We start from the raw sequence: 56,996 nt of genomic DNA on the forward strand, positions 1-56,996 counted from the left end.
ACGAAGGAGTCGTAGTTGTCGACGACGAGGATGCGCGGCATGACCAGAGCCTACTTCGAAAGTCGCCGCGGGCCGGAGTCAGCGGCCGGTGCCGGACGGGCTCACGGTGGGCGTCTTGGCGAAGCCCGGCACCGTCGCGCTCTGCAGGTCGAGCGTGCCCTCGTACGCCGGCATCGCGATGCTCGACTGGGTCTTCACCTCGTAGCCGAGCTGGAACTTCACCACGTAGTCCTGCAGGTTCTCGATGTACTTCGAGTCGTCCAGCGACTGCTGCAGCTTGCGCCGGTCGCCGATCGCGGTGATCCGGTACGGCGGCAGGTACGGCACGCCGTGCAGGACGACCGAGTTGCCGACGCACTTGATCCCGGTCGTGGAGATCACCCGGTGGTCCTGGATCGAGATCGCGTCGGCGCCGCCGGCCCACAGCGCGTTGACCACCGCCTGGATGTCCTGCTGGTGGATCACCAGCCAGTCCGCGTCGACGTCCGGGTTGTCCTTGACCACCTCGGGCGGCGCGTCCTTCAGCGTGACGGTCAGCCCGGGCCCGGTCACCGGCGTCGTCCCGACCGCGACCGACAGCTCCTGGAGCTGCTTGGTCAGCTTGGGCGGGAACGAGCCCTGCTGAGCGCGCAGCTTGTCGATGTCGCCGCTCAGCGCGGCGTGCTGCCGGGTCAGGCTCGCGCTGCGGCGGCTCTGTTCCTCGACCAGGCCCGCGAGCGTAGTGTTGCGACTGGGACGGAGGTCGGTGCCACGGGCGTTGGTGGCGCTGGTCGCGAACAGCAGGCCGGCGCACAGCAGGGCCAGCGGCGCACCCGCGCGCCAGAGCGAAAATCGCCGCAGCCTACTCACTCGTGACCCCCATGCTCCCGTCTGCACTACGCTAACCGAGGCCAGACCCGTCGGTGTGGCTGGTGGCAGCCTCGCGAACCGAGGGACCACCACTCACCTTAGTGTCCGCTACAAGGAGCCCAAGTCGTGCCCGAGTCGAGCAGTCGCGAAAAGAAGAAGAAGTCGGCCGCGGAGAAGCCGCAGAAGACTCCGAAGAAGCCCCGCACCTCCAGCCGCCCGTGGGTCGCGCCGCTGATGCTCGGCTGCTGGCTGCTCGGGCTGATCTGGCTGGTGGTCTTCTACGTGGCGGGCCAGGACATCCCGTTCATGAACGACCTGGGCAACTGGAACCTGCTGATCGGCATGGGCCTGATCGCGGTCGGCTTCGTCGTCTCCACGCAGTGGATCTGACCTCTTCGAACTGACCTGCAGCGCGGACCTCAGCCGGCGAACGGGCGCAACCGGCTCAGGTCCGCGCTCAAGTTATCCACAGCCGTATCCCCAGCTGTGCACAGCTTTCCCGGGATTCATCCCCAGGTTTTCCCCGGGTTGTGCACCGTTTTCGGCCGAAAAAGAGCCATATCTGTGGATTGTTGAGGTTTGATCACCATGTTGTCCACAACTGGGGAAGACGGCTTCCCGGTGATCAGCCGCCCAGGAGCTCGGCCAGGAGCTGCTTGAACCCGGCAGGGACCTGGTGCCCTTCGGCCGGCAGGATCCTGGTCTTCACGCCGAGCGCTGCGAGCGGTGCGCCGGTGACGGTTTCGAGCAGGTCGTCCTCCGAGCCGATCCAAGCGACGGCCGGGGACAGAGAGTTCGCGGCTGCCGGCGGTAGGGCGCGGAGCGCCGGGGCAAGAGCCAGTACGCCGTCCGCGCGCTGCGGCAGCCCGGTGAGCGCCCAGTCGAGCGCCGAACGACCGCCGGCCGAGAAGCCCGCGGCGATCAGGGGCAAGGCCTTGAGCTCGTCCGGTAGCTGGGTGAGAGCGCGGGCGATGTCCTCACGTGCGGCCTGAGGGTCTGGCCAGGTGCGGTACATCGGGGACATCAGCTGCGACGACTCGACGCAGATCAGGGCGCAGCCGAGGTCGAGCACCGGCGCCCAGTCGCGCGCCGCGTGCGTCGCGCGCTGTCCGGCGCCGTGGAGTGCGACTACGACTCGCTGGGGAGCAGCACCCAACCGGACCACCGGCGGCGTGGCGTCCGTGGTCCGGCGTTCGCGGCTGAGGGCGAGCACCTGGCCGAAGCCGGGAAGCTGCTGCAGGCCGGCCAGGTCGTCGTCCTCGGTGAGGATCGACTCGGCCCACCAGGCACCGGCGTCGGTCGCCTGCTGGAGTACGGCGAGCGCCTCGTCGGCGCGGCCGAGCGAGCCGAGCAGGCACGCCCGGAGGTGGGCGAGCTCGGCCGTCCACGGGGTCAGGTCGTCCGCTGCGTCCATCAGGGCGAGCGCTTCGGCCTGGCGGCCGTCGTCGTACAGGGCGGCGACCTCGTCGGTCAGGGCGTCGTAGCGGTCTTCGGCAGGGTCCACCCGGGGATCTTCGCAGCCGCCCGCAGAATCTACGCAGACATATACGTAGACACCTACGTAGGGCATATGTATAGTTCTACGTAGAAGGAGACACCACATGCCGAACAAGACGATCTACGTGTCCGACGACGACCTGGCGCTCTACAAGCGCGCGCAGGAGATCGCCGGGAACCTGTCCTCCGCGATCTCGACCGCGCTCCGGCGGTACGTCGAGATGGAGGAGGGCCGGCTCGAGGGGTACGACGAGATCACCGTGCGGGTCGGCCGGGGCGCCGGCCGCAAGCAGCGGTTCTCCGGCGTACTGCTGGCCGAGGGAGGACGCTCGAGCAAGGACGGTTACGAGGCCTTCAAGGTCTACCGCAGCCGGACCGGCAAGTTCGTCCTGCACGCCGACCGCCGCGACCAGTACAAGCAGGGCGCGACCAAACCCGCCGGCACCGACGACGGCGGCTGGCGGAGCTGGATCGGGACCCTTGGCCTGACCGACTCCTCGTGGAGCATGGCGCAGGGCGAGGCAACGCTGTACGTCGTCGAGACCGTCGCCGAGCTGCGGGAACTGATCCCCGACGACCTCTACGCCCTGGTCGAGGAGGCGGCGAACCAGCCCGCCGTCGAGGACCTCGACATCTGAACCAGCTGGACAACTGAACCACCGTTCCCCGGCGGCCCGAGGCCGTCCGGTCTGATCCGCACACCCTCCTTCTGATCCGTTCGGGCCCGCGCCCGGTCCCGGCGCGAGCCTGCCCGAAAACACCACCCCAGATCCCCCGGCGGCGCGAGCCTGCCCGAAAACAAGGCGAGGAACCATGACACCAGCGATCGAGGTCCGTGGACTGCACAAGTCCTACGGCGACCAGCGGGTGCTCGACGGCATCGACCTAACCGTTGCCCAAGGCACCATCTTCTCCCTGCTCGGCCCGAACGGCGCCGGCAAGACCACCGTGGTGAACATCCTGTCCACGTTGATCACCGCCGACGCCGGCGAGGTCCGGATCGACGGCACCGACCTGAGTGCCGCGCCGGACGCGGTCCGCGCCGCGATCGGCGTCACCGGCCAGTTCTCCGCGGTCGACGGTCTGCTCACCGGCGAGGAGAACCTGTGGCTGATGGCCGACCTGCACCACCTCGGCAAGGCCGCCGGCCGTCGCCGGGCCACCGAGCTGCTGGAGCAGTTCGACCTGGTCGAGGCCGGAAAGAAGACCGCGATGTCGTACTCCGGCGGCATGAAGCGCCGGCTCGACCTGGCGATGACGCTGGTCGGCGACCCGCGGATCATCTTCCTGGACGAGCCGACCACCGGGCTCGACCCGCGCAGCCGGCACAGCATGTGGCAGATCATCCGCCAGCTGGTCGCCGGTGGCGTGACGGTCTTCCTCACCACGCAGTACCTGGAGGAGGCCGACCAGCTGGCCGACCGGATCGCCGTCCTCGACCACGGGCAACTGGTGGCGCAGGGCACCCCGGAGGAGCTGAAGCGCCTCGTCCCCGGCGGTCACGTCCGGCTCCGGTTCACCTCGCCGGACGAGCTCGACCTGGCGGCCCGCGTGCTGCCGACCGGCGTACCGGATCACAGCGCGCTGGTCCTGCAGGTCCCGAACGACGGTCGCGTGCAGTCGCTGCGCGACCTGCTCGCCCGGATCGACGACGCCTCGCTCGAGGTCGACGAGCTGACCGTGCACACCCCCGACCTCGACGACGTCTTCTTCGCCGTCACCGGTCACCCCACCGACGAGAAAGTGACGAGCCGATGAGTACGACGACCGTGCAAACCTCTGGCCACCCCTTGGCCGACACTGCCACGATGCTGCGCCGCAACCTGCGGCACCAGCAGCGCTACCCCGGCATGACACTGAGCACGCTGATCAGCCCGGTGATCATGCTCCTGCTGTTCGGACTCGTCTTCGGCAAGACGTTCCAGGCCGGCATCGGCGGCGCCGGCTTCGACTACCTCGACTTCCTGGTGCCCGGCCTGCTGCTGGTCACGCTGGGTTCGGGCACCGTCCCGACCGCTGTCGCCGTCTGCACCGACATGACCGAGGGCATCGTCGCTCGCTTCCGGACGATGGCGATCTTCCGGCCGTCGGTCCTGTCCGGCCACGTGATCGGCAGCCTGCTGCAGACGCTGGTCAGCGTCGCGCTGCTGATCGGCGTCGGTCTCCTGATGGGCTTCCGCCCGACCGCGTCGTTCGGCGAGTGGCTGCTCGCGACCGCCCTGATCGTCGGTACGGCGGTGGCGCTGACCTGGCTGGCCGTCGCGCTCGGCCTGACCTCGAAGACTCCGGAGGCCGCGAGCAACGTGGTGCTGCCGTTCAGCCTGATCCTGCCGTTCCTCAGCAGCACCTTCGTCCCGATCGAGTCGATGCCGTCCGGCATCCGCTGGTTCGCGGAGTACCAGCCCTACACGCCGATCATCGAGACCCTGCGCGGACTGCTGATCGGTACGCCGTACAGCGCCTCCGACGCCTGGCTCGCCGCGGTCTGGTGCGTCGTGGTGACCCTCGGCGGCTACTTCTGGTCCCGCCGCTCCTACAACCGGGGAACAGCGGCCTGACCTGCGGAAAGACCAGGTTTTGAGCACTCGCTCAAAACCTGGTCTATGCTGCGTCCATGACCACTCCCGAGCAACCCCCGCCCAAGGTCGCCTGGACGAAGCGACTTCCCGCCCTGCTGATGGTCGGTACGGCCGCGACCCTCGCCCCGCTGGCGGTGATCAAGGCCGACGGCCTCGACACCGCGGCCCTGTTCGTCGGCGTACCGCTGGCGATCGCCGTGCTGATCGCCCTCGCGCCGCCCGCGAAGAGCCTGCACGGGCTGACCTTCCGCGTGGTCACGTTCGCGCTGCTGATCACCTCGGCGTTCCTGCACGAAGGCGCCGCGTGCGTGCTGATGGCCGCGCCGCTCGTGTACGGCGTCGCGCACTTCGTCGCCGAACTCGTCCGGCAGTCCCGGATCCGCGAGGCCGGCCGCCGCTACCAGGCCGCGCTCGCGATCTTCCCGCTCCTGGTCGCCGGGCTCGAGGGCACGGCGTACCGGGTGGACCCGGTGCAGCAGGTCGGCGTCGAGCGGGTGGTCGCGTTGTCGACGGCCGAGGTGGAGACCCGGCTCGCGCAGGGTCCGGACTTCTCGGCCGAGCGGCCGTTCCTGCTGCGGTTCACCGGCTACCCGACACCGACCGCGGCGACCGGCGGCGGGCTCGCGGTCGGGACGCGCTGGACGTTCACGCTGGCGGGGGACCCGATCGTCACCGAGGTGGTCGCGCACGACCGGCGGCGGATCGCGTTCACGGTCGTCTCCGACCAGTCGAAGACCCAGCGCTGGTTGCGCTGGAAGGGCGGCACGATCCGGCTGACCCCGCGGCCGGACGGTACGACGACGGTCAAGCTGAGCGTCGAGTTCACCCGCCGGCTCGACCCGAGCTGGTACTTCGGCCCGATCGAGTCCGCGATGGTCGGCGCCGGTCTCACCCACTTCGCCGACAGCCTCGGCCTGCAGGAGGACCCGACCGCCGATGACTGAGCTGGTGGTCGTCCGGTGGCTCTGCCTCGCCCTGCCGATCGGGCTGGTCGTGGTGGCGTCGCGCAGCTGGGAGTGGCGACACCTGCAGGGTGAGGGCGGTCGCCGGGCCGGCGCTGCACTGCTCGGCTTTCTGTTCGCCTTCGTCGCGCTCGGAGTGACCAACCAACTGGCGGTGGGGTTCGGTTGGTGGTCCTTCGAGCCTGTGCACGGCAGCTTCCTCGGCCTGCCGCTCGACCTGTGGATCGGCTGGGCGTTGTGCTGGGGTGCGTTGCCTGCACTCGTCCCAGGGCGAATGCTGATCTGGGTGCTGGCCTGTGGATGGATCGACCTGCTGGTGATGCCGCGGCTCGACGAGCTCGTGCACCTCGGCCCGCACTGGCTGTACGGCGAAGCGCTCGTGCTGGCCGGCGTTCTGGTCCCCAGCGTCCTGCTCGCGCGCTGGACCGTCGACCGCGACCAACTGACCGGTCGGGTGCTTCTGCAGCTGATCACCTTCACCGGGCTGGTGCTCTGGCTCCTGCCGTCGGCGGTGATGACCGAGGGCGACGGTTCCTGGGACCACCTGCTCGACGGCCCGGCCTGGCGGACCTCGTTGATCCTCCAGCTGATGGCCCTTGCGTCGGTCCCCGCGCTCGCCGCCGTCACCGAGTTCGCCAGGGCCGGCGGTACGCCGTACCCGTGGGACCCGCCGCAACGGCTCGTCACCACCGGCCCGTACGCCCGCCTCGCCAACCCGATGCAGGCCTCGGTCGTCGTGATGCTGGCCCTGCTCGCGATCGGTACACAGAGCTGGTCGCTCGCGCTGGCGACGGTCGGCGCGGTCTCGTTCTCGCACTTCGTCGCCGACCCGCACGAGCGCGAGCAGCTCGCCGCTCGCGAGCCCGCCTGGCGCGCGTACGACCGCGAGGTCAGGGCGTGGATCCCGAGGCGGCGCCCGTACCAGCCGCGGGGCGAGCTCTACCTGGCCGAGACCTGCACGATCTGCGCGCAGACCAGAACGCTCGTCGAGTCGACCCACCCGGACGGCCTCACCATCACCGCGGCCGAGACGTATACGGTGGCTGCGCTGCGGCGGGCCTTGTACGTCGGACCGGACGGCCAACGCGCGAGCGGGCTCGGCGCGATCGCCCGGGCCTTCCAGCACAGCGGTCCGGGCTGGGCGTACGTCGGCTGGCTGATCGGGCTGCCCGTCGTACGGCCGCTGCTGCAGCTGCTGCTCGACGGCATGGGCGGCGGTGAACGCGATCTGCCCGCCCGCCGACCGTGAAGGGAAGGACCCGATGGCGAAGACGACTCGCGCCGACCTGCTCGCCGCCACGCTGCGGACGATCGGCGAGCACGGTTTCGCCGGAGCGTCGGCGCGCACGATCGCGACCGAGGCCGGGCAGAACCAGGCGCTGGTCTTCTACCACTTCGGCACCGTCAACGACCTGATCGCGGCGGCCTGCCGGGAGAGCACCGAGCAGCGCGTCGCGCTGTACCGGGACCGGTTCGACCAGGCCACGACCTTCGCCGAGCTGCTGGCCGTCGGGCGTGCGGTGCACGTGACCGAGCACGCCGAGGGCAACGTCGCCGTACTGGCTCAGCTGCTCGCCGGCGCCCGCGGCAACGAGGTCGTCGGTGCGGCGGTCGCGGACGCGCTCAACCTGTGGGTCGTCGAGGTCGAGAAGACGCTGGCCCGCGTGCTGGCCGACAGCCCGCTGCTTCCGCTCGTCGACCTCGGCGGTCTGGCCCGCTCGATCTCCGCCGGCTTCATCGGGATCGAGCTGCTCGACGGCGTTGATCCTGACGGCGCCACCCGTGCTCTGGCCTCGCTCGAGCAGCTCGCGGTCCTCACCGAGACGCTGCTGTCGGAGCTGGACAGCCTCGGCCCGGTCACCAGCCGCCTGGTGAAGCGTCGACTGAACTCGCTCACCAACCAGTAGCCGCGGGGGCGCCGAGCTGGTTGGCCCGGGTGCGCACGTGGGCCGGCACGAGCAGGTCGCAGTCGTGGTTGGTGACCGGCTCGTCGGCGACCACGCGCAGCGGGACGACTCCGGTCCAGTACGGCAGGTCGAGGTCCTCGGGCTCGTCGTTCGCGCCGCCGGACCGCGTCTTCACCGAGGCCTCGGTCAGATCGAGCGCGAGCACCGAGGTCTTCGCCAGCTCCTTCTTGTTCGGTGTGCGAGACCCGTGCGACCGGCCCGGGACGAGGTGGTCGACGATCACCGTCAGCCCGTGCAGCTTCTCATCCGGGTCCGTCACCAGCCGCGGAACTCCCAGTACGACGGCCGACCGGTAGTTCACCGAGTGGTGGAACGCCGACCGGGCCAGCACCAGCCCGTCCACGTGCGTCACCGTCACGCAGATCGTCTGCTCCGGCGCCGCGACGACGCTCCGCGCGGCCACCGATCCGTGCAGGTAGAGCGTGCCGTCAGGCCCGCGGTCGAGGTCCACGCCGTACGCCGTGGGCAGCACCAGCGGATCGCCGTCGAGCACGACCCCCAGATGGCAGAACATGCCGGCCGCGAGCACGTCGTACAGGACCTGGCGGTCGGTGGCGGCGCGTTCCTTCGAGCGACGCAGCCGGGTGCGCGGGGTCGGGGACAAAGGAATCGTGGTCATGCTTCGAGCGTGGCAGAGTAGTGGCATGCGCGCCCGGTCCAATTCTCGTCGGTTCGAGTAGTCCATTTGCGGACCTCACTGCCGCTGGTCGTGGACCGGACCGCCGGGATCCCGCTGCACCTGCAACTGGCCGAGCAGGTCCGGGCGGCGATCCGCGACGGACGGATCCAGGCCGGGCACCGACTGCCGTCGACCCGCGACCTGTCGCGTGAGGTCGAGGTGTCGCGAGCGGTCGCGCAGGCGGCGTACGACCAACTGCACGCCGAAGGATGGATCACTGGACGGACCGGCTCGGGCACGTACGTCGCCGATGTCGTCCCGCTCCCACCGGCGGCCGTCCAGCGTGCGCGACCCCGTCAAGAGCCAGAGCCGGATCTGCTCACCCTCCGGCCCGGCATCCCTTTCATCGCCAGGACACCGGATCCCGGCTGGCGGCGAGCCTGGCGTGAGGTCTCGGCCCAGACCCCACCGCGGGGATACGCCGATCCCGCCGGTCTCCCCGCGCTGCGGGCCGCTCTCGCTGAGCACGTCGGCCGGGTTCGCGGGATCGCCTGCGGGCCGGAGAACCTGGTGATCACCAACGGCACTGTGCACGGGCTGCGCTTGCAGCTCGCGACCACGCTCGCGGCCGGGGACCTGATCGCGATGGAGGACCCCGGCTACGTCAACGCGGCGAAGGCCGCTCGCTCGCACGGGCTCGAGGTCGTCGACGTACCGGTCGACGCGGACGGCCTGCGGGTCGACTCCCTCGGTGACGACCTCGCGGCGGTCTACGTCACGCCGTCCCACCAGTACCCGCTCGGCGGCCGCCTTCCCGTTGCCCGACGCAACGAACTGATCCGCTGGGCGCGTCGGACCGGCGCGACGCTGATCGAGGACGACTACGACAGCGAGTTCCGGTACGACGTGGCGCCGCTGCCCGCGCTGGCCCAGCTCGACCTCGACCGGGTGGTGCACCTCGGCACGCTCTCCAAGATGCTCAGCCCGTCGCTCCGCCTCGGCTGGATGGTCGCGTCCACCGCCGTCGTCGACCGGATCGCCGACCACCGCGAGGACGCGAGCGACTGGCCGGCCTGGCCGATGCAGGCCGCCCTGCTCGCGATGCTGCGCGACGGCTACCTCGACCAGCTCGTCCGCCGCTCCAGCCGCCTGTACGCCGAACGCCGCAACCTCACCTGCCGCCTGCTCGCGCCGTACGGCGAGGTGGTCGGCCAGGACGCCGGACTGCACATCACGCTGCTGCTGCCCGACCACGTCGACGACCAGGTCCTCGCCGCGAAAGCCCGAGCCGCCGGCGTCGCCGTCGCACCCCTCGCCGACTACCGCCGCAGCATCCCCGGCCCACCAGGCCTCGTCATCGGCTACGCGACGCCGTCCGACGAGGACCTGGTGACCGCGCTGGAGATCCTGGCCGGCCTGCTCAGCTGACGTCAGGGCTTGGAGGGGTTGTCCTTCGACGGCGGCTGGACGACGGGCTTGTCGCCGTCCCAGGTGAGCTCGGACAGCCACATCGTGCGGCCGGGCGGGTCGACACCGACCAGGGCGGGATCCCAGGCGTGGTAGACGAACCAGTACCGGCCGTCCTTCTCCAGCACCATGTTGTGTCCCGGGCCGGCGGCGGCGTCGGACGTGGTGAGGATCGGGTCGCCCGACTTGGTGCACGGTCCGGCGGGCGTCGTGCAGAGCGCGTGGCCGACGGCGTACTCGGCCTTGTCGTAGGCGTTCGCCGAGTAGAACATGTGGAACTTGCCGTTGCGCTCGACCATGTACGGCGCCTCGACCAGGTTGCCCTCCCAGGGCAGGTCCTGCTTGAACAGCTTGGTGGTCTCGCCGACCAGCTGGAGTCCGTCGGCCGACAGCTTGGAGACGTAGATCCAGGTGTCCATCCCGACCGCGTTGCCGTCGTTCTTCCAGTACAGCCAGCGTTGGCCACTCGCGTCCTGGAACGGGCTCGCGTCGATCGAGCCACCCTCACCTGCCTGACAAATCAGGGGATTACTCGATTTGTCGACATATGGACCTTCGGGCCGGGAGGCGACCGCGACGCCGAGGCACTGCCGGCCGGCGGCGTCGTTGGAGCTCGTGTAGTACATGACGTACCGGTCGGGACCGTGCACGGCGACCTCCGGCGCCCAGACCTTGCCGGCCGACGTCCAGGCGGGGAGCTCCGGCAACGCGTCCCCGACCTGCTCCCACGCGACCAGGTCGGCGGACTTCAGCGTCTGGATGTTGCCGAGCGGACCGTTCGTCGCGAACGCGTAGAAGGTGTCGCCGGCCGCGATCACCTGCGGGTCGGCGAAATTGTTGTCGTAGACCGGGTTGGTGAATCCCACACTCGCTCCTTCGGGTGGCGGACTGGGGTCGCCGCACGCCGCTGTCGCGATCAGCAACAGCAACGACAACCCCAGCCCGCGCAGCATCACTTGCTCTCGTAGAACCGCAGGTAGTCGAACGTTGCCACCGGCGCCGGGTTCGCACCGGTGAACTCGCCGTGCGCGAACAAGCCCAGCCGCGGCGTCTCGCCGGCCGGCAGCACCCAGGCGGCGCCCCAGACCCACTTCTTGCCGTCGACGCTCGTCCCGGCCTGGTACACGTGCTCGCCCGCGGCGTTCCGGTGGAACGCGAGCCGCATCCACAAGTCCTTCGCGGACCGGCCGATCGCAGCGCCGCCGTAGCTGGTCGCGCCGTCGGAGGCGCGGGCAACGAGTTCACGCCCGTACTCCGTCTGCCGCGTCCGCCAGATCGAGACGTCACCGAGCCGGGCGAAGTCGTCGTCGTTGCGGTACGCGATCATCCCGGCCTGCTGGTAGTTGCGGATGTCGCCCTCGCCGAGGTCGAGATGGAGCTTGGTCTCGGCGATCCACCGGTCGGTGGCCGGCGTCTGGTGGAACAGCAGTCCGGCGTTGTTGCCGGAGCCGACCAGGTCGGCGTTCTGCAAGGGCCACGAGAGCTTGCCATCAGCAACTACCGCGTTGCTGTCGGGGCGGACCCACGACCAGGCCGCGCCGAGGCCACCGTTGAACTCGTCACCGGCCAGCAGTTTGCCCGGCCGCGGTTGCGGTGCCAGAGCACGGACCGGCTTGGCGACCGAGCGGATGGTCAGGTTGTCGATCTCCGCCGAGCCGAGCCAGCTCACCGGGGCCGCCTTCATCTGCACCTTCGGTACGGCGAGCCGCGCCTCGGCGTACAGGTCGCCGAGCCCGGAGTCGCTGAGCCGCGCGGTGACGACGCCGTCGGCGACCTGGACGCTCAGCTTGTTCCACTGCGTCCGGTCGAAGTCTGCGGGGATCGTCGCACTGGCGGTCTTGCCGCCCGCGACGACCGTGATCTTGTGCGCGGAGACCGAGGCGACCACCGAACCACCCACCACGGTGGTGAAGCTGCTGCCCAGGCGGACGTCCGCGTCGACCCTGACCGATCCCGCGGGAGCGGACTGCTTGGTCGAGGCAGCGCCCTTGATCTGCGCGGTCGGCCCACCCAGCGCGTCACCAGTACGCCGGGTCGAGAGCCACAGACCGGAGGCGGGATCGCCGGCGGTGATCCCGGCCGAGGAGCCGGTTGCCGGAGCAGGCTGCGGCGTGTCGGACGGTCCGGCGCCCGCGCGGGTGCGCGGCCAGCCGTCGATCCAGTCGATCCGGTCGACCAGCATCGGGCGCCGGTTGATGCCGAACACGTCGGTCAGCCAGGGCGTCGCGCGGTCGATCGCGTGGTACAGGATGTGGTCCTGCCCGGCGGCGTCGGTGAAGAACGCGTGGTGGCCGGGGCCGATCCACTTGTTGCCGTTCTGGGTGACGACCGTCGTCCCGCCGACCCGGGACTCGTTCATGCTCGCGCCGTCGGCGTCCAGGAACGGGCCCTTGGGCGACTTGGACCGGCCGGCGAAGACGGAGTACCCGGTGGTCGGGCCCGCGCAGCAGTTCATCGACGAGGCCATCAGGTAGTACCAGCCGTCGCGGTAGACGACGTACGAGCCCTCGTACCGGTCGCCGATCGTGACCTGGGTGGGCTCACCGACGGCGTGCAGGCCGTCCGCGGTGACCTCGGTGACCGAGATGCCGCCGTAGAAACCGCCGTAGTAGAGGTAGCGCTTGCCGTCGGCGGCGGTCAGCAGCGCCGGGTCGATGGTGTTGAACCAGCCGCCGTTGCCGTCGGACTTCGGTGTGACCACCGGCCCGTCGGTCGCGGTCCACGGACCGGCCGGCGTCGGCGCGGTCGCGACGCCGATGGAGTAGTCGCCGCCGGGGTTGGCCGCGGTGTCGGTGACGGTGAAGTACATGACGTACCGGCCGCCGAAGTACCGGATGTCCGGTGCCCAGAAGAAGGAGCCGGGTGCCGCCCAGGCCGGCTTGGTCGCGTCGTTGAAGACGGTCCCGAGGTACTCCCAGGAGCCGAAGTCCTTGGTCCGGGCCATGTGCATCAGCCCGAAGGGGCCTCCGGCAACCAACGGGTCGGAGGTGGCGTAGGCGTACCAGTAGCCGTCGCGGCCCTGGATGATGGAGGGATCGGCGAAGGTGTCGGCGAAGGGCTTGGAGATGTCGTTCTGGGTGGTCACGGCCGGCGGCGGGGCCGCCGACGCGGCCGTGGTCCCAGCGGCGACGGCGGCCACGGCGAGCGCGGCGGCGAGGATTCTTCGAGGCACTGGCGGTTCCTCTCGAACGGGCTTGGCAGCAGGGTGGTCAGCCTTTGATGCCGCTGTTGGCGACACCTTCGATCACGTAGCGCTGGACGAACACGTAGATGATCAGGACCGGTACGGCGGCGACGGTCGCGCCGGCCATGATCACCGGGTAGTCGGTGGTGTACGCGCCCTGCAGCAGACTGAGGCCGGCCGGCAGGGTGAGTCGTTCGGGGCTGAAGAGCACGAACAGTGGCCAGACGAAGTCGTTCCAGTTGGTCAGGAACGACAGCACCGTGAGCGTGGCCAGCGCCGGCTTGGCGTTCGGCAGGATGATCCGGGTGAAGACGATCCAGGCGTTCGCGCCGTCGATCAGCGCGACCTCCTCGAGCTCCTTCGGGATGGCCAGGAAGAACTGCCGCATGAAGAACACCCCGAACGCACCGGCCGCGCCCGGGACGACCAGGGCCCAGAGCGTGTCCAGCCAGCCCAGGTTGTCCATCAGCAGGTAGTTCGGCATCAGGAAGACGAAACCGGGGATGAACAACGTCAGCAGGATGAAGCTGAAGATGAAGTTCTTGAACCGGAAGTCCATCCGCGCCAGGGCGTAGCCGGCCATCGACGCGACCACGACGACCAGCGCCGCGTGCAGGCTCGCCGCGGCCAGGCTGTTCAGCGCCCAGCGCAGCACCGGGTTCTGCCCACCGGTGGTGAGCACCTCCCCGAACGCGCGCCCACTGGGGTCCTGCGGGATCAGCGTCGGCGGGTCGGCCTGCGACTCACCGACCGTCTTGAACGAGGTGATCACCATCCACAGCAGCGGCAGGACCACCAGCAGGGTCAGCAGGACCACCATCACCCAGAAGGCGGCCGACGGCTTGCGCCTCATGGCTTCCGCTCCCTCATCAGTCCGAACGTGATCAGGGCGACGACCGCCAGGCACAGCGCCAGCATGTAGCTCATCGCCGAGGCCTGCCCCATCCGGAACTGGCTGAAGCCGGTGTCGGTGATCACCATCAGCGCCGTCGTGGTCGTGTCACCGGGACCGCCCTGCGTGATCAGCAGCGCCTGGCCGAACATGTTGGCACTGGCCAGCAGCGTGATGACGACGATGAAGACGGTGACCGGACGCAGTCCGGGCAGGGTGACGTTGCGGAACTTCTGCCACGCGTTCGCGCCGTCCAGCTCGGCGGCCTCGTACTGCTCGGGCGGGATGTCCTGCAGACCGGCCAGGTAGATGATCGCGTTGAAGCCGGCCGTCCACCAGACCGTCACCGCGACCAGCGCGACGAAGGCCCACGGCTGCTCCGTGGTCCACCCGATCTGGGAGATGCCGAACACCCCGAGGAACGCGTTCAGGATGCCGAACGTGGTGTCCAGGATGTAGCGGAACATCAGGCCGATCACCGCCACACCGAGCACGTACGGCGCGAAGTACACGGCCCGGAAGAACGTCCGGCCCGGGAACTTCCGGTTCAGCAGCACGGCCAGGCCGAGCGGTACCGCCACCAGGAACGGCACCGACGCGACCGTGAAGATCCCGGTCGCCCGCATGCCGTGCCAGAACGGCTCGGCCGTGGCCGACAGCGGGTCGAACAGGTCCTTGTAGTTCTGCAGCCCGACGAACGGCTTGCCCGGCAGCTGGAAGTCCCAGTCGTGCAGGCTCATCCAGAAGCCGAAGATCGCGGGCCCGATGACGAAGGTCAGGAACAGCACCACGTACGGCGCGAGGAACAGGTACGGCGTCGCGCGGCCGTAGCCACGAGCGCCGGTGGTGACGCGGGCACGCTGCTTGCGCGCCGTGCCCGCGGTGGCCTGGACCGTCATGATCAGGCGCCGTACTTCTTGCGGTTGGCCTCCAGGATCTTGTCCGCCCGGGCCGCCGCGTCGGCCAGTGCCTTGGCGGGCTCGGTCTTGAGCAGCACCGCCTCGTTGACCGCCTTGTTCAGCTCGGCCAGCGCGTCACCGATGCCCGGGACCGGCGGCGGGAAGTGCAGGTCGTCGATCTGGGTCGCGAGCGCGGCCTGCTCGGTCAGCGCCTTGAACTCGGCGGACTCGCGGACCTGCTTGCGGGCCGGCACCTGGCCGCCCTTGGCCCACTCCAGCGACTTCTGGCTGACGTAGTTCACGAACACCCGGGCCGCGGTCGACTTGTTCTGGTCCGGCGTCTTCAGCTTCGGCAGCACGAACTGGTGCGAGCCGGCCCAGGCCGCCTTGGTCCCGCCGATGTTCGGCAGCGGGGCGACGCCCCACTCCAGGCCCTTCTTCTCCTTGAACGTGTTGATGTTCCAGATGCCGTTCCAGACGAAGGCGTTCTTGCCGTTCATCACCGCGATGTTGTCGGCGTCCTGCGCGACGTTCTTCGGGCTGTGCCCGTTCTTCACCAGGTCGCTGAACCAGGTCAGCGCCTTCACGCCCGGCTCCTCGTGCCAGACCGTCTTCGAGGAGTCCTCGTTGAACAGGTTGCCGCCGTACTGCCAGAGCAGCGCCTGCACGCTCAGTACGCCGGTGAACGGGAACGGCGTGGCCCAGTGACCCTGGATGCCCTTGCCCTTCAGCGCGTCCAGCGCGGCGGCGTACTCGTCGGCGGTGGCCGGCGGCTTGGCCGGGTCGAGACCGGCCTGGGTCATCAGCTTCTTGTTGTAGAAGAACCCCAGCGGGTGCACGTCCAGCGGGATGCCGTAGCGCTTGCCCTGGTACTCGCCGGCCTTCCAGACGACGTCGGCGAAGTCCTCCTGCTTGAGCTCGAGCGCCTTGGCGACGTCGTCGAGCGGCTCGATCACGTTGCGTGCGGCATTGGTCGCCAGCGAGTCGACGTGCATGATCGCGACCGCCGGGCCGCGGCCGCTGCTCACCGCGGTGGGCAGCTTCGTGTAGTAGTCGGCCCACTGCATCACGGTCATCTTCACCTTGATGTTGGGGTTCTCGCTGTTGAACTGGTCGACCAGCTTGCGCATGAACGGACCGTCACCGCCGGTGAAACCGTTCCAGAAGTCCAGCTCGACGTTCGGGCCCTCGTAGCCCTTCGCGCCGCCGTCGCCGGTGGCGGGAGCCGCGCCGGGCTTGCCGGCCGAGCCTTCCCCGCAGCCGGCCAGGATGCCTGCCGCACCGAGTGCGCCGATACCGCCCAGCACGAGTCGCCGGTTGATGGTGTTCACCGTGTACCTCCAGGGGAGAGCCTGATCATGTGCCACGAGGCCGGAGCCAGCGTGGCGCGGCAGATGCCGTTGTCGATGCCGGTCCCGTCGACCGGTCGGGGGACGACCCGGTCCGGCTCGGCGGCTGTGTTCACCGCGGCCCGGTCGTCGTCGTACAAACCAAGGTGTTCCGTGACTTCCAGGTTCCCGAGCGCATGCAGCGGGACCTCCAGCGCGACCTCGTCGGTCTCGCTGCGATTCACCACGAAGAGCACCACCTCGCCGGTGCTCTCCTCGTACGTCGCCGTGCCCCACAGGGCCCCGACCTCGCCGTACCGGTCGGTGTGCACGGTCGGTCCGGCGATCTCGGTCCGCAGCACGGTCGAACCGGCGTGCTGGGCGGTGAGCGCGAACGGGTGGAAGGTGGTCTGCCGCCAGGCGCGGCCACCGGGCTCGGTCTTGATCGGGCCGATCACGTTGACCAGTTGCGCGAGGCAAGCGATCTTCACCCGGTCGGCGTGCCGCAGCAACGTGATCAGCAGGCTGCCGACGACGACCGCGTCGTCGACGTTGTAGGTGTCCTCGATCAGCGGGCCGACCTCGCGGACGTCGAGACCGAGCTCGCCGGGGAAGCGCTGCTGGTACCAGACGTTCCACTCGTCGAAGGAGAGCGTGATCTCCTTGCTGCTGCGCTTCAGCGCCTTGACGTGGTCGGCCGTGGCGACGATCGACGTGATCATCGCGTCCATCTCCTCGGCCGACGCCAGGAAGCTGGCCTGGTCGCCATCCTTCGGCTCGTAGTACGCGTGCAGGCTGATGTGGTCGACCAGGTCGTAGGTGCGCTCGAGCACCGTGCGCTCCCAGTCGCCGAACGTCTCCATCTGCGCGTTGCTCGAGCCACAGGCGACCAACTCCAGGCCGGGATCGACCCGGCGCATCGCGTTCGCGGTCTCCTCGGCCAGGCGGGCGTACTCGTCGGCGGTCTTGTGGCCGATCTGCCACGGACCGTCCATCTCGTTGCCCAGGCACCAGACCCGGATGTCGTGCGGCTCCTTCGTACCGTTCGCGACCCGCCGGTCGGGCAGCTCGGTGCCGGCCGGCAGATTGCAGTACGACAGCAGCTCGACGGCCGCCTTGATCCCGCGGGTGCCCAGGTTGACGGCCCAGATCGGGTCCACGCCGGCCTTGCGCGACCAGGCGACGAACTCGTCGGTGCCGAACTGGTTCGGCTCGATCGCCCGCCAGGCCAGGTCCAGCTTGCGCGGCCGGTCCTCCTTGGGTCCGACGCCGTCCTCCCAGTCGTAGTTGGAGACGAAGTTGCCGCCCGGGTAACGGATCGCGGTCACGCCGAGCTCGCGGACCAGGGCCAGGACGTCGGTCCGGAACCCGTCGGCGTCGGCGTCCGGGTGGTCCGGTTCGTAGATCCCGGTGTAGACGCAGCGGCCCATGTGCTCGACGAACGAGCCGAACAGGCGGCGGTCCAGACTCCCGACCACGAACGCGGGATCAACGGCGAGACGCGCCACTGGTCTTCCCCCTTGCGGTTTTTACAACGTTTACCGATTCTGGTGTTGAAGGATTTCTACAACGATTGACATCCGCTGTAAAGACCTGACCACCACCGTCACTGGTCTGTTACGTCGAGAGGCCGTGGCAGACTTCGGCCCGAGCGAGCAGGGGAAGGGACCACGATGGTGACGAGACTGAGCGACGTCGCGGCACGGGCCGGCGTCTCGGTGAAGACGGTGTCGAACGTCATCAACGACTACCCGCACATCACCTCGCAGACCCGGGCCAAGGTGCAGGCCGCGATCGAGGAGCTCGACTACCGGCCGAACGTCAGCGCCCGCTCGCTGCGCAAGGGCCGCTCGGACTTCATCGCGCTGGCGATCCCCGAGATGGCCTCGCCGTACTTCGCCGAGCTCGGCGCCGCGATCTCGCGAGCGGCCAAGAAGCGCGGGATCACCGTGCTGATCGACCAGACCGAGGGTGAGGCCGCGGCCGAGAAGCTGGTCCTGGACGGGATGCGCGGCCAGCTGATCGACGGCATCATCTTCTCCCCGATCACCACCTCACCGGCGCGGATCGGCGAGACCGAGACGGCCAAGCCGATCGTGCTGCTCGGCGAGCGCGACGCCGGCGGCCGGCTCGACCGGGTCGCGGTCGACTCGGTGCAGGCGTCGTACGACGCGACGACGCACCTGATCTCGCTCGGCCGGCGGCGGATCGCCGCGATCGGCGTCGGCGGCGGCGCGGGCACCGGATCGGTGCGCCGGAAGGGTTACCGCAAGGCACTCAAGGCGGCCGGGATCGCGCACGACCCGGCGCTCGAGCTGGCCGGTACGGGGTACCACCGCGAGGACGGCGCGGCCTCGATGCGCGAGCTGCTCGCGCTGCCCGAGCCGCCGGACGCCGTGTTCTGCTTCAACGACCTGCTCGCCCTGGGCGCGCTGCGAACGCTCGCCGACGCCGGGCTGTCGGTGCCGGACGACGTCGCCGTGGTCGGCTTCGACGACATCGAGGACGGCCGGTACCACTCGCCGTCACTGACCACGGTCGCGCCGGACATGGAGTGGCTGGCCGACCACGCGGTCGCGCTGCTGCTCGACCGGATCGCCGGCAACGGTGAGGCCGCGCGTCGCGACCTCACCGTGCCGCACACGTTGAAGATCCGTGAGTCGACCGGCGGCTAGAAGTTCGCCGCGCAGGTGGTGAGGTTGGCGGTGACGCTCGCGCCGCGAGCGACGGTGACCTGCCGGGTCTCCAGGACCTGACCGGTCGGGCGTTCACAGGTCAGCGTCCACGACTCGGTGCCGCCCTGCTGGACGACGGTCGGGCGGGTCGACGGGTTGGTGTGCCAGGTGTAGGTGCCGCCGGCCGGGACGACCATCGTGGAGTCCAGTACGTCGGGCAACTGCGTGCCGTTCCAGGTCTTGGTGGTGAACGACTTCTTCAGCCGGAGCACCGCGCCGGCCGGGCCCGAGCCGGTGACGACCGAGTGCCGGGCCGGGTTGATGGTCGACTCGGCCGCGAGCAGGAACGCCGAGCGGTTGCCCTTGCCCGCCGTACTGCCGGAGCCGAAGTAGTAGTTCACGACGTTCGAGAACGCCGGGTGGAAGCTGTTCGCGCCGTGCTCGAAGGTGAAGCCGAGGCCGCCGGTCGCGTAGTACGACCAGTCCTCGGTGGTACCGGTGGTGTCGTACAGCTCGTAGCTGAACTGGCTGTCGTACCCGTTCTGCGCGGCCATCTGGTCACCGAGCGCCTTGTAGATCGCCTCGTCCGGCGTCGGGCCGGCGCCGGCGTACCCGGGCTCGCGGAGGACCAGGTTCGAGTAGGTGTGGTTGGTGATCAGCGTGGTCACCTGGTGCGCGGAGACCAGCGCCTGGACGTTGCGCGACTCGGGCTCGCTGAACGCGCTCGCGCCTCGGTAAGTCTCCGAGGTGAGGCTGGTGGACGCACCAGGACCGCCCCAGAAGCCGGAGTAGTTGCGGTTGAGGTCGGTGCCGCGGGAGAAGTTGGCCGACTGCGCGCACTGACCGGTCGTGGGGAGCTGGCCGTTGGTGATCCGGCAGTTCTTCCGCTTCATCTCGTAGCCGAGCGTGCGACTGAGGTTGAAGCCGTCCGGGTTCACGACCGGGACGAAGATGACGCGGGCCTTGTCGAGGATGTTCGTGATCCGCGGGTCGACGCCGTCGTTCTTCAGCAGGTCGTACGCGAACTCCATCGTCAGCTCGCCCGACGGCCACTCGCGGGCGTGGTGCAGGCCGAGCATCAGGAACACCGGCTTGCCGTTGCTGGCGTTGACGTCGCGGGTCACCTCGATGCCACGGATCGGGCGGTTCTCCAGCGAGTTGTTCCTCAGCGTGAACTGCTTGACCTTCGTCGGGTACTGAGCGGCGAGCGCGGCCATGTTGCCGGTGTAGTCGGCCAACTGCCGGTACGCCGTCCGGCCGCTCGGCAAGGTGGCCGCAACCGCCTTGTTCTGCACGGCTTTCGCGTACGCCGCGTCGGCCTTCTCGCGCTCGCGCTCCGCACCCTGCAGGTCGTCCTCGAGCGTGGACCAGGTGAGACCGGCCAGCTCGAGCAGCCGGCGATCGTGGTTGCCGTAAGCAACTACGTCGACAAAGCGCTTTCCGGCCGACTCGGCCAGGTCCAGATCGAGAGTGCTCAGCCGCTGCTTGTCGGCGGCGGTCGGGGTGTTGACCCGGAGCAGCTGGATCAGCTCGTCGTTGGCGTACGCCTCGGCCTTCGGGTCAGGCGGAGCAGCCGCCTGCACCTGCCCGCCGACACCGACCGCGAGCGCGGCGGCGAGTGCCAGGGGGACCAGTCGTTTCCATCGGGCGGGATGGGACACGGTGACCTCCAGTAGTGAGTTCACAACGTTGGGTAACTGGAGGGTAGAGGCCGGGCAGTGGCCGGGGAAGGCGTTCGGCTCGGCGGACGGGAAAACCCTCGGTCAGCCGGGCCGGACGGCCGACAAGCGCACGGCCAACCCGCGGCGAACGGCCGGGATCCGGCCCAGCAGACGGAGTACGAGGTTGCGAGCCGGCCGGAGGATCCTGGGTCCGGTGGCGATCCGGGTGAGGCGATGGGCAAGGGAGACGACTTCGAGGGCTTCGGCGCGGGCTTCGACGGCGTACTGGTCGAGCTTTGTCTCGTCGCCGGTCTGGAGGGCTGTGGACAACGCTTCGCCGAGGGTGATGGCGTCGCGGAGACCGAGATTCATGCCTTGGCCGCCCGCCGGGCTGTGGGTGTGGGCGGAGTCGCCGGCCAGCACCACGCGGCCGTTCCGGTACGACGCCGCGACGCGCTCGTGGATCCGGAAGCGGGAACCCCAGATCACCTCGGTGACTCGCACGCCCTTCGGTCCTCTGGTGTCGAGGAGTTGCTGGGCGTAGGTGACGTCGACGTTCTCGGGTGCCTCCTCCACCTCGGCGACCAGGCGGAACGAACCGTTCGGCAGCGGAGCCACGACCAGCACTCCCTGGGTCGCCAGGTAGAGGCGCACCTCTTCGCTGGTGAGGCCGCCGTCCACCCACACGTCGGCGAGGCTGAAATTCAGCGCCAGCGTGTCGGCGGTGTCGTCGCCGAGCCCGGCGAGGTCGCGGATCCGGCTGTGCATGCCGTCGGCCGCGACGACGTACCGGGCGGTGAGCGTCTCGCCGGTGTCGAGCGTGACGACCGCGTGGTGGTCGTACTGGGTGATTCCGGTCGCCGCGCACGGGCGGCGTACCTTGCCGCCGAGCTCCTCGAGCCGCTCGAGCAGCACCTGCTCGGTGAGGTCCTGCGGGATCATCAGGGTGTACGGGTACCTGGTCGGCAGGCCGCCGAACGGTACGCCGATCAGCTCGTGGCCGCCGTCGCGGATGCTGAACCGCGCGGCCGGTACGCCGAGCTCGACCAGGCGATCGCTGACGCCGATCCGCTCCAGCATCTCCAGCGTCCGGGCGTGCACGACCGCTGCCCGCGACGTGTTGGCGCCCTCGGCGAGCTTGTCGATCACCACGACCTCGCGACCTTCGCCCGCCAGCACGACCCCGACCGCCAGTCCGACCGGCCCGGCTCCGACCACCACCACGACATCCGTCATCTCCGCCTCCTGGTCAACGCTTGTTGACTTCGACGGTACGGCGGTCCGCTGGCCAAGTCAACAGGTGTTGACCTAGGCTGCCGGTATGCGACGTTCCGGTGACCAGACCAAGGCCGCGATCCTCACCGCCGCCCGCGAACGCTTCGCCGCCGACGGCTACGAGCGCGCGACCATCCGCTCCATCGCCGCCGACGCCGCCACCGACCCGGCGCTGGTGATGCGCCACTTCGGCACCAAGGAGAAACTCTTCGCCGCGGCCGCCGACTTCGACCTGCGCCTCCCGGACCTGTCGACGCTGCCCCGCGAGTCCCTCGGCACAGCCCTGGTCGACCACTTCCTCCGCCGCTGGGAAGAAGACGACACCCTGCAGGCCCTGCTCCGAGCCGCGGTGACCAACCAGGCCGCCGCCGACCGGATGCGCGACATCTTCACCAGCCAGTTGGCGGTCGCCGCGGCCGGCCTCGCCGACAACCCCGAAGTCCGTGCTGGCCTGGTCGCCTCCCAGACACTCGGCCTCGGCCTGTGCCGCTACGTCCTCCAACTCACCCCGGTCGCCGAGATGCCGAGGGCAACAGTCATCGCCTGGCTCGCCCCGACGGTCGAGCGCTATCTGACCGCGGCAGACCCCACCGCCTGATGCCTGGCCTGCGGGTCAGCGGACCGGTACCGCTGAGCGCGTTGGCGGTGTTGTCCTGCCAGCCGCCGGCCGCGTAGATCAGCCCGACGGCGGGCCGGCGGAGGGCCGGCGGACGAGCGGGCCGGCCGGTCAGCGGCCCGGCGCCCCGGCCTCTCCACCCGCAACCAACCTCGATCAGTCCCACGCGGCGTCCAACGTCCGAAGAACCTGCATGCGTCCGAAGAAGCCGAGGCTATAGAGCACCCTGCTTCGGACGCATTGCGCTTCTTCGGACGCTGCAGCGGCGGGGGTCTGCGGCCGCGGCGCGGGCGGGGGCAGCGGGCCGCCAAGCAGGCGGCGGCCGGCGGCGGGCTCGGGGCTGGCGGGCGATTGCCGACGAGCAGCATCAGGTTGCGCGAGAACGTGTACTCGCCGAACCGTTGAGGGCCCGGGGCGGGCGGGCGGAGGCTGGGGCTTCGGGTCAGGTTCGGGTCTTGTTGCGGCGGCGGTTGGTTTCCTGGAGGAAGATCCAGGCGAGGGCGGCGCCGACGACGAAGCCGCCGAGGTGGCCTTCCCAGCTGATGTTCGGGAAGGTGAACGAGATCACCGCGGTGATCGCGACGTACGCGAGGATCCAGGTGACGTCCATGCCGCGGGCCCTGCTGATCACCAGCAGCGCGCCGACCAGGCCGAGGACGGCGCCGGACGCGCCGAGGGTGGCGCCGAGCGGGTTGCCGAGGATCCAGACCGCGACGCCGCCGCCGAGCGCGGATAGGAAGTACAGCAGGAGGAACCGCCCGCGGCCGAGCATCTGCTCCAGTGGCGGGCCGACCTGGTAGAGCATGAACAGGTTCGAGAAGATGTGGAAGATCTGCACGTGGGCGAACGCCGACGTGAGCAACCGCCACGGCTCGGTGTCGACCAGCGCCGGGACCAGGACCAGGTCGTTGACCAGCCGGCTGCTGCTGGTCCGGATCGCGATGAAGACCAGCACGTTGATCGCCAGCAGTGTCAGCGTGACGACCTGGGTGTTCCCGCGAGCGACCCCGCCGAGCGAGGTGCGCGTCTTCGGGATCGACTTCACGCCCTGGTTGAAACAGTCCGGGCACTGGAAACCGACCGACGCCGAGTTCATGCAGGACGGGCAGATCGGCTTCTCGCAGCGCTGGCAGCGCACCCCGGCGGGCCGATCCGGGTGCCGGTAGCAGACGGTCTCGGTCACGGGCTGGTCCTCTCGGCGGAGCGGCGGAGATTCACTCGAGGTCTGGAGTCACGAACGGCCGATCCGGTGAGATCGGCCGTTCGGCGAGAGTCCTGCGGGTGCTGCGGTGGTTCAGCTGGTGCGGGTCTCGATCTTCACGCTGTTGATCACGACCGGCTCGACCGGCTGGTCGGCGCCCTTGGTCTTCACGGTGGAGATCTCGTCGACGACCTTGCGGGACGCCTCGTCGGCAACCTCGCCGAAGATCGTGTGCTTGCGGTTCAGGTGCGGCGTCGGCACGACGGTGATGAAGAACTGCGAGCCGTTGGTGCCGCGGCCGAACTGGATGCCCGCGTTCGCCATCGCCAGCAGGTACGGGCGGTCGAACTGCAGGTCCGGGTGGATCTCGTCGTCGAAGGCGTAGCCCGGCGAACCGGTGCCGGTGCCCAGCGGGCAGCCGCCCTGGATCATGAAGCCGTCGATCACACGGTGGAAGCCGAGGCCGTCGTAGAAGCGCTCGTTCTTCTTCTCACCGGTCTGAGGATCGGTCCACTCCTGGGTACCGTCCGCGAGGCCGACGAAGTTCTTCACCGTCTTCGGGGCCTCGTTGGGGAACAGCCTGATGACGACGTCGCCCTTCGTCGTCTGCAGGGTCGCGAACAGTTCTTCGGCCACGGGACTACTCCTCATCGGATAACAACTGACGCCCTCGATCCTGTCACGGAGGTTCAAGCCCGGACCCACCGACCGGCCGGGAACCGGGCCCCGGATCCGTCCACAGGCTGTGGACAACGTTTGCCGACCCGCCGCTCGCCGATCGCCGGCGACCAGGTGGCCGGGGCGCCCGGTTTATCGCCTGGGTACGTCGTACGATGCAGATGCAGGCGGATTTGTCCAGAAGCCGTACAGGTCGTCCCAACCCGTCAGTGGGCCGGACCGAGCCCGTGGCGCGGGCGACCACCGAGGAGGAACCGTGGGTTTGTTGAAGTCCAAGGGCCGGGTCGAGACCGCGAAGGACCGGGTCCGGCCGTTCGCCGAGTCGGCATCGCAGAAGGTCGGTCCGGTCGCGGGCCAGGTCCGCGATCACCTCGGGCCGGCCGTGGGCACCGCACGGGAGAAGGTGTCGCCGTACGCCGAGAAGGCCGTCGAGCGCGGCGCCTCGCTCGCGCACACCGCGGTGGGCAAGGCCCAGCCGGTGATCGACGACGCGCTGAGCAAGGTCGGACCCGCCACCGAGCACGCGGCGGAGAAGGCGCGGGAGCGGCTCAACGACGACCTGATGCCGAAGGTGACCGCCGCGCTGGCCGCGCTGGCCGCGGCCGCTGAGCCGGTGGTCGAGGAGACGTCGCGCCGGGGCAAGGCCACCAAGGCCGCGCTGCGCGGCGAGCTCGAGGTCCCGAAGAAGAGCCACAAGCTGCGCAACTTCGCGCTGCTGCTCGGGTTCGGCGCGCTCGCGGCGGCTGCCGTGCGCAAGCTGCTGACCCCGCCGGAGCCGGCCTGGCAGTCGACCCCGACCAGCGGCCGCGACTACAGCTCGGCCCCGTCCGGTACGACGTCGCGCCCGACGCCGGCCGCCGACAAGCCGGCCGCGCCGAAGGCGGAGACCGCCACCTCGAACGGCAAGACCGAGGAGGAGTCCGCGGACGCGAAGGCGGACGAGGCTCCGAAGGCGTCGTCGAACGGGACCGCGAAGAAGACCACCACGTCGGCGCGGAAGCCGGACACCAAGCCGACCGACTCCTGACCACCGCACGCACGAAGGGCCACAGACATCACGTCTGTGGCCCTTCGTTCGTGCTGGGTCAGTCCTCGTCCTCGTGCTCTTCGCGGCCCGACGTGGTCGAGATCCGTCCGGCCGACAGCAGCTGCGTCGCGTACCGGTGGGTGATGCACGGGTAGGTCGCGCCGCAGTGCTGGCAGACGGCGTCGTTGCGGTGCATCCAGGGCAGGACGCCGAACCGTTTCATCTTGGTCAGCGGCTCCCGGTCCGGGGCGTGCAACTGCAGCGCCTCCCGGGCCGCGTTCTGGATCTCCGGCGCCGACCACTCCTCGGCACTCTTGTCCATCAACGCGTGCAGGTCCGGTGAGAGGGAGTCGCCGGTGACCGGCGGATCGGCGGGGGACTGGGTCATCTATCGTCTCCGGGCTGAGGTCGGGGCGGGGCACGACCGGACCAGGCTGGCACGGTTGTCTGAAGCGTGTCAGTCTGATCGCTCGCAGCGACACTAGCCGCTGCGAGGCCTACTCCTGCCACCGCCCGGCGGTACCGCCGGGTAAGGCTTTCGTCAGGTTCTCGCCGGGGCCGCCGGTCAGCTCCAGAGGTTCTCGAACGCGACCCTGGCCTCGAGCTCCAGCAGGTGCCGCTTGCGCGGGATCCCACCGCCGAAACCGACCATCTTTCCGCCCGCACCGACCACCCGGTGGCAGGGCACGACCAGCGGCAGCGGGTTGCGGTTGCAGGCGACGCCGACGGCTCGGGCCGCCCCCGCGTCGCCGACGGCCTTGGCGACGTCGCCGTACGTCTGCATCTCGCCGTACGGGATGCGCAGCAGCTGCTGCCAGACCGCGCGCTCGAAGGTCGAGCCGCCGCGCACCGACAGCGGCAGGTCGAAGTCGGTCCGCTCGCCGGCGAAGTACGCCTTCAGCTGCTCCTGGGTCTCGACCAGCAGCGGGTCGGGCACGGTGGCCGGCTCGATGTCGTCGACCACGCCGAACGAGACCCGGCACAGCCCGGTGTCGTCGACGGCCAAGGACAGGTCACCGATGGGCGAATCGATCACGGACCAGCGCATACACCCATCCTCCACCTCCGCACCGACAGTTTCGCCGGGGACGACGAGCGCCCGCGGACGCGGCAGAATAGGCACGGCGAGTGACACCGGCCACACAATGTCCTCGCTTCGTCACACGGTGTGTGCTATTTCTGAGTCGCCCTCTTCCCGACCGGCAGCGAGGGGTTGTCCGTGACCGACCAGACCCCTGGCTCCGACCTCCCGCGGTACCTGCCGGGCACCTACCGCTCCAGCACGCCGCCGACGTACCCGCAGTACGGCGTACCGGAGGCCGGCGGCGCGCACCTGCTGCCGAAGCGGCCGCCGTCGCCGCCGCTCGACCGGTGGTTCACCTCCGAGCACGCGATGGGTCTGGCGGCCTCGGTCCTGATCGGCGCGGTCACGGTGATGAGCTGGGCGACGTCCTGGGCGGACTGGAACTCCTATCGCACCCTGCGGCTGTACCCCGGCGACCCGGACCGGATGGACGACGCCGACCTGATCTCCGGGCTGTTCGGCATCATCGCCGCGCTCGCGCTGTTCACCTCGGCCGTGGTGTTCATCGTCTGGCTGTGGCGGGTCCGCTGGAACGCCGAGATGTTCTGCCGCGGCGAGCACCGCTACACCCGTGGCTGGGTGCTCGGCGGCTGGATCGTCCCGGTGGTCAACCTCTGGTACCCCAAGCAGGTCGTCGACGACATCGTCGCCGCCAGCGATCCGCGGACCCCGCCGCACCTGCCGACTCTGCGCGGCATCCCCGGCACCCGGCTGGTCTGGGCCTGGTGGCTGACCTGGGTGGTCGGCCTGGTGCTCGACAACGTCGGGCAGCGCAGCGTTCTCGACGGCGCACCGCAGCTCGGCGAGCTGCGCGAGAACGCGTGGCTGTCGACCGTCTCCGCGGTGAGTACGACGGCCGCGGCGGTGCTCGCGATGATCCTGATCCGGCGGATCAACGACCTGCAGACCCAGCGGCCGTGGACGCCCTGGTGGGCGCACGCGAATCCTGCGCCGTAAAGCAACCCGTCACGGACCGTCCACTGCCTCGTTACAAGAGGTGATGGGCGTAGGAAAAGAACTCGTTAAGTCGATACCCTCCGTGCTGGGCTCGACTCCACACGAGTACTTACTTCGTGGTATCAATGGGGCTCGGTCACGCGGGGGCAGGATTCGACCGAGACGCCGAACAGACGGAGTTCCAGCAACGCGAGGGACGCACGACGTGAGCCACCCGCAAACGGCGGTCTTTTCCGCTGTCGAAAACCACGACGAGTGGCAGCCACACGCTGCTGAGGAGTTCCAGCAGGTCGGTCCCGTCGGCAAGATCGCGACCGGACTGCTGTTCGCCTCCACGCTGACCCACCTGGTGGTCACGTGGTCGGACTGGAACACCTACAACGCGGTCAGCCAGTTCCTCGGCGACGGCGCGGACGTCGACATGGCGATCCTGAACCGGGCCGACACGATCGCCCGGCTCACCTCGATCCCGAACGTGATCGTCTCGGTCGCGGCCGCCGTGGTCTTCGTGATCTGGCTGTGGCGCGCGCGGGTCAACTCCGAGGTGTTCTGCCAGGCCGACCACCGCCGCAGCCACGGCTGGGTGCTGGCCAGCTGGTTCTGCCCCGGCCCCAATCTCTGGTACCCCAAGCAGATCGTCGACGACGTCTGGCTGGCCAGCGATCCGAAGACTCCCGTGTACGCCGACGACCTGCGCCGATTCAGGCCGCCGCTCCTGACCCAGGTGTGGTGGATCACCTGGGTCGGCGCGCTCGCGTTCGACGTGGTGGTCCGCCGCTTCCTGATGTGGATGAGCCCGACCGAGGGCACCCTGCTCGGCATCGCGCTGGCCGGCTCGGCCTCGCTGCTGCTGACCGGCGCGGCCGCCGTCGGCGCGATGATGGTGATCCGCAAGATCAACGCGATGCAGACCAGCCGCGAGTGGGTCCCGTGGTGGGACCAGCGCGAGCCGAAGCTGACCGCCGTCCCGACGTACGCCGACGACGACACCTCCGAGCAGCAGCCGATCGCCGAGCCGATCGCGACCGCCCCGGCGCTGCGGCTCGAGCGCTCCCCGGAACGCCGGACCGGCTACAACCAGCAGCCCCCGAACCAGTACGCCAACGAGACGACCTTCGGCGGTGGATCCGCCGGCGCGAACCCGTTCGGCGCACCCGCGGCCGGTGGACTGGCCGCCGAGGCGGTGAGCGGCGGCGCCGTCGGCTCGCCGTTCGCGCCTGCCGCCGCCGCACCCACCGAGGACGAGGCTCCGGCCTGGAGCCCGTTCGCGCCGGTGGCGGAGAGCTGGCAGGACGCCGGACCGGCCACCGAGCAGTTCAGTCCGATCGAGACCTGGCGGGACGCGCCGGGCCCGGTCGAGGAGGCCACCCCGGCGTACCAGCAGACCGCTTCGGGTCTGGAGGCGCCGAGCTGGGCGAGCACCGGCAGCTACGGCTCCACCTCGACCGAGGACGACCTGCTGTCGGCCCCGCTGCCGAGCTGGCAGGCCGAGACGGTCGCCCCGCCGTCGCTGACCGCCGCGCAGCCCGACCCGTACGCGTACCAGCCCGAGCCGACCCCGGTCGCCGAGCCGGAGCCGTCCTGGTCGTCGACGTACTCGCAGGGCTACGACTACGAGCCGACGTCCGACTACCTGACGTCGTCGGCACCGATCCCCGCACCCGAGCCGGAGCCCGAGCCTGCACCTGTTGCGCGCGCAGGCCGCCGGGCCGCTCGGGTCGCGGTGGACAGCCCGTCGACGGTCCAGCCGGCCGCGGCCGGCTACCAGGAGCCGAGCTTCCCGACGGCCGACGACGACTACCTCACGCCGTCGAAGCCGCTGCCCCCGGTGCCGTCGTACGGGCCGGAGCCGACGTACACGCCGGAGCCGGCCGCCTACACCCCCGAGCCGACCTACGCGCCGGAGCCGACCTACGCGGCGTACGACGCCCCGGCGGTCCCGTCGAGCTACGAGACGGCGTACACCCCGGACTACAGCTCGTCGTACACCGAGTCGACCTACTCCGACTACAGCTCGTCGTACGCGCCGCAGCAGCCGGCCGAGCCGTCGTACGAGTCGTACAGCTCGACCTACGACTCCTACAGCGCGCCGAGCTCGTCGCAGAGCGGCTACTCGGACACCAGCTACGACTACAGCCCGAACTACGCGCCCGAGTCCTACGACAACGGCAACTACTCGTCGACGGACTACAGCGCGACCGGGTACTCCCAGCCGACCGAGCCGCAGTACCAGCAGGCGCCGTACTCGTACGAGCCCGCCGAGCCGCCGGCAGCCGACCCGGCACCCTCCGCCCCGGCGGAGGAGGACACCGGCGAGCACACCGCTCCCAGGACGCACCCCCGCCGCCGCTGGACCTGATCCAGCCCCGGCCCTCCCGAAGAGGCCTGATCCCCGCCCCCCTGGGATCAGGCCTCTTTTACGCCCTGTACGGAAAGCGTTTGCACGGTAAACTCGGGCGACATGACCTTGGCCTTCTCCACACTCGGCTGCGCCGGCGCACCGCTCGACACCGTCCTGGAACTCGCCCACGCCCACAAGATCACCGGCCTGGAGCTGCGGGCCGCCGACGACGAGTTCACGCACGTCGGACTGACCCCGGCCGAACGGCGGACGCTGCGCGGCCGGATCGAGGACGCCGGGCTGGAGATCCTCGCGGTCGACAGCTACGTGCACCTGTGCGGCGTCGAGGAGCAGCCGCTCGCCGAGCATCTCGAGCTGGCGCACGACCTCGGCGCCCGCGGCGTTCGCGTGTTCATGCGCGACGACCCGGACGCCACCGGTGAGCCGACGCCGGGCGAGCTGCGGGCGATGGACCGGGTCGCGCAGTCGCCGACCGAGGTGAGCGTGCTGCTGGAGACCCACGACACGCACTCGTCCGGCCGCAGCATCGCCGCCTTCTGCGCGCTGCTCGATCGCGAGGTTCCGAGCCACAACGCGAAGGTGATCTGGGACGCCGCGCACACCCGGCGGACCGGCGAGACGCCGGCCGAGTCGCTCGAGCTGCTGCGGCCGTGGCTCGAGTTCGTCCAGATCAAGGACCACGACTCGCAGCGCGAGTACAAGCCGGTCGCGATGGGCGCGGGCGACTACCCGATCGCCGATCTGCTGGCCGCCCTCGACGGCACGGACTACCCGCTCTCGCTGGAGTGGGAGCTCAAGTGGCACCCCGATCTGCCGCCGCTGTCCGAGGCCCTGCCCGCGACGCTGGCCTGGATCGGCCGCTGACCGCTACGGCGGTTCAAGATCGAACTAAATGGCCTAGGCCACAATTGTGATTCGGTTCGGCCTCGGCGCATGACGACGGGCACTGTTGGTTCGTCAAACGAGTGAAGTCCCGACGGGGGACCTTGCAGGTAAGGACAGTCGCGATGGGTGCTACCAGCGTGCGGTGGTGGGTCGGATGAGTCCGCGAGCCGTCGACAAGCGGGCCCGGCCGGGCAACGAGGGCGGACCGCCGGCTACGGAAGGTCCGGCGGACCTGGCCGAGGTCGGCCAGCCCGAGGAGATCACGGTGCCGGTCGAGGCGGAGACGAGCTGAGCGGACCGGGCCGACCAGGCCCGGTCAGCGCAGCATCAGGCACACGTCTCCGAACTCGTGCCACAGGTAGTGCTGCCGCAGCGCCGCGTCGTACGCCTGCTGCACGACAGCGCCTCCGACGACGGACTCCAGCAGGAGCAGGTGCGACGCCTCCGGCGCGTGCATGCCGGTGATCAGCCCGTCGACGACCGCCGCGGGCCGGTCGGGTCCGAGGACCAGATCGGTCCAGCCACTCGACGCCAGCACCGCTCCGCTCGGCAGCGCACTCGTCTCGATCGCGCGGACCGCAGTGGTGCCGACGGCGATCACCCGGCCGCCGTTCGCCTTGACCCAGTTGACCAACCGCGCGGTGTGCTCCGGTACGGCGTACCGCTCGGGCAGTGGCGGCTCGTGGCTCTCCAGCGACGAAACCCCACAGTGCAACAGGATCGGCGCGATCAGTACGCCGGCCGCCGCCAGCTGACTGACCAGCTCGAAGCTGAAAGGCCTGCCGGCGCTGGGCATCTCCGCCGAACCAGGCTGGTTGGCGAACACGGTCTGGTAGAGCGCGAGCGGCCACTGCCGATCGACGTACTTGTAGGTGATCGCCCGCCCGTACTTGCGCAGGTACTCGACCACGTCAGCAGCCGGCGGCTCTGCTCGCCACAGCCTCGTCGAGCCTTCCTGGTACGGCGCCAGCAACGTCAGTACGCCGTCCGGCAGCTCCACCCGGTCACCGGTCGCGCCACCGAGCATCGGTGAGCCGCCACTGCGAAGCTCGATCACCCACGTGCCGTCGTCCAGTGCGGTTGAGAAGTGCACCACGACAGGCGCGACGCCCGATCCCGTGATCCACGAGCCGTCGACAGCGGCGGCCAGCGTGCCGGAGGTGTTCACCAGCAGCAGGTCGCCCGGCCGCAGGTGCTCGCCGATCCGGTCGAACCGGGTGTGCTGCACGGTCGACCCCTCCGCGACCAGCAGCTTCACCTGGTCCCGTGCGAGTCCACGGGCCTCCGGCGGCTCGACCGCGTTCAGCTCGTCCGGCAGCGTGAATCTCGTGTGGGGGTGGACTTTCACGAGGCCACCGCCGGTGCGAACTCCGAGGCCCGGTAGCGACCGCTGGCCGGCCTGCTGTCCAGGAGCGCCAGCAGAGCCGGTACGACGGCCGCCGGCTCGGGCCGGTCCGAAATGTCCTCCCCCGGGAAGGCCGCCTGGTGCATCGCGGTCCGCAGGTCGCCCGGATCCACGGCGTACACGGCGAGCTCGGGATGCTCGGCCGCGAGCACGGCGCTCGCGTGATCGAGCGCCGCCTTCGCCGATCCGTAGCCGCCCCAACCTTCGTAGGCTTCGACGGCGGCGTCGGAGCTGATGTTCAGCACGATCCCGTTGGCCTTGCCCAGTTCGGGAATCAGCGCCTGGGCCAGCGCGATCGGCGCGATCACGTCGACCTCGTACACCCGGCGCAGCTCGTCGAGATCGGCGCCGGCGAGCCGCTGCAACGGGCTCGGCCCGAGGTAGCTCGCGTTGTTGACCAGCAGATCTAACCGGCCGAGCTCGCCGACCGCGTCGACCAGCTCGGCGCGGTGCTCGGCGTCGGTGACGTCGCCGGCCAGCGGGACGACGTCGGCCTTGGCGGCGAGGTCGTCGGCCGCGTCCTTCAGCGCGTCGGCTCCCCGAGCGTCGATGATCAGCGACCATCCACGCTCGGCGAGCCCCCGCGCGAGCGCCAGCCCGAGACCGGCCGACGCTCCGGTGACCACAGCAACAGGACGATTCTGTGAAGGATTCATGCCGGTTACTGTGTTACCTCAAGTGAACTTGAGGTCAAGAGCTGTAGATCTCGTACTCCGACAACTGCCCCGCCGGCCAGCCGGTGTTGCCCGTGATGGTGAGCCGCACGTACCGCGTGCTGACCGCGCTCGGCAGCGTGATCGTGGCGGTGTTGCCGGAACCCGGGTCGAAGTTCCGGCCCGCCGCGCCGGCGAGCTGCGTGTACGACGAGTTGTTCGTGCTGCCGAGCACCGCGACGGTCTGAGTCCGAGCGCCCCAGGCCGAGCTCGGCGGGAGCTTCAGCACCAGCCGCTTGACGGTCTGGTTGCTGCCGAGGTCGACGGTGATCGACTGCGGCCACGCGTTGTTCGCGCTTTCCCAGTAGCTGTTAGGGTTTCCGTCGACCGTGTTGGCCGGCGCGTAGTTCTGCACCTGGCTGGTCGCCGTCACCTGCTTGCCTGCGGCAAGGTTTCCGGTCGGCGTACCGGGATCGGTACCGCCACCTGTGCCGGGCTCGACCCAGGTGCAGCCGCTCCACGTCGAGTCCCAGCCGCTGTTGCCGGAACCGCGGTTCAGCGCGAAGGTGCCGCCGGGGTACGCGCAGTTGTACACGCCGGCCCGGCCGACTCCGCTGGCCCGCACGTTGCTGATCGATGCCGACCCGGTCGTCTCGGCCTGGAACGCGAACGTCCCGGCGCCCTCGATCGAACCGCCGTCCACCGTCACGTTCTGCACCGGCCGCCCGGCGCCACCACCGTCGACGAACTGGTACGCCGACCACGGGCTGGCCACCAACCGGTTGTTCGTCAGCCGGACCTGCGCGTTGATCTGGCTGTCGTACGCGTCCACGCGGATCGCGCCGTGCGGGTGGTTCTGGCCCCAGTTCGGGTTCATTGCGCCGGTCCGGATCAGCGTGTTGCCGGAGACGGTGATCGTTCCCGCCAGCGGGAAGAACGGTGACCCGAAGGACTGGTTCGAGATCGCGATGCCGCCGCCGAGCGCGTTGGTGTCGGCGATCAGGTTGTCCCGGACCGTCATGTCGGTGCCGCCGTAGATCGCGATGCCGTTCGCCAGGTTCGGCTGCACGATCGTGTTGTTGGCGAAGGTGGAGCCGCGGTTGGCCGCGTTCAGCGACCAGGCCGCGAGCGCGTCGTCGCCCTGGTTGCGCAGGTAGTTGTTCCGGATCTGCGCGTTGTTCGCGGTGCCGTTCAGGTTCAGCCCGTCGGCGGTCATGTCGTAGAACCGGTTGTTCTCGACCACCAGGTTGTCGTTGTTGCCGGTCAGCCAGAGCCCGACCTTGAGGTGCTGCAGCCAGAGCCCGGAGACCACCGAGTTCGGGCCGAGGCTGCCGTTGACGAAGTTGTCCGGCGAGTAGTCGTTGCGTTCGGTCACCTCGCCGATCACCGCGAAGTCGTGCAGCCGCACGTTGCCGCCGCCGTTCGGGCGGTCGATCAGGTGATGGCTGAGCAGCACCGAGTGCCAGCGCCCGGCGCCGCGGATCGTGACGCCGTCGGGGTTGATCGTGCCGCCGACCTTGAACCGGCCCGGCGGGATCCAGACCACGCCGCCGGAGCCGCGGGCCGCGTCGATCGCCTGCTGGATCGCACCGGTCGAGTCGTTGGCGCCGTTCGGGTCGGCGCCGCGGTCGGTGATCGAGATCGAGCCACCAGGCTGACCGGCGGGGCCGGCCACGTTCTCGAGCTCGACGTCGTCGATCGTGTACGGGCCGGCGGTGTTCTCGCCGTCGACCTGCAGCTTGATCTTCGCCCCGGCGTTCACGGTCCGGCCGAGCTGGAGCCGCGCGTGGTCGTAGAGCTTGTGGGTCCGCGAACCGGCGATCCAGCTGGTGTCGACGTAGCTGTACTTCGAGGTGACGGCGAGCTGCTGGGACAGCTTCTGGCCGTCCACGTAGACCGACAGAGTGCCGGACCGGCCATCCGGAACGGCGTACGCGACGGTGATCGCGTTGGTGGTGGCGGGCGCGGTGAACTCGACGTACTGGCCGCCGTTGAGCGTGACGGCCTGCCGGTTCGAGGCCTCGGCGGCGAGCGTGCCCTGCGCGTAGCTCGGGCCGATCCTGGTGCCGTTGGTGGCCGAGCTCTCGGCCTCGACGATGGTGAAGGGGAGTGTGGCGCCGACGGCCTGGACGGCGGTCGGGGCGGCGGCCGCGGGCGACAGGCCGAGGCCGGCCAGAGCCGTCGTGGCGACAGCGAGCGTGGCGATATGTCTGGGGGCGGACATGGGCACCTTCCTTGGGGCGGTAAGGAGAAGGATTTTTGTTCAAATATTTTGACGCTTTTACGCAAAATACCTACAGACACGGTGAGCTGTCACTATGTCGCGGGTGACGGGGCTACGCGAGCGGTGGAACGACCTCATCCCGGGTGCGGCCGAACTGGCCGACGACCTGGTCGAGCGGTACTGCGCACCTGGCCGGAAGGCCTTCCGCGATCAGTACCTCCAGCGGGTTCTGGACGCGCTCGGGACGCTGGACCAGCTCAGCGCCGACCCGACGGCCGTCTACCTCGCCGCGTGGTTCCACCAGGCCGTCCACACGCCGGGGGATCACACGGTCGCCGACGCGGAGGCATCCGCCGAGCTGGCCGCCGAGAAGCTTCCGGCGTACGGCGTGACCGCGGCGCGCACCGCCGAAGTCGCACGCTTGGTCCTGCTCACCGGTGCGCGGCCTCCGGTCGACCCGGACAGCGCTCCCGACCCGAACGCCGACGTCCTGCTCGACGCCGTCAACGCGACGATGGCCGACCCCGAGTACGCCGTCCAGGCGGCCGAGCTCCGCCGCGACAGCGACGACCGCGGTACGACGGTCAAGCAGCGGCACGCACTGGTCGGCGCCCTCCTCGAGCGGCCGATCTACCGGACGCAGCTCGCCCGGGACCGCTTCGACGTCAAGGCTCGGGCCAACCTGAAGCGCGAGTTCGCCGTACTGGACGGGGAGATCCCGGCGCCTTGGCGTGGCTGGCAGCGGGCGGCGCTGATCGGTGTCGTGCTGATCGGTCCGCTGCTCGCCGCCCTCGCGAGCTTCGGGGCGCTCGACATTCCGTGGGAGGCTTCCGCGCGGACGAACTCAGGTCCCCCCGGGCTGCCGGTGCTGCTCTGCGTGGTCGCGCTCGGCACGATCCCGTTGCTCTACCGCTTCGCCCGGAGGAACGGCCGCCCGGCCAAGGTGGTCACCGGCGCGGTGACCGCGGCCGCTGCCGTGGCACTGCTGATCGCGGTGCTGCGCATCCCGGCCACGACGCCGTCCAACGGTCCTGGTGGCCGGGTGCCGCTGGTGGTTTTCGCGCTGACCCTGCTCGTGCTGAGCGGGATCGCAGCGTTCGTGTCGGCGTCGCTGGGCGGTCCGGTCCCGACGGCCGACCGAGGCCCGGTGCTCGCGGGCGTCGCTGCCGCGGTGGTGATCGTCCTCCTCGCTGTCTTCGTCGCCGAACCGGTCGGCCGGAGCTATCTGCTGCAGTCGAACGAACGCATCACCGGTTCGGCCGGCAGCGAAGCCCCGGCACCCCGGTCCGAGCTGGACGGCCGGATCGCGTGGGTCAGCCCGAGCACGTCGCTCCGGGCGGAGGCGGTCAGTACGGCGGTCGCCACCCGGTACGGCATCGCGATCTCGCGGCAGACCGGCACGATCGAGATGCTCGATCCCGCGACCGGCGAGGTGCGCTGGAAGCACACCCGGTCCGACGTGGACGTGCGTCCCAAGCTGGCGGCCACCGGCGACGGGCGGCTCCTGCTCGTGAACTTCGATCGACTCGGCTACCTGCTGCTCGACGCTTCGACGGGTCGTCGCGCCCCCGGCCGGTGGCCGCGCGACCGGGACAACACCCTCGAGTACGCCGACCCGCTGCTGACCGGGGAGCAGGTCTCCAAGGGCTCGGACAAGCTGCGCGGCGTGAACGAGAAGGGCGGGACGCGCTGGACCTTCGAGCCGGGCCGCTGCACCACCATCAGCGCCGCGGCGACCACGGACACCGCGGTGGCGTTCCTCAACCACAGCTGCGGGAAGCAACCCGACGAGGCGGTAGGGCTCGACCTGAAGACCGGCAAGGAGCTGTGGAGGCGTTCGAACCAGTGGTCCGACGGCGACCAGCTGACGATCGACGGCCTGCTCATCGGTCTGGAGTCGCCGTCCGAGGGACAGCACACGGTGACCGGTGTCGAGGCTCGGACCGGTGAGGTCAAGTGGCGCTGGGACGTGCCCGAGGCGTGGGCCTGCGGCAGCCGGCTCGCGCGGGCCGGCCGGCAGGTCGTGCTGCTGGACTGCCCCTCCAAGGCGGCCCAGCGGACCGCGGTCGTGGCGACGGTGCTGGACGGCGAGACCGGCCGGATGGCCTGGCAGCGCACAGTCACGGCACAGTTCGGCATCCGCTCGAAGATCACCGCCGACGGCCGGGTGGTGTCGCTCACGGACGCCAGGGGCGACTGCGTGCTGACCGTGCTCAGCGAGTCCGGGCAGCGGCAGGTGACGCTCCCGGAGGACGTGGTCTGCGCCCGCGGCCTCCAGACGATCGGCAACCAGGTGCTGGTCTCGGGCCCGGACACGATCATCGCCCTGCGGTAGCTACGCCTCCGGAAGCAGGATCCCCGGACTGAGGATGTTCTCCGGGTCGACCACGCGCTTCACCGCCTGGAGACTCTCGATCGCCAGCGGGCCGATCTCGGCGGCGTACGCGTCGCGGTGGTCGGTCCCGACGCCGTGGTGGTGCGTGATCGTTCCACCGGCCGCGCCGATCGCCGTACTGGCTGCGGTCTTCGCCTGCCGCCACTGGGCGACCGGGTCCTCGGCCTGTGCACAGACGACGGTGAAGTAGAGCGACGCACCCGTCTCGTACACGTGCGAGACATGGCAGAGCACCAGCGGCGGCGTCCCCTGATCACCGAGCGACTTGACCAGCGCATCGGTCACCGCCGCCTTGAGCTCGGGCAGCTTCGACCAGAACCCGGCCGTCTCCAAGGTCTCGACCAGCGCGCCCTCGTCGAGCAGCGGGTCGCGCAGGTACGGCGCGCGGTACCGGCCCTTGCGCCAGGTCTCACCCGCTTCCTCACCCAACGGCTCACCGCCCGCGTCGGCGAGCACCTCGGCCACGGCAGCACGCCGTACGGCGGTCGCCGTGCCCTCGAACCCGACGATCGCCTGGACGCCGCTCGCGCCACCGAGCACCTCGGGATCGGCCAGGTTCACCGCGGTCTCGGCCTCGTCGGACAGCCGCAACACCGTCGGCAACGGCCCGTCCTGCGCGAGCCGGCGAATCGCGTCCAGCCCCTGCGCGAAGCTCCCGAACCGCCACCCCTCGAAGAACCGCTCGGCCGGACGCGGCCGGATCCGCACCACCACCGACGTGATGATCCCGAGCGCGCCCTCCGACCCGAGCCACAGCTGCCGCAGATCGGGGCCGGCCGCGGACATCGGCGCCCGCCCGAGCTCGACCGTCCCGCGCGGCGTCGCCACCGTCATCCCGACCACCATCTGGTCGAACCGCCCGTACCCGGCCGACGACTGCCCGCTCGACCGCGTCGCCGCGTACCCACCGATCGAGGCGCCCTCGTACGACTGCGGGAAGTGTCCCAGCGTGTAGCCCATCGGCTTCAACGCCGCCTCGGCCGCGGTCCCTCGCAGGCCGGCCCCCAGCCGCACGGTCCGCGAGATCTCGTCGAGCTCACCGACCTGGTCGAGCCGCCGAAGATCCACCGCGACGAACTCGCCGTCCGGCGCCAGCCCGCCCACGACCGAGGTCCCGCCCGCGTACGGCACGACCGCGACCCCCAGCTCCGAGCACGCCGCGAGCACCGCCAGCACGTCCTCGTGCGACCCCGGGAAGACCACGGCCGCCGGCATCCCGGTCGTGTCGCCGGCCCGGAACCGCAGCAGATCAGGAGTCGAGTAGCCGCGGGTGTGCGCCCAGCGCACGTCGCCGTCGACCGACACCCACTCGCTGCCGAGCAGCTCCGCCAGCCGCTCCACCGCGCGGGCCGACCCTGGCTCCACTTCGCGGGCCGATCCCGGCTTCACTTCGCGGGCCGATCCCGGCTTCACGGCGCGGGCCGCTCCCGGCTCCGCCGCGCCGGCGCTGGCGTCGGGGGCGCCAGGCTCCTCTTTCCCCTCCACCACCCCGCGGCGTCGTACTCCCAGGTGCTTCAGCGCGGCGAGGGCCGCCTCCGGGACCTCTACCGTCTGGGCCGGGTCGCCCCAGCGGCCGGGCGTGAGTTGCACCACCGGCAGGTCGGACTCGGTCATTCGGCACTCCCCATCGGTGGGTTCGGGAGGTACCGTCCGACTGTTCCGGCACCTTCGACTCGCTGATACACTCTGACGCGTGATGTCTCAGCGTAGCAGCGACCTCGAATCCGCTCCGTCGGCCCGTCCCGCCCCGGCCAACGCGATCGGCGAGGAGCGCATCCTCGACGCGGCGTACGAGCTGCTGCTGGCGATCGGCATGCGCCGGATGACGATGGCCGACATCGCCCGGCACGCCGAGGTCTCGCGCGCGACGCTCTACCGCCGCTGGCCCAACGTCCAGGCCGTCGTCGCCGCGCTGATGACGCGGGAGTGGACCACGGCGCTGATGTCCGCGTTCCAGCCCGACGCCGTCGACGGCCGCGCCCGCTTGGTCGAGGGCGTCGTCGAGGTGGTCGGCAAGACCCGCACGCACCCGCTGATGCGCAAGATCATCGAGCTCGACCCAGAGTTCCTCACGCCGTACCTGCTGGAGCGCCGCGGCAGCAGCACGGTCGCGCACCTCGCGCTGGTCGCCGAGGGCATCAAGGCCGGTCAGGCCGACGGTTCGATCCGGGCCGGCGATCCCGACTGGCTGTCGCGCCAGATCATCCTGGTCTCGCTCGCCTCCGCGGTCTCCGGCCCGGTCCTCGCCTCCCACGAGGAGTACCCGCACCTCGACGAGGAGCTCCGCGCGATGCTGACCCGGTACCTGGAGCCCTAGATGATCTCGGTCGGCAACTCGAGCCTCAACGCCGCCCGGCGCACCAAGGAGCTCGACTGGCTGGACACCCGGCGGCAGGTCGACGTGCTGGTCGTCGGCGGCGGAGTGACCGGTGCCGGCGTCGCGCTCGACGCGGCCGCCCGCGGCCTGACCGTCGCGCTGGTGGAGAAGCACGACCTCGCCTTCGGCACCAGCCGCTGGAGCTCGAAGCTGGTGCACGGCGGCCTGCGCTACCTGGTGTCCGGCCACGTCGGCATCGCCTACGAGAGCGCCGTCGAGCGCGGCATCCTGATGAAGACCACCGCGCCGCACCTGGTGCACCCGGTTCCGCAGGTCGCGCCTTGGTTGCCTGAGGCAAGGTTCATGCAGGCGGCGCTGATCCGCTCGGCCTTCCTCGGCGGCGACGTCCTGCGCACCTTCGCCCACACCAGCGACGACTACCTGCCGCACTCCCGCCGCGTGAGCTCGGCCGAGGTCCTGCGCTACGCACCGACCGTCCGCCCGCACGGTCTGCGCGGCGGCTTCCTGACCTGGGACGGCCAGCTGTACGACGACGCCCGGCTCGTCGTAGCGATCGCCCGGACCGCGGCCCTGTACGGCGCCCGCGTGCTGACCCGCTGCTCGGCCGAGCAGGTCACCGGCCACGGCGCGGTCGTCGTCGACCAGCTGAGCGGCCGCCGGATCGACGTGTCGGCGCGGATGGTGGTCAACGCGGGCGGCATCTGGGCCGACCAGGTCGCCACCGGGATCAAGCTGCGCCCGAGCCGCGGGACACACCTGGTGCTGCCGCAGTCGGTGTTCGGCGAGCTGTCCGCCGTACTGACCGTGCCGGTGCCGGGGGAGCCGCGCCGGGTGGTGATGGCGATTCCGGCGCCCGACGGGCGGGTGTACGTCGGGCTGACCGACGAGGACGCACCCGGTCCGGTCAGCGACGTGCCGCAGGCCAGCGACGCGGAGATCGACTTCCTGCTCGGCACGATCAGCTCGGCGGTGCGCGAACCGATCACCCGCGCCGACCTGATCGGCACGTACGCCGGGCTGCGGCCGCTGCTCGACACCGGCCACCACCACGGCGAGGACAAGACCGCCGACATCTCCCGGCGGCACGCGGTGATCACCGGGCCGGACGGGCTGGTGACGATCGTCGGCGGCAAGCTGACGACGTACCGCCGGATGGCGCAGGACGCGCTCGACGCCGCTCTGAAGCAGTCCTCGCTGGAGGTCCGGCGGCCCTGCCTGACGCACCGGATCCCGCTGGTCGGCGCGGCCGACCGGTCCCGGCTCGCGACGGTCCGGGCGCCGTCGCGCTTCGTCCAGCGGTACGGCGTGGAGGCGCCGGACGTGATCGCCGGCGACCCCGCGCTGCTCGAGCCGGTGGCGCCGGGGCTGGCGACGACGCACGCGGAGCTGCGCTTCGCCGTACGGCACGAAGGCGCGCTCGACGAGGACGACGTCCTCGACCGCCGCACCCGCCTCGGCCTGTCCGCCGTCGACCGAGAACTGGCCCTCCCCGCAGTCCGTGACGCCTTCGCCGCAGTCTGACCCGGCCCACAACAAATAGTCGTCCCGCCAGGCGCACATCACCCCTCTCCCAGCCCCACCCCAGTCGTCCCTTTCCTTCCCTGGCTTTCCCCACCTTCCGCCCGATTGCCCTGTGGATACCGCCGAGCGGAACCCAAGCCTGAGATAACTTGTGGGGTAGCCGCGACCTGGGGAGGTGGGGATCGTGAGTCAGCCGTATCCAGGCCAGGGTCCGTACCCCGGCAGTCATCCGCAGAACGTGAGCCAGTTCCCGGGCGGGCCGCCGCCGGCCGCGCCGCCGAAGTACCGCACGCTGGGCCGCCTCGCGCGGGTCGCCGTCGCGCTGATGGCCGGGACCGTGCTGGTCAGCGTGATCCAGACGATCCTGATGTGGGCCTCGTACGACGACGTGAAGCGGCTGGTCTACGGCCTGCTGTCCGAGGACGAGATCGACCGCGGCGCCGAAGCGGTCGTGGGCGCCGGGCCGCTGCTCGACGGGCTCGGGTACCTGTTCGCCGCGGCCGGGATCGTCGTGGTGATCTGGCTCTGGCAGGCCCGGGAGAACACGGAGATCCTCAAGCCGCCGTTCGCACCGACGTACCAGGGCGGCCACAACGGCGAGCACCGGCACTCGACCGGCTGGACGGTCGGCGCCTGGCTCTGCCCGGTCGTCCAGTTCTGGTACCCGTTCCAGGTCGTCGGCGACGTGGTCCGCGCCAGCGAGCCGCCGAACCAGCCGGGCATCGCGCGCTCGGGCCGGATCCGCTCGCTGCTGCTCGGCTGGTGGGCCGCCTGGGTCGCCTTCTGCGTCGTGTCGGTCGGCAGCGGGCTGTTCGCGGCGATCAGCTTCGTCACCTGGTTCGTCCGCCTGGTCAACCGCGCCGATGAGGCCAACCTGACCGGCGACTACGTCGACATCTACGACCTCCAGGACTACCTCGTCCGGCTCGCGCTCGGGATCAACATCGCCTTCACCGTCGGCACCGTACTGCTGATCGTGGCGGGGGCGACGTTCTCGCTGCTGCTGCTTCAGGTCAGCAGCTGGCACGACAGCCGGGCGCCGCAGTCCGGCGTCCCGCTCGGGCCGACGTTGCCGTACAACTCGCCGTCGTACCTGCCGCCGGTCGACCGCACTCCGCAGTACGCACCGCGCCCACCGCAAGCCAACCCGTACCACCAGGGCCCCTACCAGGCCCCGCCCGCTCAGGCTCCTCGTCCCGGCGGCCCGTACGGTCCCGGCGGGTACGGCGGCACCACGGGCTCCAGCCCGAACGGGCCAGGCCCGACCCGGCCGCAGGACACCAGCCCGCCCGCCCCGCGAGCGGATGCACCGAGGTCCCCCTGGCCGACCCGTGAAGGTGGCCCACCGGAGTACCCGACCGGCTCGCGCTGACGGTCAACTCAGCCGGCAGATCACGGCGCTCGCGTCGTCGTGCCGCTTGCCCCGGAAGCTGCCGTCGGCCGCCGCGACGTCGTACGCCCGCACCCGATCGATCAACTCCCGCGGTCCGCCGGACTCGAGCACCGCGACCAGGTCTTCCCACGAGTGCCCGTACCGCTCGGCGTACCGCGACGCCCCGTCGGTCATCACCGCGACCGAGGCCACCTGCTCGCGCGGCGTCGTACCGGACAACGCCTCGTACGCCGCCGCCGGCAGTGTGCTCGCCACCCAGAACCCACCCGGCTGGTTGCGCGCCTTCCGCACCGCCTCGAACGTGTACTCCGGCAGGTAGTCGACCCGGTCGTCCGCGACCGTCGTCACCCGGCCGTCGGGAGCCCGGAGCACCACCGGCGAGTCCGCGAGCACCAGATGCTCGACGCTCTCCGCGCCGACGCGCACCATCGCCACCGTCGACGACGGACTGTCGGGATTGCTCAGGTCGCACGTCCCCGCGTGCAGGGCGCCGAGCCCGGCAATCGCCTCCGCCAGCAAGTCGGCCAGCGAGGCCGTCGACCGCCCGATCAGCGGCACCGCCAACTGCGTGCCCAGTTGCCGAACCAGCCACGTCACGTCATGCCGGCAGCCCGACTCCACCCCAGCCTGCGGTGCCGGCGCCGTCGCCCCGTCCAGCACCACCACGAAGTCCGGCCCGGTCACGACCAGGTCCTCGTTCACTCCCACGAGCCGATCAGGGGCACCCTCACACACCGACCAGATCTCCACGGCCCCATTCAACCCGCGGCGGCACCCAGAGGTTGCCGAGGGGGTTGCTCGGAGCAGCTGCTACGCGTGGGCCTCCTGGGGCACCGCGGCCTCGCGCTGCTCCCAGGTGTCGGTGAGCGACTCGTCGAGCGACACCCGCGGCCGCCACCCGACCGTCTTCTCGATCAGCCTCGTGTCGGCCTGCTGCCAAGGCACCTGGTCCGCGGGTGAACCGGCATCCCCCGCGCCCTCGACGACCTTCGCGCCGGTCCCACTCAGCTCAATCAACCGTTGGACGACGTCCCGCGCCGGCGAGGCCTTGCCGGACCCGACGTTCAGCACCGGCGGCAGCTTCTCGTCGGTCACCGCGACCGCGACCACCGCCTCGGCGACATCGCGGACATCGACGTAGTCGCGCCACGCCTCCAGCGAGCCCGTCTGCAGCGTGTCGGTCTCCTCGACCTGCCGCACGACGCGCCCGAGCAGCGTGCTCGCCGTCGACCCCGGACCGCTGATGTCGAAGGACCGTACGACGACCGCGTCCGCGCCGTTCCGCTGGGCCCGCAGGACCAGCTCCGACCCGGCCAGCTTGGTGAACCCGTACGCCGACCCGGGCCGCAGCTCCGCCTGCTCGTCCTGGCTCGTGCCGTGCGGCGCGTCGCCGTACTCGGCGGCGGCGCCCAGCTGGACGAGCCGTGCGTTGTTCGCCGTCCGCTGCATCGCCGAGAGCAGCGCTTCGACCGCGACCACGTTCCCACGGGTCAGCGCGACGCTGTCGCCCTGCGTCGCGGCCGCCGCGTTGACGATCACGGTCGGCTTGTACATCGCCACCAGCGCGTCGAGGGCGTAGCAGTGCCCGGTGGCGAGGTCGAACCGCCGGTGTGGATCACCCGTGCTCCGGGTCATCCCGCGGTGCTCGATCCCGCGTTCGTCCAGCAGCGCGCAGATCCGGGCTCCGAGGAAGCCGCCGGCGCCGAACACCATCACCCGCTCCGATCCGGTCACCCGGCCCATCTTGCCCGCCCCGGTTGTCGATCGGAGGAACATTGTCCGTCGAGGACGTCACAATGCTCATCACAGGTCCTGCGCCGCAGGACCGAGAGGAGTGCTCGTGGCCAACCGCCGTCTGCCTGCGACCGAGTCCACCGTCCGCGACTGGGACGACGCCGATCCGTCGGGCCGGACCTACACCCGGGTGCTGTTCCTGGACTCCGACCTGACCGAGGTCTCGAACACCGGCGGCGTGTTCGAGGAGTGCGTGTTCCGCGGCGTGCGGTTCAACGCCTCGACGCACACCGACGCCGCGTTCGTGAACTGCACGTTCGCGCGCTGCTCGTTCTTCGACACGACCTTTACCCGTTGCAAGCTGATGGGCAGCTCCTTCGACGACTGCACGTACAACCTGCTCAAGGTGGACGGCGGCGACTGGTCGTTCACCAGCCTGCCGGGGGAGGACCTGCGCGGCGCCGAGCTGAACGGACTGAAGCTGCGAGAGGCAGACCTCACCGGCGTACGGGCCGCGAAGGCCACGCTGACCAACATCGACCTGTCCGGAGCGATGCTCCAGCGGGCCGACTTCACCGGCGCCGACCTGCGCGGTTCGGATCTCATGTCGCTCGACCCGCTGACGGTTCAGCTGCGGGATGCGATCATCGACCTCCCGCAGGCGATGGCCATCGCGCAGGCGCTCGGGCTCGACGTCCGCCCCTGACTGTGGGTGAAGTTGTGGACAGCTGGAAAGTTATCCCCCGATTCGTCCACAACCTGTGGATAACTTCCTACTCTGCGTGGTCTTCAAGCAGCCGTGGGCCGGAATCGGTGACTCAGCGCAGCCGAGCGACCGGCCGGAGCCGACTCGTCCGCTGAATCATCGCGGGCCGGGCCGGGAGATCGGTCCGTCGATGCCGGGCCAGCGGCCGCCCGCGCATCGTCAGCAGCGCGGCGTGCTCCACGACGTACTCGGGATTGGTCAGCGGTTGGGCCCGGTTCAGCGCCTGTACGCCGGCCGCGAGCCCGACGCCGGCGAAGGCCCCGAGCGTGTTCGCGATCAGGTCGTGCACCTGGCAGGACCGGCCGAGCTGGGGGATCAGTGCCTGGACCGCCTCGACGGAAGCCGACAGGCCGATGCCCGCCGCGATCCCGTCGGCCGGACGCCCGCTGGCCAGCGTGAGCATGCCCGCGGCCGGGACGAAGAGCAGCACGTTGAGCAGGCCCTGGATCGAGGTGAGTCCGCCGGTGGTGGTCAGGTGCGTGCCACAGACGCCGAGACCGCCGTGGTTCGCCGTCGGGCTCAGCGTCGCCGCCAGCACGAGCGCGAACGAGGCCGGCAGGAACAACGACGCCAGCCGGGGGACGAGTCGGTCACCACGCCGCCGTACCGTCGAGACGGCGATCGGGATCGCCATCCCGGTGAGAACGAGCCACGTGTCCAGCAGGTGCGGGATACCGCGATAGGTCTCGAGCACGTATCCGGATCCTCCGTCGTCAACCGGCCCACGCGCGCCCGTCCGGCGCCGCGCGAAACACAACGTCAGTGGTTCTTCGCCCTCGTTCGCTTCCAGATCAGACGTTCCATCGGCGCGGCACCCGCTCGCCAGCCCCCTCCGGACATCTGCACGCACCCGCAAGCAAACGGTGGTCGCCCCGTGACAATCCGTGCCGGAACTGACACCGCGTATCGGTGCCCAAGGCAACATCCATCGGCAGTCCCGGTGCGCGCCCGGGGGCCGGGCGCTCGACCGTGCGCCCCCGCGATGGCACCATTTCGAGGGTGAGCACCTCGGACGACACCCAGCGGCTGCGGGACCTCAAGCTGCTGCGCCGGGTCCGGGACCGGATCGACCGCGAGTACGCGCAGCCGCTCGACGTCGAGGCGCTGGCCCGCGGGGTGAACATGTCGGCCGGGCACCTGAGCCGGCAGTTCAAGCTCGCGTACGGCGAAGCGCCGTACGGGTACCTGATGACGCGCCGGATCGAGCGCGCGATGGCCCTGCTGCGGCGCGGCGACGTGAGCGTCACCGACGTCTGCTTCCAGGTCGGGTTCTCCTCACTCGGGACCTTCAGCACCCGGTTCACCGAGCTGGTCGGGATGCCGCCGAGCGCCTACCGCCAGCAGGTCCGGCCGCCGGTCGAGCCGCCGTCCTGCATCACCAAGAAGGTCGCCAGACCGATCAGGAATCAAGAAGCACCGCAGGCCTGGCCGCCAGTAGCGTGAGCGTCATGGACATCAAAATTCACGCCAGCTTCCTGCCGCAGGACGACCCCGACGCCGCGATCGCGTTCTACCGCGACACGCTCGGCTTCGAGGTCCGCAACGACGTCGGTCAGGGCACGATGCGCTGGATCACGGTCGGTCCCGAGGGCCAGCCGGACACCCAGATCGTGCTCGCCCCGCCGCTCGTCGACCCCGGACTGACCGACGACGAGCGCCGGACCATCACCGAGATGATGGCCAAGGGCACCTACGCGACCATCGTGCTGTCCACCAAGGACCTGGACGGCCTGTTCGACAAGGTCCAGGCCACCGGCGCCGAGGTGATCCAGGAGCCGACCGACCAGCCGTACGGCGTCCGCGACTGCGCCTTCCGCGACCCCGCGGGCAACCACGTCCGCATCAACCAGGCGTCCTGACCGCACGCCGGCCTGATCCACCCGCCGACCACCCGACCGACGGAGCACCGATGACCCCCAGAGCGACCAAGGCAGCCGCGAGCAAGGCCCCGGCGCGTCCGGCGTACGACGCCGACAGCCACGACCTGATCCGCGTGCACGGCGCCCGCGAGAACAACCTCAAGGACGTCAGCATCGAGCTGCCGAAGCGCCGGCTGACCGTGTTCACCGGTGTCTCCGGATCGGGCAAGAGCTCGCTCGTGTTCGGCACCATCGCCGCCGAGTCGCAGCGGCTGATCAACGAGACGTACAGCACCTTCGTCCAGGGCTTCATGCCGACCCAGGCCCGACCCGAGGTCGACGTACTGGAAGGTCTGACCACCGCGATCATCGTCGGTCAGGAGCGGATGGGCTCGAACCCGCGCTCCACCGTCGGCACCGCGACCGACGCCAACGCGATGCTGCGGATCCTGTACAGCCGCCTCGGCAAGCCGTACGTCGGGTCGCCGCAGGCGTTCTCGTTCAACGTCGCCTCGATCAGCGGCGCCGGCGCGGTCAAGATCGAGAAGCACGGCCAGACCGTGAAGGAGCGGCGCAGCTTCTCCATCACCGGCGGTATGTGCCCGCGCTGCGAGGGCCGCGGCTCGGTCTCCGACATCGACCTGACCCAGCTGTACGACGAGAACAAGTCGCTGTCCGAGGGCGCGTTCACCATCCCCGGCTGGAAGTCGGACAGCTTCTGGACCGTCCGGGTGTACGCCGAGTCCGGGTTCGTCGACCCGGACAAGCCGATCAAGAAGTTCACCAAGAAGGAGCTGCAGGACTTCCTGTACAAGGACCCGGTGAAGGTCAAGGTCGACGGCGTCAACCTCACCTACGAGGGCCTGATCCCGAAGATCCAGAAGTCCTTCCTGTCCAAGGACGTCGAGTCGATGCAGCCGCACATCCGTGCGTTCGTCGAGCGGGCGGTCACCTTCACCACCTGCCCCGAGTGCGAGGGCACCCGGCTCACGCCGGAGGCGCGCGCCTCGAAGATCAAGGGGATCAGCATCGCCGACGCGTGCGCGATGCAGATCAGCGACCTGGCCGAGTGGGTCCGCAAGCTCGACGAGCCGTCGGTCGCGCCGCTGCTGTCGGCGCTCGGCGAGACGCTCGACTCGTTCGTCGACATCGGCCTGGGCTACCTCAGCCTCGAACGGCCGGCCGGCACGCTGTCCGGCGGTGAGGCCCAGCGGACGAAGATGATCCGGCACCTCGGGTCGCCGCTGACCGACGTCACGTACGTCTTCGACGAGCCGACGATCGGGCTGCACCCGCACGACATCCAGCGGATGAACGAGCTCCTCCTGCAGCTGCGCGACAAGGGCAACACGGTCCTCGTCGTCGAGCACAAGCCGGAGGCGATCGCGATCGCCGACCACGTCGTCGACCTCGGCCCCGAAGCCGGTACGGCGGGCGGCCAGGTCGTCTTCGAGGGCACGGTCGAGGAACTGCGGTCCGCCGACACGTTGACCGGGCGGCACCTGGACGACCGCGCTGTCCTCAAGGACGAGGTCCGTACGCCGTCAGGTGCGCTGGAGATCCGCGGGGCGAACACGAACAACCTGCAGGACGTCGACGTCGACATCCCGCTCGGCGCGCTCGTCGTCGTGACCGGCGTGGCCGGCTCGGGCAAGAGCTCGCTGATCCACGGCTCGGTCGCCAAGGGCGACGGGGTGATCTCGGTCGACCAGGGCGCGATCAAGGGTTCGCGGCGGAGCAACCCGGCGACGTACACGGGTCTGCTGGAGCCGATCCGCAAGGCGTTCGCCAAGGCCAACGGCGTGAAGCCGGCCCTGTTCAGCGCGAACTCCGAGGGCGCCTGCCCGAACTGCAACGGCGCCGGCGTCATCTACACCGACCTCGGCATCATGGCCAGCATCACCACCACCTGCGAGGTCTGCGAGGGCAAGCGCTTCTCGGCCGACGTCCTGGAGTACACCTTCGGCGGCAAGGACATCAGCGAGGTCCTCGCCCTGCCGGTCTCCGAGGCCCTCGACTTCTTCGCCGACGGCGACGCGAAAACCCCCGCCGCGCACAAGATCCTGCAGAACCTCGCCGACGTCGGCCTCGGCTACATCAGCCTCGGCCAGCCGCTCACCACGCTGTCCGGCGGCGAACGCCAACGCCTGAAGCTCGCCACCCACATGTCCGAGAAGGGCGGCATCTACGTCCTCGACGAGCCCACCACCGGCCTGCACCTGGCCGACGTCGAGCAGTTGCTGGCCTTGCTGGACAAGCTCGTCGACTCCGGCAAGTCCGTCATCGTCATCGAGCACCACCAAGCCGTGATGGCCCACGCCGACTGGATCATCGACCTGGGCCCCGGCCCCGGCCACGACGGCGGCCACATCGTCTTCGAAGGCACCCCCGCCGAGCTGGTCAAAACCCGCAAAACCCTCACCGGTAAACACCTAGCCACCTACATCGGCGCCTGACCCGACGACGAGCCCGCACACCTCTCCGGGTGTGCGGGCTCTGCACGCCGCGGTCCTGAGATCATCCGCAAGTGACCTGGATCCCAACCGCCACGAGCCTGCTCGTCGCCACCTGCCTGGCCGGCTCGCTCACCGCCTGCCAGCCTGACGAGCCCTACACAGCGCCGAGCACTTCCACATCGACCACGCCGAGCGTCGCACCGAGCACTTCCACGTCGATCGCCCTCGCGGAGCAAGCCGTTCTCCTCCACATCGCGACGCCAACCGATCCAGCAGGCCTCGACCCGATCGAGGAGCCGCTGATGGAAGCACTCGACGGCACCGACGTCGGTCGCCTGGACGGCAACGCGATCGGCGCCAAGGACGCGGTCATTTACCTGTACGGCCCGAACGCCGACCGCCTGTGGACCACCATCGAACCCACCCTCCGCGCCGCCCCGGTCCCACCCGGCAGCTACGCCATCAAGCGCTACGGCGACACAGGCGCCCGAGAAGTCCGAGTGCCGATCCCTCAGGCGATCCACCGGTAGTACGAGTCCATGTCGACGTTGCCACCACACACCACGGTGACAACGCGCCGCCCCGCAAACCGCTCCGGATCCTCGAGCATCGCCGCAATCCCCAGCGCCGCCGACGGTTCCACGACCAGCCCCGCGTCGTGCAGCATCATCCGCACGCCTTCGACGATCGACTCTTCCCGCACCAGCACGGCGTCATCCGCCACCACCAGCAGATCGCTCAGCACCTCCGCGATCGGAAACCGCCCAGCAACCCCATCGGCAATGGTCTTCGCCGACTCGGTGCTGACAACCCGCCGCTCCCGCCAGGACCGAGTCATCGCCGGCGCCCCCTCCGGCTGAACACAAACTACCTCGACCCCAGGCGCCAATTCCTTCAGTACCTGCCCGATCCCGGTCGCCATGGCCCCACCACCCAAAGCAACCAGTACGACGTCGAACGCCACCCCGCTCTCCACCAGCTCGAGCCCGATGGTCCCCGCACCCTCACACGTCTCGATGTCCAAACTGTCCTCGAGCAAGCGGATCCCGTCGTACTGCGCAATGCCGACAGCCCGCTCCCGAGCCAACTCGTGATCCCCGTCCACCAGCTCCAACCGAGCCCCCAACGCCCGAATCCCGTCGAGCTTCACCTCCGGCGCAAACCGGGAAGCCACCACCGCGACCTCAACGCCACGCCGCCGAGCCGACCAAGCAAGCGCCAGCCCCAGATTCCCAGCACTCGCACAAACCACCCGCCGCTCCCCACCGCGAACAAGGCCGTCGGCAACCAGCTCCGTCCCCCGCCCCTTGAAACTCCGCACCGGGTTGGCCATCTCCAGCTTGACCTGCACCGTGCAGCCGAGCCGAGCCCCCAACGCCCCACTCTCAAACAACGGCGACCCCAGAAAGACCGGATCAATCACCCCCCGAGCCGCCCGAATCCGCTCCAACTCAAGCCGCGTCTGCCGCATGACCACCGAGCCTAGCGGTGTCCCCATCCACCGAACGGCGATGTTCACCAGCAGGCACGGCGGCCATTACGCCGTGGTGCGACGATGTCCCGTCTCGGCAGGCGCCGTCGGACTGGCAGAACAGTTAGGTGTTGATGAGGTACGTCAGAGTCGAATTCACAAGGGACGGCACGTACTCGGACCCCCAGCCCTACCTCGCACAACTGCCTGCCCTAGCCGCCTCGCTACCTGATGGAGCGCGAGCCTTCGCCACCGATCCCGAGCACTACAACTACTACGGCCGACGCTGCACAAAAGACCTCAAGCCCCAACGCCTGACGTCCGGCGAAGACAACGGCACCAAGTGGGTCGAGCTCTACCTAGGCCACAATTGCTGCAAACACGAGGAAGACCTGACCATCCGCTACATCGGCGTGGCCGGCCTCACGATCGACCCGTCAGCCGCGGCCTCGACGTGGCCCACCTCCAAGACGTGATCCTCGACGAGGTCCTCCCCACCGAACAGGGCTGCACCCACGAACTCGCCTGCTTGTCCGGCTCCCTGACCATCATCTGCGAAGACCTGGTGGCCACCTGGACAGATTCAGCCTGCCCCGAGCGGGCGTCAGGTCACCGGAATCCCTGAGGCGCATTGGCGGCACGACGACGCTAAGCCGGTGGAAGGCGTTCTCGCCCGGAGGCCCCGGCGAGCGCGGCCGGGCGACATCGTCCGCTCGGCCGGATCAGCGCCGTGAGTAACCGACCGAGCTCATTGCCGTCTTCTCGTTGGGGCTCGCGGAGGGCACGGCTGCATTGTTGCAGTTGGATTCGCTGGACGGGGGAGCGCGACGATGCGCAGAAGCCGGACGACCGGAGCCAATCGGCCGGAGAGCGCCCAAGTGGTCGCAAACGGGCGCCAGCCCGCCAATCCGCGCGCCAGCGCGGCGAAAGCACAGGGTGGGCGGGAGCGGGCGTAGCTGCTGCCTGGAGGAGCGTAGCGACGGAAGGCTGCTGCGGAGCGCGCGTGGGAAGAAGAACTACGGTGGAGACGAGGGGACTCGAACCCCTAACCCCTGCCTTGCAAAGGCGGTTGTAGCGCTTCCGCTGACCTGCGCGGCGGGCTGTCAAACGTGCGCTCGACCGGTTGCGCCCCATGAGTGACCGGTTGAGCCCGCAGGCACGTCCTCGATAGGGCACGCGGAGGGCACGCGATGTCCTGACCGGGTCAGGGGCTCGTGGGCCACTCCTCGCGGAGCAACGCGTAGGTGAAGCCGTCGTGCCAAGTGCCATCGCGGTGCAGTGCAGTGGAACGGCTGTGTTCTTCACGGCGCAGACCAAGGCGTTCCATGAGACGCCACGACGCGGTGTTATCGGCGAGGCATCCGGCGTGAATCCGCCGCAGCTTGAGCTGGTCGAAGCACAGTTCGATGGTGGCTCTGACGGCTTCGGTGGCGTAGCCGTGTCCTCCGTATGTCGGGTCGAACATCCATCCAAGTTCGGCCTCCAAGCCCTTTGCGCGGATCGCGACGTCCATCTGCGCCCAACTGTCGCGTGGCATGACCATGATGTGACCGATGACGGTGGAGGCAAGACGAACCATGACGTGCGTGGTGTTGCTCGACTTGTCCTCCATCGCGTCGCGGAGTTCGTCCCGCGTGCGTGGTGCCCAGCCGAGCCAGTGCTGGACCTGGGGGAGCTGTTCGTAGGCCCACAAGGCATCTAGATCGTCTGGCTTGTAACCGCGTAGAGATAGACGTTCGGTGCTTACTGGCCACTCGATGGGCGTCACCCCGGAGAGGATAGCCAGATCGCAGTGTGTCCGGTCAGTTCGATCTCCACACCTGCCCCGTCCCCTGATAGCTGCCAACCAAGGTCAGCGCGGCGCGTGTCAAGAGTCGGCTTGCCGATCCGTAGGACGCGAAGCGCTCTTGATGCGGGTCGTGGTGGCCGTACGATCGAGCGGCCAGGGGGACGGGGCTAACCGGTGATCCGACGCCAGGCACGTCGGTCGTTGGCAGTTGGGATCGCGTGGACGGGGAAGCGGCCTGCTGCTGGGCTCCGGCGAGGACGGCGCCCCGGCGCCGCCCGCAGCCGGGGCCGCGCGCCGAAGGCGCGCCCTTGATCCATAAGAGCCAAATTCAGCAGAGCGAGCGGCCGGGCGGAGGTCTTACTGGTCGGCGAGGACCGCTCCAGCGATCTTGGCGGCGATATCTGCCACCGTGTCGCGATCGGTCGTGAAGCCAGCCAGGTCGGGCAGGATGCCGCTGTACTCCTTCACGTCCGCGAACGTCACGTCGTGCAGGACGGGAATCAGGGTCTCCTTGTGCAGCAGGGCTCCGAGCTCGCGCTCGGTCCAGAACCGTCCGGTAAGGTACGCCGCCGTGAGCAGAACGATGCCTGCTCGGGCTTTGCGAAGGCCTTGGTCCATCTGCAGCGCCTGGCTCTTGCCGGGGCGGATCGCCAGCTCGTCGAACCAGACGCTCAGGCCCATCTCCTGCAGCCGAGTGCACAGCTCGGTCGCTACCGAGCTTCCATCGATCCTGGCGTAACTGAGGAACACGTCGTATTCGCGGACGTCGACCGGAATCGCGTCGTGAACCCGGTCGACCAGCGCTTGCTCTTGTGGCGTGTAACGGATCTGCTGCCGTCCGTTGGCCGCCAACCGCCGGTTGATTTCGTCGATCACCTTCTTGTTGTGAGCATCCGCGCGCCGGTTGTGTTGATCCACGGCGCGGTTGTAGTCGCTCACCACCTTCCGGTTGTGCGCCTCGATCTTGCGATTCTCAGCATTGACCTGACGCTCGACTCGCTTGACCTCGCGGTTGAACTGCAGGACTGATGGGGCACGCGGAGGGCACGCGACTCGAAATTGCTAGCCGGGTTGCTGGCCTGGAAATCAGCCGATGTGGCTCTGACCTGCGGAAACGTTGCGGTGGAGACGAGGGGACTCGAACCCCTAACCCCTGCCTTGCAAAGGCAGTGCTCTGCCAGTTGAGCTACGCCCCCGTGGGGGTGATCAGCGGCCCGGGGTGACCGGGTCGACGGCCTCGGCCCAGAGGTCCTGCTCGGCGCGGGCCTGCTGGGACTTCTTGTAGACGAAGTATCCACCGACGCTCGCCAGCAGTACCAGCAGAATCTTCTTCAGCACCGGGACTCCTCGGATCGGCGTCGATCAGGGTTTTGTGGGCCTAACTGGATTTGAACCAGTGACCTCTGCCTTATCAGGGCAGCGCTCTAACCAACTGAGCTATAGGCCCGCGCTTGCGGGGTCGAACCGGAAGGAGATTACCGCACCGAGGCCTCGACTCCCAAATCCGATCGGGCCTGCGGGAGGCCCGATCGGAGACGGTCGGCGGGAGCGGCTCAGTCCTCGGACGCGAGCGTGACTTCGAGGCCGCCGAGCAGCGTGGCGGCGATGTTGTAGAGGAAGGACCCCAGCGTCGCCAAGGCCGTGATGATCAGCACATCGGCGCAGGCCAGCAGGGTGGTGAAGCCCATCACCTTGCCGGTGTTGACGTAGTTCTCGATGTCGAACGGCTCGGCCGCCGGGGTGCCGAGCACCTCGGTGACCGTGTTGTTGATGTTGTCGAAGACGCCGGCCGCACCGATCGCCGACCAGACGATGAACACCGCGACCCAGGTCACGATGCCGAACGCGATCGACAGCAGGAACGCCGTCTTCATCACCGACCAGGGATCGACCCGGGACAGTCGCAGCCGGGCCTTGCGGACCTGGCCGCGCGACCGGGCCACCGGCTCGGCGTCGTCGGAGGTACGGGCCTTGTCGGCTGCCGCGTCCTTGACCGCGGCCGCCTTCTCCAGCACCGCCGCCTTCGCCGCACTGACCCGGTCCCCGAAGCTCTCGCCCTTGCCGGGCGAGTTCACCTTGCCCGTCTGCCCGTACGACGGGGAAGCGGGCGTCCCGCCTACCTTGGCTGCCACACCAGCACCGGCGGCCGGCGTACCGGTCGCACGAGCCGGCGTGACACCGGGAGCCGAGCCACCACTCGGAAGCCGCTGCTCCGGACGTCCAGGCGTGCTCGGCGCGGTCGCCGGCCGACCGGCCTGAGCCGGGGCCTGGGAAGGAGCCGAGGCCTGCTTGCTCACCGGACGCACCGGCGGCTGCTGCGGCGGCCGGGACGGCGTACTGGGTTGAGCCGCCGGACGGCCTGCCGAGCGTGGGTCGCCAGAGGCAGGGGTCGCCGGTCGCGGCTGGGAGCCGTTGGTACGACCGTTGGAGGCCGGTGTGGCCGGTGGGGTGGACGCGGCCTTCCCGTTGCCACCTTGCGGCGGTCGGGATTTGGCGCTGTCCGCCCCATCAGGCCAGTTCGGCCTCGAGCGGTTGGTCATCAGATGCCCTCCTGGCCGGCGTCGTCGTCTTCGACGGTAGCCGTGCCCTCGACGTCAGTCGAATGCTGGTCATCATTCTTGACGCTCTCAGGGGCAGATTCGGTTGTCGATGCGTCCGCATCCTGGGCACCGTCGGTCTCACCGCTGTCGACGACCACGCCGTCCAGCGCACCGCCCTCGTCCTGGACGACGCCGTCGGCGATCACCGCGTCGGTCCCCGCGGCGGCGTCGAGGTCGTCGGCCACCGCCAGATCGGTGTTGCGCGCGATCGCGACCACCGCGTCGGACTCGCCGACGCCGGCGAACCGGACACCCATCGTGTCGCGGCCCTTGACCGGGACGCTGTCGACCCGGCTGCGGACGACCTGACCGCTGCCCTTGATCGCCAGCACCTGGTCGGCGTCGACCACGATCAGCGCGCCGACCAGCGAACCGCGCTCGTCGTTCAGCTTGACCGCCTTGATGCCCAGACCGCCACGACCCTGCTGCCGGTACTCCGAGACGCGGCTGCGCTTGGCGTACCCGGCGTCGGTGACGGTGAAGACGTACTGCGCGTCCTCCTCCGAACCGGCCCGGATCACCGACATCGAGAGCAGCTCGTCGCCGTCGCGGAACTTCATTCCGGTGACGCCGGACGTCGCCCGGCCCATCGGCCGCAGCTGCTCGTCGTTAGCGGTGAAGCGGATCGACTGGCCCTTGCGGGACACCAGCAGCAGGTCGTCCTCGGCGGTGGCCAGGTCGGCGCCGATCAGCTCGTCGTCGTCCTCGCGGAAGTTCACCGCGATGATGCCGCTCTGCCGGGCCGAGTCGTAATCGGTCAGCGCCGTCTTCTTGACCAGGCCGCGTCGCGTTGCGAGCACCAGGTAGTCGCTCTGCTGGTAGTCGCGCAGCGTGAGCACCTGGGCGATCTCCTCGTCCGGCTGGAACGAGAGCAGACCGGCGACGTGCGAACCCTTCGCGTCCCGCGCCGACTCCGGCAGCTGCCACACCTTGGCCCGGTAGACGCGGCCCTTGGTGGTGAAGAACAGCATCCAGTGGTGGTTCGTGGTGGCGAAGAAGTGGCCGATCTCGTCCTCGGCCCGCATCGTCGCGCCGCGTACGCCCTTGCCGCCGCGGTTCTGCACCCGGTACAGGTCGGTCTTGGTGCGCTTGGCGTAGCCGCCGCGGGTGATGGTCACCACGACGTCCTCGTCCGGCACCAGGTCCTGCACGGACAGGTCACCGTCGGCCGCGATGATCTGCGTCCGCCGCTCGTCGCCGAACTTCTCGACGATCTCGGCCAGCTCGTCGCGGACGATGTGCCGCTGCCGGACCGGGTCGGCCAGGATGTCCTCGAGGTCGGCGATGATCGCTTCCAGCTCGTTCAGCCGGTCGATGATCTTCTGCCGCTCGAGGGCGGCCAGCCGGCGCAGCTGCATGTCCAGGATCGCCTGGGCCTGCGTCTCGTCGATGTCCAGCAGGCTGATCAGGCCCTGGCGCGCCTCTTCGACGTCGGGGCTGCGCCGGATCAGCGCGATCACCTCGTCGAGGGCGTCGAGCGCCTTCACGTACCCGCGGAAGATGTGCGCGTTCTTCTCGGCCTCACGCAGGCGGTACCGGGTCCGCCGCTGGATGACCTCGATCTGGTGGTCGATCCAGTGCGTGATGAACAGGTCGACGCTGAGCGTGCGCGGCACGCCGTCGACCAGCGCGAGCATGTTGCAGCCGAAGGTGTCCTGCAGCTGGGTGTGCTTGTACAGGTTGTTCAGTACGACGCGCGGCTGCGCGTCGCGCTTCAGCACGATCACC

General features: G+C 69.8%; 55 protein-coding genes and 2 tRNA genes (2 of these 57 running past the window's edge). 26 read left to right on the plus strand and 31 right to left on the minus strand.

Going from position 1 to position 56,996, the window contains the following annotated elements:
• Both ABD235_RS23620 and ABD235_RS23625 read right to left on the minus strand, forming a co-directional pair.
• On the minus strand, positions 1-41 hold the 5' end (the start) of the coding sequence (locus tag ABD235_RS23620; RefSeq protein WP_344177592.1) for an aminodeoxychorismate/anthranilate synthase component II. The gene continues 577 nt to the left of window position 1, outside the view; 41 of the gene's 618 nt are visible here — the first part of the coding sequence; its start codon is at positions 39-41; its stop codon lies off the left edge, out of view.
• A gap of 37 nt (positions 42-78) precedes the next feature.
• On the minus strand, positions 79-849 hold the full coding sequence (locus ABD235_RS23625) for a DUF881 domain-containing protein (RefSeq protein WP_344177594.1): 771 nt from the start codon (positions 847-849) through the stop codon (positions 79-81).
• Positions 850-975: 126 nt separating this feature from the next.
• Here ABD235_RS23625 and ABD235_RS23630 point away from each other — a divergent pair, with 126 nt between their 5' ends.
• Complete coding sequence (locus ABD235_RS23630; RefSeq protein ID WP_344177597.1) at positions 976-1,239, plus strand: cell division protein CrgA; 264 nt, start codon at positions 976-978, stop codon at positions 1,237-1,239.
• Between the two features lie 235 nt (positions 1,240-1,474).
• Here ABD235_RS23630 and ABD235_RS23635 read toward each other — a convergent pair whose 3' ends face one another.
• Positions 1,475-2,353, minus strand: coding sequence for an alpha/beta hydrolase (locus tag ABD235_RS23635; protein ID WP_344177600.1), 879 nt, complete (start codon positions 2,351-2,353; stop codon positions 1,475-1,477).
• A gap of 97 nt (positions 2,354-2,450) precedes the next feature.
• Here ABD235_RS23635 and ABD235_RS23640 point away from each other — a divergent pair, with 97 nt between their 5' ends.
• The 6 genes from ABD235_RS23640 to ABD235_RS23665 all read left to right on the plus strand — a co-directional run bounded on the left by ABD235_RS23640 (position 2,451) and on the right by ABD235_RS23665 (position 7,794).
• A complete protein-coding gene (locus ABD235_RS23640; protein ID WP_344177603.1) occupies positions 2,451-2,984 on the plus strand; it encodes an EXLDI protein in 534 nt (177 codons plus the stop codon).
• A gap of 175 nt (positions 2,985-3,159) precedes the next feature.
• Complete coding sequence (locus tag ABD235_RS23645) at positions 3,160-4,104, plus strand: ATP-binding cassette domain-containing protein (protein WP_344177606.1); 945 nt, start codon at positions 3,160-3,162, stop codon at positions 4,102-4,104.
• Between the two features lie 50 nt (positions 4,105-4,154).
• Positions 4,155-4,904, plus strand: coding sequence for an ABC transporter permease (locus ABD235_RS23650; protein WP_344177608.1), 750 nt, complete (start codon positions 4,155-4,157; stop codon positions 4,902-4,904).
• A gap of 56 nt (positions 4,905-4,960) precedes the next feature.
• Positions 4,961-5,869 carry an SRPBCC family protein gene (locus ABD235_RS23655; protein WP_344177610.1) on the plus strand — a complete coding sequence of 303 codons (909 nt, stop codon included), beginning with the start codon at positions 4,961-4,963 and terminating at the stop codon, positions 5,867-5,869.
• Positions 5,862-7,136: a methyltransferase gene (locus ABD235_RS23660; protein WP_344177612.1), complete on the plus strand. Its 1,275-nt coding sequence runs from the start codon at positions 5,862-5,864 to the stop codon at positions 7,134-7,136. Before ABD235_RS23655 ends, ABD235_RS23660 begins: the two co-directional genes overlap by 8 nt.
• 13 nt (positions 7,137-7,149) lie before the next feature.
• Positions 7,150-7,794 carry a TetR/AcrR family transcriptional regulator gene (locus ABD235_RS23665; RefSeq protein ID WP_344177614.1) on the plus strand — a complete coding sequence of 215 codons (645 nt, stop codon included), beginning with the start codon at positions 7,150-7,152 and terminating at the stop codon, positions 7,792-7,794.
• Here the strand turns inward: ABD235_RS23665 and ABD235_RS23670 are convergent.
• Positions 7,781-8,473: a pyridoxamine 5'-phosphate oxidase family protein gene (locus tag ABD235_RS23670; RefSeq protein WP_344177616.1), complete on the minus strand. Its 693-nt coding sequence runs from the start codon at positions 8,471-8,473 to the stop codon at positions 7,781-7,783. The two genes, ABD235_RS23665 and ABD235_RS23670, sit on opposite strands and share 14 nt — an antisense overlap.
• A gap of 66 nt (positions 8,474-8,539) precedes the next feature.
• Between ABD235_RS23670 and pdxR the strand changes: the two genes are divergently transcribed.
• On the plus strand, positions 8,540-9,901 hold the full coding sequence (pdxR, locus tag ABD235_RS23675; RefSeq protein ID WP_344177619.1) for a MocR-like pyridoxine biosynthesis transcription factor PdxR: 1,362 nt from the start codon (positions 8,540-8,542) through the stop codon (positions 9,899-9,901).
• 2 nt (positions 9,902-9,903) lie between these two features.
• Here pdxR and ABD235_RS23680 read toward each other — a convergent pair whose 3' ends face one another.
• From ABD235_RS23680 to arfA, 6 genes are all read right to left on the minus strand, one after another.
• Positions 9,904-10,806 carry a glycoside hydrolase family 43 protein gene (locus ABD235_RS23680; protein WP_344177621.1) on the minus strand — a complete coding sequence of 301 codons (903 nt, stop codon included), beginning with the start codon at positions 10,804-10,806 and terminating at the stop codon, positions 9,904-9,906.
• Between the two features lie 86 nt (positions 10,807-10,892).
• Complete coding sequence (locus ABD235_RS23685; protein WP_344177623.1) at positions 10,893-13,112, minus strand: family 43 glycosylhydrolase; 2,220 nt, start codon at positions 13,110-13,112, stop codon at positions 10,893-10,895.
• 37 nt (positions 13,113-13,149) lie between these two features.
• Positions 13,150-13,977 (minus strand): carbohydrate ABC transporter permease, encoded by an 828-nt coding sequence (locus ABD235_RS23690; RefSeq protein ID WP_344177625.1) that lies wholly within the window; start codon positions 13,975-13,977, stop codon positions 13,150-13,152.
• Positions 13,974-14,915: a carbohydrate ABC transporter permease gene (locus ABD235_RS23695; protein WP_344177627.1), complete on the minus strand. Its 942-nt coding sequence runs from the start codon at positions 14,913-14,915 to the stop codon at positions 13,974-13,976. Before ABD235_RS23695 ends, ABD235_RS23690 begins: the two co-directional genes overlap by 4 nt.
• Before the next feature lie 2 nt (positions 14,916-14,917).
• Complete coding sequence (locus tag ABD235_RS23700; protein ID WP_344177629.1) at positions 14,918-16,246, minus strand: ABC transporter substrate-binding protein; 1,329 nt, start codon at positions 16,244-16,246, stop codon at positions 14,918-14,920.
• Positions 16,243-17,751: an arabinosylfuranosidase ArfA gene (gene arfA / locus ABD235_RS23705; protein WP_344177631.1), complete on the minus strand. Its 1,509-nt coding sequence runs from the start codon at positions 17,749-17,751 to the stop codon at positions 16,243-16,245. Before arfA ends, ABD235_RS23700 begins: the two co-directional genes overlap by 4 nt.
• Positions 17,752-17,916: 165 nt before the next feature.
• Here arfA and ABD235_RS23710 point away from each other — a divergent pair, with 165 nt between their 5' ends.
• Positions 17,917-18,918, plus strand: coding sequence for a LacI family DNA-binding transcriptional regulator (locus ABD235_RS23710; protein ID WP_344177634.1), 1,002 nt, complete (start codon positions 17,917-17,919; stop codon positions 18,916-18,918).
• Here the strand turns inward: ABD235_RS23710 and ABD235_RS23715 are convergent.
• Positions 18,915-20,579 (minus strand): M14 family zinc carboxypeptidase, encoded by a 1,665-nt coding sequence (locus tag ABD235_RS23715; RefSeq protein ID WP_344177636.1) that lies wholly within the window; start codon positions 20,577-20,579, stop codon positions 18,915-18,917. The genes ABD235_RS23710 and ABD235_RS23715 overlap by 4 nt on opposite strands.
• A 102-nt stretch (positions 20,580-20,681) precedes the next feature.
• Positions 20,682-21,815, minus strand: coding sequence for an FAD-dependent oxidoreductase (locus ABD235_RS23720; RefSeq protein WP_344177638.1), 1,134 nt, complete (start codon positions 21,813-21,815; stop codon positions 20,682-20,684).
• Positions 21,816-21,900: 85 nt separating this feature from the next.
• Between ABD235_RS23720 and ABD235_RS23725 the strand changes: the two genes are divergently transcribed.
• Complete coding sequence (locus tag ABD235_RS23725; RefSeq protein WP_344177640.1) at positions 21,901-22,452, plus strand: TetR/AcrR family transcriptional regulator; 552 nt, start codon at positions 21,901-21,903, stop codon at positions 22,450-22,452.
• 460 nt (positions 22,453-22,912) lie between these two features.
• On the opposite strand, the gene ABD235_RS23730 is transcribed toward ABD235_RS23725, so the two are convergent.
• Together ABD235_RS23730 and ABD235_RS23735 are read right to left on the minus strand one after the other, a co-directional pair.
• Positions 22,913-23,653, minus strand: coding sequence for a rhomboid family intramembrane serine protease (locus ABD235_RS23730; RefSeq protein WP_344177643.1), 741 nt, complete (start codon positions 23,651-23,653; stop codon positions 22,913-22,915).
• 111 nt (positions 23,654-23,764) lie between these two features.
• Positions 23,765-24,307, minus strand: a complete 543-nt coding sequence (locus ABD235_RS23735; RefSeq protein ID WP_425553163.1) for a peptidylprolyl isomerase — start codon at positions 24,305-24,307, stop codon at positions 23,765-23,767.
• A gap of 298 nt (positions 24,308-24,605) precedes the next feature.
• Here ABD235_RS23735 and ABD235_RS23740 point away from each other — a divergent pair, with 298 nt between their 5' ends.
• Positions 24,606-25,376 (plus strand): DUF5324 family protein, encoded by a 771-nt coding sequence (locus ABD235_RS23740; protein WP_344177645.1) that lies wholly within the window; start codon positions 24,606-24,608, stop codon positions 25,374-25,376.
• A 58-nt stretch (positions 25,377-25,434) separates the two neighbouring features.
• On the opposite strand, the gene ABD235_RS23745 is transcribed toward ABD235_RS23740, so the two are convergent.
• Together ABD235_RS23745 and ABD235_RS23750 are read right to left on the minus strand one after the other, a co-directional pair.
• A complete protein-coding gene (locus tag ABD235_RS23745; protein WP_344177647.1) occupies positions 25,435-25,764 on the minus strand; it encodes a hypothetical protein in 330 nt (109 codons plus the stop codon).
• Between the two features lie 177 nt (positions 25,765-25,941).
• On the minus strand, positions 25,942-26,424 hold the full coding sequence (locus ABD235_RS23750; RefSeq protein ID WP_344177650.1) for a methylated-DNA--[protein]-cysteine S-methyltransferase: 483 nt from the start codon (positions 26,422-26,424) through the stop codon (positions 25,942-25,944).
• Positions 26,425-26,595: 171 nt separating this feature from the next.
• On the opposite strand from ABD235_RS23750, the gene ABD235_RS23755 reads away from it, so the two are divergent.
• The 4 genes from ABD235_RS23755 (at position 26,596) to ABD235_RS23770 (ending at position 30,956) form a co-directional block, all read left to right on the plus strand.
• Entirely contained in the window at positions 26,596-27,417 is an 822-nt protein-coding gene (locus ABD235_RS23755) for a DUF4328 domain-containing protein (protein ID WP_344177652.1), read from the plus strand.
• A 205-nt stretch (positions 27,418-27,622) separates the two neighbouring features.
• The gene (locus ABD235_RS23760) at positions 27,623-29,776 is read left to right on the plus strand and encodes a DUF4328 domain-containing protein (RefSeq protein WP_344177655.1); all 2,154 of its coding nucleotides are present in this window, start codon (positions 27,623-27,625) and stop codon (positions 29,774-29,776) included.
• 102 nt (positions 29,777-29,878) lie between these two features.
• The gene (locus tag ABD235_RS23765; protein WP_344177657.1) at positions 29,879-30,643 is read left to right on the plus strand and encodes a sugar phosphate isomerase/epimerase family protein; all 765 of its coding nucleotides are present in this window, start codon (positions 29,879-29,881) and stop codon (positions 30,641-30,643) included.
• Between the two features lie 175 nt (positions 30,644-30,818).
• The gene (locus ABD235_RS23770) at positions 30,819-30,956 is read left to right on the plus strand and encodes a hypothetical protein (protein ID WP_344177659.1); all 138 of its coding nucleotides are present in this window, start codon (positions 30,819-30,821) and stop codon (positions 30,954-30,956) included.
• A 24-nt stretch (positions 30,957-30,980) separates the two neighbouring features.
• Here ABD235_RS23770 and ABD235_RS23775 read toward each other — a convergent pair whose 3' ends face one another.
• From ABD235_RS23775 to ABD235_RS23785, 3 genes are read right to left on the minus strand one after another with little or no spacing between them, the layout of a single operon-like run.
• Positions 30,981-32,012, minus strand: coding sequence for an S-adenosylmethionine:tRNA ribosyltransferase-isomerase (locus ABD235_RS23775; protein WP_344177661.1), 1,032 nt, complete (start codon positions 32,010-32,012; stop codon positions 30,981-30,983).
• Positions 32,009-32,725 (minus strand): SDR family NAD(P)-dependent oxidoreductase, encoded by a 717-nt coding sequence (locus ABD235_RS23780; RefSeq protein ID WP_344177664.1) that lies wholly within the window; start codon positions 32,723-32,725, stop codon positions 32,009-32,011. The genes ABD235_RS23775 and ABD235_RS23780 overlap by 4 nt, the downstream gene beginning before the upstream one ends.
• A 34-nt stretch (positions 32,726-32,759) precedes the next feature.
• Entirely contained in the window at positions 32,760-34,946 is a 2,187-nt protein-coding gene (locus ABD235_RS23785; protein WP_344177666.1) for a discoidin domain-containing protein, read from the minus strand.
• A gap of 94 nt (positions 34,947-35,040) precedes the next feature.
• On the opposite strand from ABD235_RS23785, the gene ABD235_RS23790 reads away from it, so the two are divergent.
• Positions 35,041-37,281 (plus strand): outer membrane protein assembly factor BamB family protein, encoded by a 2,241-nt coding sequence (locus tag ABD235_RS23790; RefSeq protein WP_425553164.1) that lies wholly within the window; start codon positions 35,041-35,043, stop codon positions 37,279-37,281.
• On the opposite strand, the gene ABD235_RS23795 is transcribed toward ABD235_RS23790, so the two are convergent.
• Positions 37,282-38,955, minus strand: coding sequence for an FAD-binding oxidoreductase (locus tag ABD235_RS23795; RefSeq protein WP_344177670.1), 1,674 nt, complete (start codon positions 38,953-38,955; stop codon positions 37,282-37,284).
• An 82-nt stretch (positions 38,956-39,037) separates the two neighbouring features.
• Here ABD235_RS23795 and ABD235_RS23800 point away from each other — a divergent pair, with 82 nt between their 5' ends.
• The 3 genes from ABD235_RS23800 to ABD235_RS23810 all read left to right on the plus strand — a co-directional run bounded on the left by ABD235_RS23800 (position 39,038) and on the right by ABD235_RS23810 (position 42,572).
• Positions 39,038-39,658: a TetR/AcrR family transcriptional regulator gene (locus ABD235_RS23800; protein ID WP_344178724.1), complete on the plus strand. Its 621-nt coding sequence runs from the start codon at positions 39,038-39,040 to the stop codon at positions 39,656-39,658.
• Positions 39,659-41,200, plus strand: coding sequence for a glycerol-3-phosphate dehydrogenase/oxidase (locus ABD235_RS23805; RefSeq protein WP_344177672.1), 1,542 nt, complete (start codon positions 39,659-39,661; stop codon positions 41,198-41,200).
• A 184-nt stretch (positions 41,201-41,384) separates the two neighbouring features.
• Positions 41,385-42,572 (plus strand): DUF4328 domain-containing protein, encoded by a 1,188-nt coding sequence (locus tag ABD235_RS23810; RefSeq protein ID WP_344177675.1) that lies wholly within the window; start codon positions 41,385-41,387, stop codon positions 42,570-42,572.
• A gap of 3 nt (positions 42,573-42,575) precedes the next feature.
• Here ABD235_RS23810 and ABD235_RS23815 read toward each other — a convergent pair whose 3' ends face one another.
• Positions 42,576-43,295 (minus strand): protein phosphatase 2C domain-containing protein, encoded by a 720-nt coding sequence (locus ABD235_RS23815; RefSeq protein ID WP_344177678.1) that lies wholly within the window; start codon positions 43,293-43,295, stop codon positions 42,576-42,578.
• A 108-nt stretch (positions 43,296-43,403) separates the two neighbouring features.
• A complete protein-coding gene (locus ABD235_RS23820) occupies positions 43,404-44,327 on the minus strand; it encodes an NAD-dependent epimerase/dehydratase family protein (protein WP_344177680.1) in 924 nt (307 codons plus the stop codon).
• 106 nt (positions 44,328-44,433) lie between these two features.
• Here ABD235_RS23820 and ABD235_RS23825 point away from each other — a divergent pair, with 106 nt between their 5' ends.
• A complete protein-coding gene (locus ABD235_RS23825; protein ID WP_344177682.1) occupies positions 44,434-45,033 on the plus strand; it encodes a pentapeptide repeat-containing protein in 600 nt (199 codons plus the stop codon).
• 112 nt (positions 45,034-45,145) lie between these two features.
• Here the strand turns inward: ABD235_RS23825 and ABD235_RS23830 are convergent, their stop codons facing one another.
• Positions 45,146-45,787 (minus strand): VanZ family protein, encoded by a 642-nt coding sequence (locus ABD235_RS23830; protein ID WP_344177684.1) that lies wholly within the window; start codon positions 45,785-45,787, stop codon positions 45,146-45,148.
• Positions 45,788-46,092: 305 nt separating this feature from the next.
• On the opposite strand from ABD235_RS23830, the gene ABD235_RS23835 reads away from it, so the two are divergent.
• The 4 genes from ABD235_RS23835 (at position 46,093) to ABD235_RS23850 (ending at position 49,938) form a co-directional block, all read left to right on the plus strand.
• Positions 46,093-46,536, plus strand: a complete 444-nt coding sequence (locus ABD235_RS23835) for a helix-turn-helix transcriptional regulator (protein ID WP_344177686.1) — start codon at positions 46,093-46,095, stop codon at positions 46,534-46,536.
• A 5-nt stretch (positions 46,537-46,541) separates the two neighbouring features.
• Positions 46,542-46,952, plus strand: coding sequence for a VOC family protein (locus tag ABD235_RS23840; RefSeq protein ID WP_344177689.1), 411 nt, complete (start codon positions 46,542-46,544; stop codon positions 46,950-46,952).
• Between the two features lie 50 nt (positions 46,953-47,002).
• On the plus strand, positions 47,003-49,408 hold the full coding sequence (locus tag ABD235_RS23845) for an ATP-binding cassette domain-containing protein (protein ID WP_344177692.1): 2,406 nt from the start codon (positions 47,003-47,005) through the stop codon (positions 49,406-49,408).
• 71 nt (positions 49,409-49,479) lie between these two features.
• Positions 49,480-49,938, plus strand: coding sequence for a hypothetical protein (locus ABD235_RS23850; protein WP_344177694.1), 459 nt, complete (start codon positions 49,480-49,482; stop codon positions 49,936-49,938).
• On the opposite strand, the gene ABD235_RS23855 is transcribed toward ABD235_RS23850, so the two are convergent.
• The gene (locus ABD235_RS23855) at positions 49,920-50,879 is read right to left on the minus strand and encodes a threonine ammonia-lyase (RefSeq protein WP_344177696.1); all 960 of its coding nucleotides are present in this window, start codon (positions 50,877-50,879) and stop codon (positions 49,920-49,922) included. The two genes, ABD235_RS23850 and ABD235_RS23855, sit on opposite strands and share 19 nt — an antisense overlap.
• A 134-nt stretch (positions 50,880-51,013) precedes the next feature.
• On the opposite strand from ABD235_RS23855, the gene ABD235_RS23860 reads away from it, so the two are divergent.
• Positions 51,014-51,355 carry a hypothetical protein gene (locus tag ABD235_RS23860; protein WP_344177698.1) on the plus strand — a complete coding sequence of 114 codons (342 nt, stop codon included), beginning with the start codon at positions 51,014-51,016 and terminating at the stop codon, positions 51,353-51,355.
• 728 nt (positions 51,356-52,083) lie between these two features.
• Here the strand turns inward: ABD235_RS23860 and ABD235_RS23865 are convergent.
• Both ABD235_RS23865 and ABD235_RS23870 read right to left on the minus strand, forming a co-directional pair.
• Positions 52,084-52,647: a GNAT family N-acetyltransferase gene (locus ABD235_RS23865; protein WP_344177701.1), complete on the minus strand. Its 564-nt coding sequence runs from the start codon at positions 52,645-52,647 to the stop codon at positions 52,084-52,086.
• Between the two features lie 378 nt (positions 52,648-53,025).
• Positions 53,026-53,544 (minus strand): toll/interleukin-1 receptor domain-containing protein, encoded by a 519-nt coding sequence (locus ABD235_RS23870; protein ID WP_344177703.1) that lies wholly within the window; start codon positions 53,542-53,544, stop codon positions 53,026-53,028.
• A 9-nt stretch (positions 53,545-53,553) separates the two neighbouring features.
• On the opposite strand from ABD235_RS23870, the gene ABD235_RS23875 reads away from it, so the two are divergent.
• The gene (locus ABD235_RS23875; protein WP_344177705.1) at positions 53,554-53,697 is read left to right on the plus strand and encodes a hypothetical protein; all 144 of its coding nucleotides are present in this window, start codon (positions 53,554-53,556) and stop codon (positions 53,695-53,697) included.
• A 94-nt stretch (positions 53,698-53,791) separates the two neighbouring features.
• On the opposite strand, the gene ABD235_RS23880 is transcribed toward ABD235_RS23875, so the two are convergent.
• From ABD235_RS23880 to gyrA, 5 genes are all read right to left on the minus strand, one after another.
• Positions 53,792-53,864: transfer RNA gene (locus ABD235_RS23880), tRNA-Ala, on the minus strand.
• A gap of 10 nt (positions 53,865-53,874) precedes the next feature.
• Positions 53,875-54,006 (minus strand): DLW-39 family protein, encoded by a 132-nt coding sequence (locus ABD235_RS23885; protein WP_237771553.1) that lies wholly within the window; start codon positions 54,004-54,006, stop codon positions 53,875-53,877.
• Positions 54,007-54,041: 35 nt separating this feature from the next.
• A tRNA-Ile gene (locus ABD235_RS23890) sits at positions 54,042-54,115 on the minus strand.
• Between the two features lie 106 nt (positions 54,116-54,221).
• Positions 54,222-54,800 (minus strand): DUF3566 domain-containing protein, encoded by a 579-nt coding sequence (locus tag ABD235_RS23895; protein WP_344177707.1) that lies wholly within the window; start codon positions 54,798-54,800, stop codon positions 54,222-54,224.
• A 407-nt stretch (positions 54,801-55,207) separates the two neighbouring features.
• A protein-coding gene (gyrA, locus tag ABD235_RS23900) for a DNA gyrase subunit A (RefSeq protein WP_425553180.1) crosses the window boundary here: on the minus strand, positions 55,208-56,996 show its 3' portion. Its footprint extends 872 nt past the window's final position; only the last 1,789 of its 2,661 coding nucleotides appear in the window; its start codon lies beyond the right edge, outside the window; its stop codon occupies positions 55,208-55,210.

Source organism: Kribbella lupini (genome assembly GCF_039529595.1).
GTDB lineage: Bacteria > Actinomycetota > Actinomycetes > Propionibacteriales > Kribbellaceae > Kribbella > Kribbella lupini.

Bases quoted from the DNA above. Each gene is read 5' to 3' on its own strand.
- ABD235_RS23640 (WP_344177603.1), top strand. From the start codon at position 2,451: ATGCCGAACAAGACGATCTACGTGTCCGACGACGACCTGGCGCTCTAC.
- ABD235_RS23695 (WP_344177627.1), bottom strand. From the start codon at position 14,915: ATGACGGTCCAGGCCACCGCGGGCACGGCGCGCAAGCAGCGTGCCCGC.
- ABD235_RS23720 (WP_344177638.1), bottom strand. From the start codon at position 21,815: ATGACGGATGTCGTGGTGGTGGTCGGAGCCGGGCCGGTCGGACTGGCG.
- ABD235_RS23855 (WP_344177696.1), bottom strand. From the start codon at position 50,879: ATGCGGCAGACGCGGCTTGAGTTGGAGCGGATTCGGGCGGCTCGGGGG.
- ABD235_RS23670 (WP_344177616.1), bottom strand. From the start codon at position 8,473: ATGACCACGATTCCTTTGTCCCCGACCCCGCGCACCCGGCTGCGTCGC.
- ABD235_RS23745 (WP_344177647.1), bottom strand. From the start codon at position 25,764: ATGACCCAGTCCCCCGCCGATCCGCCGGTCACCGGCGACTCCCTCTCA.
- ABD235_RS23845 (WP_344177692.1), top strand. From the start codon at position 47,003: ATGACCCCCAGAGCGACCAAGGCAGCCGCGAGCAAGGCCCCGGCGCGT.
- ABD235_RS23650 (WP_344177608.1), top strand. From the start codon at position 4,155: ATGCTGCGCCGCAACCTGCGGCACCAGCAGCGCTACCCCGGCATGACA.
- ABD235_RS23800 (WP_344178724.1), top strand. From the start codon at position 39,038: ATGTCTCAGCGTAGCAGCGACCTCGAATCCGCTCCGTCGGCCCGTCCC.
- ABD235_RS23785 (WP_344177666.1), bottom strand. From the start codon at position 34,946: ATGTCCGCCCCCAGACATATCGCCACGCTCGCTGTCGCCACGACGGCT.
- ABD235_RS23725 (WP_344177640.1), top strand. From the start codon at position 21,901: ATGCGACGTTCCGGTGACCAGACCAAGGCCGCGATCCTCACCGCCGCC.
- ABD235_RS23655 (WP_344177610.1), top strand. From the start codon at position 4,961: ATGACCACTCCCGAGCAACCCCCGCCCAAGGTCGCCTGGACGAAGCGA.
- ABD235_RS23690 (WP_344177625.1), bottom strand. From the start codon at position 13,977: ATGAGGCGCAAGCCGTCGGCCGCCTTCTGGGTGATGGTGGTCCTGCTG.
- ABD235_RS23750 (WP_344177650.1), bottom strand. From the start codon at position 26,424: ATGCGCTGGTCCGTGATCGATTCGCCCATCGGTGACCTGTCCTTGGCC.
- ABD235_RS23780 (WP_344177664.1), bottom strand. From the start codon at position 32,725: ATGAATCCTTCACAGAATCGTCCTGTTGCTGTGGTCACCGGAGCGTCG.
- ABD235_RS23805 (WP_344177672.1), top strand. From the start codon at position 39,659: ATGATCTCGGTCGGCAACTCGAGCCTCAACGCCGCCCGGCGCACCAAG.
- ABD235_RS23765 (WP_344177657.1), top strand. From the start codon at position 29,879: ATGACCTTGGCCTTCTCCACACTCGGCTGCGCCGGCGCACCGCTCGAC.
- ABD235_RS23645 (WP_344177606.1), top strand. From the start codon at position 3,160: ATGACACCAGCGATCGAGGTCCGTGGACTGCACAAGTCCTACGGCGAC.
- ABD235_RS23840 (WP_344177689.1), top strand. From the start codon at position 46,542: ATGGACATCAAAATTCACGCCAGCTTCCTGCCGCAGGACGACCCCGAC.
- ABD235_RS23770 (WP_344177659.1), top strand. From the start codon at position 30,819: ATGAGTCCGCGAGCCGTCGACAAGCGGGCCCGGCCGGGCAACGAGGGC.
- ABD235_RS23860 (WP_344177698.1), top strand. From the start codon at position 51,014: ATGAGGTACGTCAGAGTCGAATTCACAAGGGACGGCACGTACTCGGAC.
- ABD235_RS23710 (WP_344177634.1), top strand. From the start codon at position 17,917: ATGGTGACGAGACTGAGCGACGTCGCGGCACGGGCCGGCGTCTCGGTG.
- ABD235_RS23665 (WP_344177614.1), top strand. From the start codon at position 7,150: ATGGCGAAGACGACTCGCGCCGACCTGCTCGCCGCCACGCTGCGGACG.
- ABD235_RS23790 (WP_425553164.1), top strand. From the start codon at position 35,041: ATGTCGCGGGTGACGGGGCTACGCGAGCGGTGGAACGACCTCATCCCG.
- ABD235_RS23795 (WP_344177670.1), bottom strand. From the start codon at position 38,955: ATGACCGAGTCCGACCTGCCGGTGGTGCAACTCACGCCCGGCCGCTGG.
- ABD235_RS23660 (WP_344177612.1), top strand. From the start codon at position 5,862: ATGACTGAGCTGGTGGTCGTCCGGTGGCTCTGCCTCGCCCTGCCGATC.